This is a genomic window from Niallia sp. HCP3S3_B10 (assembly GCF_052064465.1).
GTDB lineage: Bacteria > Bacillota > Bacilli > Bacillales > Cytobacillaceae > Niallia > Niallia hominis.
Genome location: NZ_JBQHVO010000002.1, coordinates 115,344 through 173,014, shown reverse-complemented (window position 1 = coordinate 173,014; position 57,671 = coordinate 115,344). Strand labels below are relative to the sequence as shown.

Annotated in this window: 52 protein-coding genes, 1 pseudogene and 2 riboswitches (1 of these 55 only partly in view); of the genes and pseudogenes, 18 read left to right on the top strand and 35 right to left on the bottom strand. The window is 33.8% G+C overall.

Annotated features, from left to right (window positions below; genetic code table 11):
* The first annotated feature begins 255 nt into the window (after nucleotides 1-255).
* A complete protein-coding gene (locus ACTNDN_RS02310) occupies nucleotides 256-975 on the top strand; it encodes a C39 family peptidase (RefSeq protein WP_441130695.1) in 720 nt (239 codons plus the stop codon).
* Nucleotides 976-1,295: 320 nt separating this feature from the next.
* Here ACTNDN_RS02310 and ACTNDN_RS02305 read toward each other — a convergent pair whose 3' ends face one another.
* Nucleotides 1,296-3,395 carry a sensor domain-containing protein gene (locus ACTNDN_RS02305; protein ID WP_441130693.1) on the bottom strand — a complete coding sequence of 700 codons (2,100 nt, stop codon included), beginning with the start codon at nucleotides 3,393-3,395 and terminating at the stop codon, nucleotides 1,296-1,298.
* Nucleotides 3,396-3,685: 290 nt separating this feature from the next.
* Here ACTNDN_RS02305 and ACTNDN_RS02300 point away from each other — a divergent pair, with 290 nt between their 5' ends.
* Nucleotides 3,686-4,153 (top strand): YkyB family protein, encoded by a 468-nt coding sequence (locus ACTNDN_RS02300; protein ID WP_031534174.1) that lies wholly within the window; start codon nucleotides 3,686-3,688, stop codon nucleotides 4,151-4,153.
* 154 nt (nucleotides 4,154-4,307) lie between these two features.
* Here ACTNDN_RS02300 and ACTNDN_RS02295 read toward each other — a convergent pair whose 3' ends face one another.
* The 3 genes from ACTNDN_RS02295 to ACTNDN_RS02285 form a co-directional block, all read right to left on the bottom strand.
* Nucleotides 4,308-5,213: a chemotaxis protein gene (locus tag ACTNDN_RS02295; RefSeq protein WP_441130690.1), complete on the bottom strand. Its 906-nt coding sequence runs from the start codon at nucleotides 5,211-5,213 to the stop codon at nucleotides 4,308-4,310.
* Between the two features lie 309 nt (nucleotides 5,214-5,522).
* Nucleotides 5,523-6,827 carry an MFS transporter gene (locus tag ACTNDN_RS02290; protein ID WP_441130689.1) on the bottom strand — a complete coding sequence of 435 codons (1,305 nt, stop codon included), beginning with the start codon at nucleotides 6,825-6,827 and terminating at the stop codon, nucleotides 5,523-5,525.
* Between the two features lie 132 nt (nucleotides 6,828-6,959).
* A complete protein-coding gene (locus tag ACTNDN_RS02285) occupies nucleotides 6,960-7,484 on the bottom strand; it encodes an RDD family protein (RefSeq protein WP_441130687.1) in 525 nt (174 codons plus the stop codon).
* Nucleotides 7,485-7,771: 287 nt separating this feature from the next.
* On the opposite strand from ACTNDN_RS02285, the gene ACTNDN_RS02280 reads away from it, so the two are divergent.
* Both ACTNDN_RS02280 and ACTNDN_RS02275 read left to right on the top strand, forming a co-directional pair.
* Nucleotides 7,772-7,945: a hypothetical protein gene (locus tag ACTNDN_RS02280; RefSeq protein ID WP_155986730.1), complete on the top strand. Its 174-nt coding sequence runs from the start codon at nucleotides 7,772-7,774 to the stop codon at nucleotides 7,943-7,945.
* A gap of 125 nt (nucleotides 7,946-8,070) precedes the next feature.
* The gene (locus ACTNDN_RS02275; RefSeq protein ID WP_031534168.1) at nucleotides 8,071-9,225 is read left to right on the top strand and encodes an aminotransferase A; all 1,155 of its coding nucleotides are present in this window, start codon (nucleotides 8,071-8,073) and stop codon (nucleotides 9,223-9,225) included.
* A 38-nt stretch (nucleotides 9,226-9,263) separates the two neighbouring features.
* On the opposite strand, the gene ACTNDN_RS02270 is transcribed toward ACTNDN_RS02275, so the two are convergent.
* The 4 genes from ACTNDN_RS02270 to ACTNDN_RS02255 all read right to left on the bottom strand — a co-directional run bounded on the left by ACTNDN_RS02270 (nucleotide 9,264) and on the right by ACTNDN_RS02255 (nucleotide 15,641).
* A complete protein-coding gene (locus ACTNDN_RS02270; RefSeq protein WP_441130684.1) occupies nucleotides 9,264-10,139 on the bottom strand; it encodes an NAD(P)-dependent oxidoreductase in 876 nt (291 codons plus the stop codon).
* A 180-nt stretch (nucleotides 10,140-10,319) separates the two neighbouring features.
* Nucleotides 10,320-12,965 carry a cation-translocating P-type ATPase gene (locus tag ACTNDN_RS02265; protein WP_031534165.1) on the bottom strand — a complete coding sequence of 882 codons (2,646 nt, stop codon included), beginning with the start codon at nucleotides 12,963-12,965 and terminating at the stop codon, nucleotides 10,320-10,322.
* A 688-nt stretch (nucleotides 12,966-13,653) separates the two neighbouring features.
* Nucleotides 13,654-15,375 (bottom strand): phosphoenolpyruvate--protein phosphotransferase, encoded by a 1,722-nt coding sequence (gene ptsP, locus ACTNDN_RS02260; protein WP_031534163.1) that lies wholly within the window; start codon nucleotides 15,373-15,375, stop codon nucleotides 13,654-13,656.
* The gene (locus ACTNDN_RS02255) at nucleotides 15,375-15,641 is read right to left on the bottom strand and encodes a phosphocarrier protein HPr (protein WP_031534161.1); all 267 of its coding nucleotides are present in this window, start codon (nucleotides 15,639-15,641) and stop codon (nucleotides 15,375-15,377) included. Before ACTNDN_RS02255 ends, ptsP begins: the two co-directional genes overlap by 1 nt.
* Nucleotides 15,642-16,555: 914 nt before the next feature.
* On the opposite strand from ACTNDN_RS02255, the gene ACTNDN_RS02250 reads away from it, so the two are divergent.
* Nucleotides 16,556-16,924 (top strand): PilZ domain-containing protein, encoded by a 369-nt coding sequence (locus ACTNDN_RS02250; protein WP_441130681.1) that lies wholly within the window; start codon nucleotides 16,556-16,558, stop codon nucleotides 16,922-16,924.
* Nucleotides 16,925-17,235: 311 nt separating this feature from the next.
* Here the strand turns inward: ACTNDN_RS02250 and ACTNDN_RS02245 are convergent, their stop codons facing one another.
* Nucleotides 17,236-17,430, bottom strand: a complete 195-nt coding sequence (locus tag ACTNDN_RS02245) for a hypothetical protein (RefSeq protein ID WP_441130680.1) — start codon at nucleotides 17,428-17,430, stop codon at nucleotides 17,236-17,238.
* A 479-nt stretch (nucleotides 17,431-17,909) separates the two neighbouring features.
* Here ACTNDN_RS02245 and ACTNDN_RS02240 point away from each other — a divergent pair, with 479 nt between their 5' ends.
* Nucleotides 17,910-18,083, top strand: coding sequence for a YkvS family protein (locus ACTNDN_RS02240; protein ID WP_065429081.1), 174 nt, complete (start codon nucleotides 17,910-17,912; stop codon nucleotides 18,081-18,083).
* 91 nt (nucleotides 18,084-18,174) lie between these two features.
* Here the strand turns inward: ACTNDN_RS02240 and ACTNDN_RS02235 are convergent, their stop codons facing one another.
* On the bottom strand, nucleotides 18,175-18,279 hold the full coding sequence (locus tag ACTNDN_RS02235) for a DUF6254 family protein (RefSeq protein ID WP_251627369.1): 105 nt from the start codon (nucleotides 18,277-18,279) through the stop codon (nucleotides 18,175-18,177).
* Between the two features lie 220 nt (nucleotides 18,280-18,499).
* Nucleotides 18,500-18,583, top strand: a riboswitch (glycine riboswitch).
* 136 nt (nucleotides 18,584-18,719) lie between these two features.
* Between ACTNDN_RS02235 and ACTNDN_RS02230 the strand changes: the two genes are divergently transcribed.
* Nucleotides 18,720-18,998: an ACT domain-containing protein gene (locus tag ACTNDN_RS02230; RefSeq protein ID WP_031534154.1), complete on the top strand. Its 279-nt coding sequence runs from the start codon at nucleotides 18,720-18,722 to the stop codon at nucleotides 18,996-18,998.
* 17 nt (nucleotides 18,999-19,015) lie between these two features.
* Entirely contained in the window at nucleotides 19,016-20,377 is a 1,362-nt protein-coding gene (locus ACTNDN_RS02225) for a PFL family protein (protein ID WP_441130678.1), read from the top strand.
* 407 nt (nucleotides 20,378-20,784) lie between these two features.
* Here ACTNDN_RS02225 and ACTNDN_RS02220 read toward each other — a convergent pair whose 3' ends face one another.
* Nucleotides 20,785-21,816 carry a YkvI family membrane protein gene (locus ACTNDN_RS02220; protein ID WP_031534151.1) on the bottom strand — a complete coding sequence of 344 codons (1,032 nt, stop codon included), beginning with the start codon at nucleotides 21,814-21,816 and terminating at the stop codon, nucleotides 20,785-20,787.
* Between the two features lie 315 nt (nucleotides 21,817-22,131).
* Here ACTNDN_RS02220 and ACTNDN_RS02215 point away from each other — a divergent pair, with 315 nt between their 5' ends.
* Complete coding sequence (locus ACTNDN_RS02215; protein ID WP_441130761.1) at nucleotides 22,132-24,291, top strand: AAA family ATPase; 2,160 nt, start codon at nucleotides 22,132-22,134, stop codon at nucleotides 24,289-24,291.
* A gap of 38 nt (nucleotides 24,292-24,329) precedes the next feature.
* On the opposite strand, the gene ACTNDN_RS02210 is transcribed toward ACTNDN_RS02215, so the two are convergent.
* Both ACTNDN_RS02210 and ACTNDN_RS02205 read right to left on the bottom strand, forming a co-directional pair.
* Nucleotides 24,330-26,024 (bottom strand): M3 family oligoendopeptidase, encoded by a 1,695-nt coding sequence (locus tag ACTNDN_RS02210; RefSeq protein ID WP_031534147.1) that lies wholly within the window; start codon nucleotides 26,022-26,024, stop codon nucleotides 24,330-24,332.
* A 164-nt stretch (nucleotides 26,025-26,188) separates the two neighbouring features.
* Nucleotides 26,189-26,626, bottom strand: a complete 438-nt coding sequence (locus ACTNDN_RS02205) for a MarR family winged helix-turn-helix transcriptional regulator (protein ID WP_031534145.1) — start codon at nucleotides 26,624-26,626, stop codon at nucleotides 26,189-26,191.
* Between the two features lie 167 nt (nucleotides 26,627-26,793).
* Here ACTNDN_RS02205 and ACTNDN_RS02200 point away from each other — a divergent pair, with 167 nt between their 5' ends.
* Nucleotides 26,794-28,281, top strand: coding sequence for an ATP-binding protein (locus ACTNDN_RS02200; RefSeq protein WP_031534143.1), 1,488 nt, complete (start codon nucleotides 26,794-26,796; stop codon nucleotides 28,279-28,281).
* A gap of 224 nt (nucleotides 28,282-28,505) precedes the next feature.
* Here ACTNDN_RS02200 and ACTNDN_RS02195 read toward each other — a convergent pair whose 3' ends face one another.
* Together ACTNDN_RS02195 and ACTNDN_RS02190 are read right to left on the bottom strand one after the other, a co-directional pair.
* Nucleotides 28,506-28,775, bottom strand: coding sequence for an aspartyl-phosphate phosphatase Spo0E family protein (locus tag ACTNDN_RS02195; protein WP_051640897.1), 270 nt, complete (start codon nucleotides 28,773-28,775; stop codon nucleotides 28,506-28,508).
* A 353-nt stretch (nucleotides 28,776-29,128) separates the two neighbouring features.
* A complete protein-coding gene (locus tag ACTNDN_RS02190; RefSeq protein ID WP_031534140.1) occupies nucleotides 29,129-30,304 on the bottom strand; it encodes a pyridoxal phosphate-dependent aminotransferase in 1,176 nt (391 codons plus the stop codon).
* A gap of 324 nt (nucleotides 30,305-30,628) precedes the next feature.
* On the opposite strand from ACTNDN_RS02190, the gene ACTNDN_RS02185 reads away from it, so the two are divergent.
* A complete protein-coding gene (locus ACTNDN_RS02185) occupies nucleotides 30,629-31,414 on the top strand; it encodes a carbon-nitrogen family hydrolase (RefSeq protein ID WP_031534138.1) in 786 nt (261 codons plus the stop codon).
* A gap of 503 nt (nucleotides 31,415-31,917) precedes the next feature.
* Here ACTNDN_RS02185 and ACTNDN_RS02180 read toward each other — a convergent pair.
* Together ACTNDN_RS02180 and ACTNDN_RS02175 are read right to left on the bottom strand one after the other, a co-directional pair.
* Nucleotides 31,918-32,490 carry a metalloregulator ArsR/SmtB family transcription factor gene (locus tag ACTNDN_RS02180; RefSeq protein ID WP_031534135.1) on the bottom strand — a complete coding sequence of 191 codons (573 nt, stop codon included), beginning with the start codon at nucleotides 32,488-32,490 and terminating at the stop codon, nucleotides 31,918-31,920.
* Between the two features lie 215 nt (nucleotides 32,491-32,705).
* The gene (locus ACTNDN_RS02175; protein WP_031534133.1) at nucleotides 32,706-34,586 is read right to left on the bottom strand and encodes a PAS domain S-box protein; all 1,881 of its coding nucleotides are present in this window, start codon (nucleotides 34,584-34,586) and stop codon (nucleotides 32,706-32,708) included.
* Nucleotides 34,587-34,993: 407 nt separating this feature from the next.
* Between ACTNDN_RS02175 and ACTNDN_RS02170 the strand changes: the two genes are divergently transcribed.
* Nucleotides 34,994-36,016, top strand: coding sequence for an acyltransferase family protein (locus tag ACTNDN_RS02170; protein WP_441130672.1), 1,023 nt, complete (start codon nucleotides 34,994-34,996; stop codon nucleotides 36,014-36,016).
* 51 nt (nucleotides 36,017-36,067) lie between these two features.
* Here the strand turns inward: ACTNDN_RS02170 and ACTNDN_RS02165 are convergent, their stop codons facing one another.
* From ACTNDN_RS02165 to ACTNDN_RS02155, 3 genes are all read right to left on the bottom strand, one after another.
* Nucleotides 36,068-36,214, bottom strand: a complete 147-nt coding sequence (locus ACTNDN_RS02165) for a hypothetical protein (protein ID WP_192840939.1) — start codon at nucleotides 36,212-36,214, stop codon at nucleotides 36,068-36,070.
* Nucleotides 36,215-36,373, bottom strand: a complete 159-nt coding sequence (locus ACTNDN_RS02160; protein WP_192840940.1) for a hypothetical protein — start codon at nucleotides 36,371-36,373, stop codon at nucleotides 36,215-36,217.
* A 187-nt stretch (nucleotides 36,374-36,560) separates the two neighbouring features.
* Nucleotides 36,561-37,916, bottom strand: a complete 1,356-nt coding sequence (locus tag ACTNDN_RS02155) for a TrkH family potassium uptake protein (protein ID WP_031534131.1) — start codon at nucleotides 37,914-37,916, stop codon at nucleotides 36,561-36,563.
* Between the two features lie 416 nt (nucleotides 37,917-38,332).
* On the opposite strand from ACTNDN_RS02155, the gene ACTNDN_RS02150 reads away from it, so the two are divergent.
* Entirely contained in the window at nucleotides 38,333-38,527 is a 195-nt protein-coding gene (locus tag ACTNDN_RS02150; RefSeq protein ID WP_031534129.1) for an alpha/beta-type small acid-soluble spore protein, read from the top strand.
* A gap of 78 nt (nucleotides 38,528-38,605) precedes the next feature.
* On the opposite strand, the gene ACTNDN_RS02145 is transcribed toward ACTNDN_RS02150, so the two are convergent.
* The 8 genes from ACTNDN_RS02145 to ACTNDN_RS02110 form a co-directional block, all read right to left on the bottom strand.
* Complete coding sequence (locus ACTNDN_RS02145; protein ID WP_031534127.1) at nucleotides 38,606-39,379, bottom strand: TerC family protein; 774 nt, start codon at nucleotides 39,377-39,379, stop codon at nucleotides 38,606-38,608.
* Between the two features lie 122 nt (nucleotides 39,380-39,501).
* Nucleotides 39,502-39,597, bottom strand: a riboswitch (yybP-ykoY riboswitch).
* A gap of 144 nt (nucleotides 39,598-39,741) precedes the next feature.
* Nucleotides 39,742-40,215 (bottom strand): hypothetical protein, encoded by a 474-nt coding sequence (locus ACTNDN_RS02140; protein ID WP_441130669.1) that lies wholly within the window; start codon nucleotides 40,213-40,215, stop codon nucleotides 39,742-39,744.
* Nucleotides 40,216-40,448: 233 nt separating this feature from the next.
* A complete protein-coding gene (locus tag ACTNDN_RS02135; RefSeq protein WP_031534123.1) occupies nucleotides 40,449-41,228 on the bottom strand; it encodes an amino acid ABC transporter ATP-binding protein in 780 nt (259 codons plus the stop codon).
* Nucleotides 41,229-41,246: 18 nt separating this feature from the next.
* Nucleotides 41,247-42,446, bottom strand: a complete 1,200-nt coding sequence (locus ACTNDN_RS02130) for an amino acid ABC transporter permease (RefSeq protein WP_031534120.1) — start codon at nucleotides 42,444-42,446, stop codon at nucleotides 41,247-41,249.
* Nucleotides 42,447-42,455: 9 nt separating this feature from the next.
* Complete coding sequence (locus ACTNDN_RS02125) at nucleotides 42,456-43,628, bottom strand: amino acid ABC transporter permease (RefSeq protein ID WP_235250233.1); 1,173 nt, start codon at nucleotides 43,626-43,628, stop codon at nucleotides 42,456-42,458.
* 92 nt (nucleotides 43,629-43,720) lie between these two features.
* Nucleotides 43,721-44,791: an amino acid ABC transporter substrate-binding protein gene (locus ACTNDN_RS02120; protein ID WP_235250263.1), complete on the bottom strand. Its 1,071-nt coding sequence runs from the start codon at nucleotides 44,789-44,791 to the stop codon at nucleotides 43,721-43,723.
* Between the two features lie 679 nt (nucleotides 44,792-45,470).
* Nucleotides 45,471-47,051, bottom strand: a complete 1,581-nt coding sequence (locus ACTNDN_RS02115; RefSeq protein WP_235250277.1) for a peptide chain release factor 3 — start codon at nucleotides 47,049-47,051, stop codon at nucleotides 45,471-45,473.
* Nucleotides 47,052-47,222: 171 nt separating this feature from the next.
* Nucleotides 47,223-47,936, bottom strand: a complete 714-nt coding sequence (locus ACTNDN_RS02110; RefSeq protein WP_235250287.1) for an NAD-dependent deacylase — start codon at nucleotides 47,934-47,936, stop codon at nucleotides 47,223-47,225.
* A 193-nt stretch (nucleotides 47,937-48,129) separates the two neighbouring features.
* Between ACTNDN_RS02110 and ACTNDN_RS02105 the strand changes: the two genes are divergently transcribed.
* Nucleotides 48,130-48,897: a TatD family hydrolase gene (locus ACTNDN_RS02105; RefSeq protein WP_284561293.1), complete on the top strand. Its 768-nt coding sequence runs from the start codon at nucleotides 48,130-48,132 to the stop codon at nucleotides 48,895-48,897.
* A gap of 67 nt (nucleotides 48,898-48,964) precedes the next feature.
* On the opposite strand, the pseudogene ACTNDN_RS02100 reads toward ACTNDN_RS02105, so the two are convergent.
* The 3 genes and pseudogenes from ACTNDN_RS02100 to ACTNDN_RS02090 form a co-directional block, all read right to left on the bottom strand.
* Nucleotides 48,965-49,048: pseudogene (locus tag ACTNDN_RS02100) on the bottom strand (YjcZ family sporulation protein); the annotation flags it as partial.
* Between the two features lie 87 nt (nucleotides 49,049-49,135).
* Nucleotides 49,136-49,240 carry a YjcZ family sporulation protein gene (locus ACTNDN_RS02095; RefSeq protein ID WP_081836530.1) on the bottom strand — a complete coding sequence of 35 codons (105 nt, stop codon included), beginning with the start codon at nucleotides 49,238-49,240 and terminating at the stop codon, nucleotides 49,136-49,138.
* 262 nt (nucleotides 49,241-49,502) lie between these two features.
* Nucleotides 49,503-50,045: a GbsR/MarR family transcriptional regulator gene (locus tag ACTNDN_RS02090; RefSeq protein ID WP_031534108.1), complete on the bottom strand. Its 543-nt coding sequence runs from the start codon at nucleotides 50,043-50,045 to the stop codon at nucleotides 49,503-49,505.
* 333 nt (nucleotides 50,046-50,378) lie between these two features.
* Here ACTNDN_RS02090 and proV point away from each other — a divergent pair, with 333 nt between their 5' ends.
* From proV to ACTNDN_RS02075, 3 genes are read left to right on the top strand one after another with little or no spacing between them, the layout of a single operon-like run.
* The gene (proV, locus tag ACTNDN_RS02085; protein WP_441130665.1) at nucleotides 50,379-51,623 is read left to right on the top strand and encodes a glycine betaine/L-proline ABC transporter ATP-binding protein ProV; all 1,245 of its coding nucleotides are present in this window, start codon (nucleotides 50,379-50,381) and stop codon (nucleotides 51,621-51,623) included.
* Nucleotides 51,616-52,461, top strand: coding sequence for an ABC transporter permease (locus ACTNDN_RS02080; protein WP_031534103.1), 846 nt, complete (start codon nucleotides 51,616-51,618; stop codon nucleotides 52,459-52,461). The genes proV and ACTNDN_RS02080 overlap by 8 nt, the downstream gene beginning before the upstream one ends.
* Before the next feature lies 1 nt (nucleotide 52,462).
* The gene (locus ACTNDN_RS02075; RefSeq protein WP_284561291.1) at nucleotides 52,463-53,344 is read left to right on the top strand and encodes a glycine betaine ABC transporter substrate-binding protein; all 882 of its coding nucleotides are present in this window, start codon (nucleotides 52,463-52,465) and stop codon (nucleotides 53,342-53,344) included.
* A 48-nt stretch (nucleotides 53,345-53,392) separates the two neighbouring features.
* On the opposite strand, the gene ACTNDN_RS02070 is transcribed toward ACTNDN_RS02075, so the two are convergent.
* Together ACTNDN_RS02070 and ACTNDN_RS02065 are read right to left on the bottom strand one after the other, a co-directional pair.
* The gene (locus tag ACTNDN_RS02070) at nucleotides 53,393-54,907 is read right to left on the bottom strand and encodes a flotillin family protein (RefSeq protein WP_031534099.1); all 1,515 of its coding nucleotides are present in this window, start codon (nucleotides 54,905-54,907) and stop codon (nucleotides 53,393-53,395) included.
* A 27-nt stretch (nucleotides 54,908-54,934) separates the two neighbouring features.
* On the bottom strand, nucleotides 54,935-55,456 hold the full coding sequence (locus tag ACTNDN_RS02065) for a hypothetical protein (protein WP_048717690.1): 522 nt from the start codon (nucleotides 55,454-55,456) through the stop codon (nucleotides 54,935-54,937).
* A gap of 472 nt (nucleotides 55,457-55,928) precedes the next feature.
* On the opposite strand from ACTNDN_RS02065, the gene ACTNDN_RS02060 reads away from it, so the two are divergent.
* On the top strand, nucleotides 55,929-56,243 hold the full coding sequence (locus tag ACTNDN_RS02060; RefSeq protein WP_031534095.1) for a hypothetical protein: 315 nt from the start codon (nucleotides 55,929-55,931) through the stop codon (nucleotides 56,241-56,243).
* Nucleotides 56,244-56,328: 85 nt separating this feature from the next.
* Here ACTNDN_RS02060 and ACTNDN_RS02055 read toward each other — a convergent pair whose 3' ends face one another.
* Both ACTNDN_RS02055 and ACTNDN_RS02050 read right to left on the bottom strand, forming a co-directional pair.
* Nucleotides 56,329-57,102 (bottom strand): Cof-type HAD-IIB family hydrolase, encoded by a 774-nt coding sequence (locus ACTNDN_RS02055; protein ID WP_031534093.1) that lies wholly within the window; start codon nucleotides 57,100-57,102, stop codon nucleotides 56,329-56,331.
* Between the two features lie 17 nt (nucleotides 57,103-57,119).
* Nucleotides 57,120-57,671 carry the 3' portion of an ABC transporter ATP-binding protein gene (locus ACTNDN_RS02050; RefSeq protein ID WP_441130661.1) on the bottom strand. The gene runs 240 nt beyond the window's last position, so only the last 552 of its 792 coding nucleotides appear in the window; the start codon falls outside the window, past its right edge; its stop codon occupies nucleotides 57,120-57,122.

The following is a 57,671-nucleotide window of genomic DNA, read 5'->3' as shown; positions in this document are numbered from 1 at the left end:
AGTAAGTAGGCAAAGGTTCTTCACTTTATTCTAAGAATTAAAATAAACCTTATTATATCATATAAATCCTTAGCTAAAGAAACATTGATAGAAAATTCTTTCAATTTTTAGCTGAAACACAGTTTCATCCGATGATATCATTCCACAGGCAAGCACAATAAAAAAAGGATAAGGTGTTGGTAATAATATGTCCTTATAATTTGTTTGAAATTTCGTATGATAAAAAATAGGAGTTGGCAAGAAAGAGGTAGTAAAATGCAGTTGTGTAAGCTATTACTGTTGCTCACTCCCTTTTTCGGGTCCGAGCAAACTTGGGAATATTTCCATATTGAAGAGAGTAAGCCAAAAGTAGAACAACTACATCAAGAATCTAGCACGAACAAAAGTGCATTGCTTGATGTTCCTTTGATAAAACAAAATCCTGAACTAAAATATGGATGTGAAGTGACCAGTTTAACGATGGTTTTGAATTACGCTGGTGTTAAAGTAAATAAAATGGAGCTTTACAAAAATATTCAGAAGGACATAGACCCATTGATTCGAAAAAATGGGAATATTATCGAATGGGGAGACCCCTCTATTGGATTCGTAGGTGATATGACTGGAAAAAAGCCTGGGTATGCTGTATTTGATAAGCCAATGGAAGATCTAGTTAACAAATACCTCCCAGAAAGAGCCGTTAACTTAACGAAATATTCTTTCCATGATTTAGAGAAACATGTTCAAAATGGTTATCCAATTGTAGTTTGGACAACAGGTGATTATCGTTTACCAGATAGATGGGAATCATGGAAACACAATGGAAAAACAATTAAAACACCATTAGACCTACACGCTGTTGTATTAGTTGGCTTCAGTAAGAATCATGTTTACTTAAATGACCCCTTATCAGGTAAAAAGAATGTTAAAGTCGATAAAAAGACTTTTATTAAATCTTGGCATGCTTTAAAGTCCAGAGCTATTAGTTATCGGTAAAAGTGTATAAAAAGGATAATAAATAGAACGTATTCATAATTTGTTTGCAAAAACATTTAACGATTAGCGTTGATTGCATCCACCTATTGATAATTGTTAAAGTAAAGAAGGGATTCCGAGTGTAAATCCAAATTCCCTTATTCTTTTCCTCCAAAAAGCAATTATCTGTGCGCTGCAATCAACGTGTTTCTTTCAAATAGACTCAACCCTACATTTTTTTAAGTACTAACAAAAAGATATGCGTCCAGCTATCCTTCTAGGGTCTTCCTTTTTATTAACTCGCTTAATATAAGTTTATGTTTCCATCTTTCTATTCATGTTTAAAAATCCTTAAGAAATTGCTCCGCCTCTTCACAAGTCAATGGTCGAGAATAATAAAAGCCTTGTGCTTTTTGACAATTTGCCTCTTTTAAGAAGTCTTCTTGCTCTTTCGTTTCCACACCTTCTGCAATAACTTCTATCCCTAAATTTTGTCCTAAGTGAATAATCGTTGTCGTAATGGCAGCATCCTTTGCATTTGTAACCACATCTTTTACAAAGGATTGATCAATTTTTAATACATCAATCGGAAATTGCTTAATATAGCTTAGAGAAGAATAACCAGTTCCAAAATCATCGACAGAGATAATAACCCCTAAATCCTTTAGTTTTCGCAAAATAGGAATTGCTTCTTTAATATTCTCCATAACCCCTTCTGTAATCTCAATCTCCAGCAAGGACGGTTTAATATTAAATTTTTGAATAGAGTAACGTATCACTTCAACAAAATTGGGTTGTTGAAATTGCTTTGGTGAGATATTAACTGCTATACGCACATCCTTATGGTATAAAGTTTTCCATGTATTTATTTGCTCACATGCCTTTTCGATTACCCAGTTTCCAATAGAAATAATGAGACCTGTGTCTTCAGCAAGTGGGATAAAATCATTGGGTGCAACTAGTCCCAATGAAGGACTCTCCCATCTTAATAATGCTTCAAAACTATTAAATGTATGACTCTTTAAATCAATTTGTGGCTGATAATACAATTTTAGTTCATTTTTTTGGACTGCTTTTCGCAATTTTGTTTCTAATGATACTACATTTGTTAAATTTGAAGTCATATCAGAACGATAGAATTGATAATGTGCCTTACCTCTTTCTTTCACGCGAAAAAGTGCCTCATCCGCGTTCTTAATGATTTTCTCCATGTCATCTCCATCATATGGATACATACTAATTCCGATGCTCGGGCTAATATAGTATTCATGAGAGTTTAAGTAGAAGGAATTTGCAAAACTTGAGATAATACGTTGAACTAAGCTTGCTGTTTCTTGTCTATTTGTATTGGACAGGAGAATATTAAATTCATCTCCTCCCTGTCGATATACATGGCATTTATGATTTTTAAATTCTAATAATCGTTCCGCAACTTTTATGAGAATTTGATCTCCGACAATATGACCAAATGTATCATTGATATATTTAAACCGATCTAAATCAATCGTCATTAAGGCAAACGTAACTTTCTCTGTTTCAGCCTTCTTAATCTCCAGATTTAAATCTTCAACAAGGGCTCTTCTATTATAAAGACCCGTTAGCTGATCATGAAAGGACATATAGCGAATTTTTTCTGCCGTTTCCGCACGTTCAGAAATATCCCTTAAGATAACATAAATACCTCTAATGGTATCATTCACTTTAATGGGAACAAATTTTGTATGAATGGACAGTTTTTTTCCATTTTTGCTTTTTAACTTACAATCTAGCGATTGGGATGTTTCCGTTAATTTGCATTTTCTAAAGCTATCGTAAAATAAGGTATTACCCTCATCTATGAGTTCATACAGTGAAAACAGTGGCAGTTTTACATCACTAAAGTCAATTAACTTTAATCCAGTTGGATTCACTTCTTGAATAACCCCATCTAAGCTAACCGTGAATACGGCATCTAAATTATTTTGAACTAATGAACGATATTTCTGTTCGCTTTCATGCAACAATCGTTTTTCTTTAATGGACTCTGTAATATCTCTTGTGATGGATACAATATACTTTACTTCATTCTGTTCATCTATAATAGGCGTCAAAACAGATTCCGCATAAATGATATCGCCATTATCTGTCAGTATTTGATCTGTATAAATATGATTCTTCTTTGTTTCACATACAATCGTATATTCCTGTTGTAATCTATCAGCTATTTTCTTAGAAGAGACATCTTGAAACCTTTTCCCTATGAAATCAATTGGTAATTGAGAAAATAAAAAGGCAGCCTCATTGACAAAGATATACCGAAAAGTATTGTCTTTTTCTGCTTTCATAATAAATACCATATCTTTTATATACATAAAAATAATTTCAAAAATAATATTTTCTATATTTGATTTAGATTGTGCTATCATTTTCTTACTTGCATTATTCTTGTTAAATTCGTTCATCCATCTCATTCCTAACATGCAGCGATATATTATTTTGTTTCGAATAAGATTAACTCTATTAACAATCGCTATCCAATCTAATTTTCTTTTACTACTTTTATCGGCATATATATGAAAGTTTGTACTTAAATAGATAAAAAATTTAGTTTAGTCGTATAAAAGGGCTAATCCTAGATTATTATTCTAATTTTAAAGAAATAACGGAAAAGATATTCTCTTTTTATTTCCTTTTCTCTCGTAAAAATAGTATAATAACTTGTACAATTTAGTAAGAAAGGAGCATTAACCGATTGAATAAGCAGCAAAAATATCCACCACCAATACAACCTACTGTTGAAAATCTTCTCCAAGCAATTTCTGTTGTAAATCGTCATGCAAAAACTGCTCCAAACCCAAAGTTTTTATATAAATTGAAGCATGACAGTTTACATAAGCTATTAGCAGAAGGCAAAGCAAAAAAAATGGGTCTACACTTCTCAAACAATCCAAAATATAGCCAACAACAATCAGATCTATTAATTGCATGTAAAAACTATACTTTTCATCTACCTCCAACTAAAAAGGATTTTGAGGAATTGCCACATTTAGGATCTCTCAATCAAAGTGTTCGAAATCCCAAATCAACTCTATCCTTAACACAATCAAAAAAGCTTTTATCCGTTTACACTGGTTTAAAAGAAGATTCGCCACCTAATCAAACATTCCGCAAAAAGCAATACCAAAAACCAGTATTTAAAAAGCTCGGTGAAAGCTATTAATTTTTGCTCTTTCTCAAATATTTGCAAAGGGGCTAATCCCTCTAATCAACTTATCTCTTTAACAAAGAAAAGCTGCCAAGCTATTTTGCTCTTAAGGTCAAAATAGCTTGGCAGCTTTCATTAAATCACATACTTTTCTTTTAAAACATAAGTATTATAAAATGATGTCGTCGATAATTTGAATTAATTCGTTAATCTCTGGTTTACTTACTTGGGCATTTGCTCCAACAACCTGCCCCTTATGTCTTAAACCCTCTGTAATTAATGACGAAAATATAACGACAGGTAACTTAGATAAGTTTGTATTATCTTTAACTAGCTTTGTTAGATGATGCCCGTCCATTTGTGGCATTTCAATATCTGTAATCATTAACTGGGCAACCTCGTCTATAGAAGTACCATTCTCCACATTTTTTGTTAAATAAGCTAATGCTTCACGACCATTTTCAAAAAATGTAATGTATTGAAAGCCTGCAGCGCTCAACGTATCTTCCAATAATTTTCTTAGAAGGGCAGAATCTTCCACAACAATTAGTTTCTTATCACTTCTTGCTCTTTCCCCTAATTTTTTCACTTGTTGTACATTAATTCCGGATTCAGGATTAATATCTACGACTATTTTTTCAAAATCCAGCAGTAAAATCATCTCTCCGTTTAATTTAACTACACCAATTATTTGGCTTTCTGATCCATAATAAGTCTCAGATGGTTTCTCAATATTTTCCCATGATATCCGGTGGATTTGTGTAACATTATGAACATGGAAAACAATTTTTGTTTTATTGAATTCAGAAACAATATATTTATCTTTTTCAGGAGTATCAGAAGGAGCATATCCTAATACGTTTGCAAGATTAACTACTGTTAATACTTCTCCTCTTAGTTCCATTATTCCTTCTACATAGGGATGGGCATGTGGTATTGGAGTAATCGGTACTGAATTAATAATTTCCTTCACCTTAATAACATTTATACCAAAATTGTTCTTTCCAACACTAAATTCCACAATTTCAAGCTCATTTGTTCCAGATTCTAAAAGTATTCCTTTGTCGTTTTTCATTTATTTCTGTCCTTTCGTGGTTCTAAAAATTCGTTCATTTATGAAATCCACTTTTCAGTTATTTACCTATTCTTTATATCGGACTATTTATCTATTCTTAAAGTAAGTTTATTCAATTTTCTCCAATTAGAAACTATCTTTGCTCGCTAACAATATCCTCTTTTTTAATCCATCTAGCCAACAATTACTATACCTAATACAGTTATATTAAAAAAGACTGTTCCTAAAGGCAACAATCAAGCAGCTTTTTCCATTGGTTTCACCATTTACGGAATATCTGCTTTCGTTAGCCTTCTTGAACAGCCTAGCCTACCATTCTTCTTTTACGCGTGCATGGATTACTAATCCAATAATAGTTAAAATAATTAACGAGCCTAGCGCCATCCTGCTCGCTATATTTCCTAAATCAGCAAATATGAGTGTAATCGTACCATATACAAATGGACCGATAATGGAAGATACCTTACCAGAAAAGGCAAATAGTCCAAAGAACTGGCCTCTCTTCTCTTCTGGAGTAATATCAACAATATATGTTCTTGTCGTTACCCACATACTCCCTAGAGCAACTCCAAAAAGACTCCCAGCAATCCAAAATGCCCATTGATTCCAAGCAAACGTTGCAATAATCAAAGCGATAACTAATAATATCCCTACATATCGTACAGCTCGATATGCTCCAACTCTTTTTGCAATATATCCAAAGATAAAGGATCCAATGATACTTGCAATAGTTGACACAAGATATAGAATAATGAATTTACCTGAACTTATTTCAATAACTGTATTTGCATAATCTGCCATCATAGCAATTGTAGTTGCTAAGGCATCATTAAGAAAAAAATAGGCAAGCATAAAAGTAAAAATCTTTCGATAATTCCTCATCTGCTTAAAGGTTTCCACTATTTCACCATAGCCTGAGAAAATAGATTGCTTTTGGACATTTTCTTTTGGTTTGTCTTTAATGAAATAAAATAATGGCAAGGATAAGAGCAAAAAGAGAATCCCAGTTGGTATAAATGATTGATTAAAAGCCCCGTCATCTATAAATAAATAAACAGATAATCCAATAAGTGTTCCGATATAACCTACTGCGACACCAAATCCGGAAATTAACGGGATTTGTTCCTTGCTACCTAAATCAGAAATCATTGAATCATAAAATACTAAGCTAGAATGATACGTAAATTTCGATAGTACAAAAAAAAGAACCACGAAACCTAAGGACAATGGTATTCCAAGAATCGTTTGTGAAAACTCAATAGACGAAAAGATTCCCATTGCAATTGTTCCTAGCACTGTTAATAGTGTCAGGATTACAATATATTTCTTCTTTTTTCCTGTTCTGTCCATAATTACTCCAAATAACGGTGTAAAGATAACTAATAAAATGCTTGCAAGGGCATTTGCATACGAAATAAACGTGGATGCTATTTGTTGCTGTACTTCACCTGAACCAATCATTCCCTTTAAATAGAAGGGGAAAAAGACTGTATTAATATTAGACGAAAAAATGGTATTAGCAGCATCATATAATGCCCAAGAAAGAATGGGCAAGGAAAAATACAACGCCCATCCTTTTTTTTCCATTTGAACTTTATTTGTTACTGACTCCATCCATCAAGCTCTCCTCTCCAAAAAGCAAGTATGACATTTTATTTACTGTTCATTATCCCCTATTAGGAACTTTTGACATATCCATAATGCTCTTGCTGCCTATTGTGCCTTATGGATAGGAAATAAAACGCATTATTTTCTCACCACAAGAGAACCAACAATTAAATCATGTAATGCTTGTTTTTTCTCTGTAAAAGCAGCCAAAATAAAACCAATCAAAAGGATTCCCGATAAAAGACTTGATACTACATATCTTCCTAGGCTTCTCCAAAAAGATAATCTATTCCCATTTTTATCTGTTACCTTTAACCCTAAAAGTTTTTTCCCAATTGTCGCTTGCCATTTTGATGAATGAAGTAGCGAATAATAAAAAAGACTAATAAGCAAACATATACCCATTGTTCCAAAAAATGCGGTCATCATCGGTCCTATTATCGATAACATTTCTGCATCAGATAATGTGTCTACACTTGCTGGATCCATTAATAGCTCTTCCGGGATTTCCATTGAATTTACAAAAAAAGCAAAAATGACATTTGAAAGAATTAATAAGGGAATCCCGATAATAATACTATCGATTACCCATGCTCCAAAGCGAATCCAAAATCCTGCATATTCAGGTTGTTCGTTTTTTTCTATATGTATTGTTGTTACCATTTAATTTCCCCCTCCTATTCTTATGATAAATGGAATTTATTATCTAAACAACCTTTTTTATGTAATAGGTGAAAGGTTTACAATTTTTATACAATTAATGAATTCCTTTGTTTCCTTCCTTCTTTAAATATTCATAAAATGTTTATATTTTTTTTACTATTTCGTGAAAAGTATAACAAAGACCTAGACGATTTAGTGCAATTGGAATAATCTAAAAGTGTAAGCAAGTGAAGGAGAGAATGAAAAGATAATTGCTAAAATATATTTAAAGAGAGGACGAGTACACAATGAAGGGTACTGCAATTCTTTTTCATGAAGACTTATCTGTAACTTTTTTAGAAAATATTGACTTAGAAGCATGGAAAAAACACGAAGAAACTGTACAAATAACGGAAAAATTAGAGAATCATGAGCAATTATTCCTAATGGAAGAAGACGTTGATTGGGATTATGGTTACTAATTCACGATAAATAGATAGAGCTGTGATTGATTTTTTTGTCACTGCTCTTTTTTATTTTGTCTATGGTTTTCAATAATCTCCGCTTTTGATATCATAATAGAATACATTATGATGGGAGACTTAATATGGAACATTTAATCAATAAAAAAGTTAAAAATATTGAGATTTCTGGCATTAGGAAGTTCTCTAATATGGTCGCTGGAAAGGAAGGGATGATTTCTTTAACGATTGGTCAGCCAGATTTTCCGACACCTCTTCATATTAAAGAAGCTGCTAAAACGTCTATTGACGAAAATTTCACTTCCTACACACATAATGCTGGGGAGCTAGAATTACGGAAAGCAGCATCACAGTTCGTACATAATAAATATAATCTTTCTTATGATCCTTCTAATGAAGTGCTTGTTACAGTTGGAGCTAGTGAAGCAATAGATGTTACCTTTCGAACCATTCTCGATAAAGGAGTCGAAGTAATACTCCCTGGTCCTGTATATCCTGGATATGAGCCAATTATCCGTTTATGTGATGCTATTCCAGTATATGCAGACATTCGTGATACCTCCTTTCGTTTTACAGCTGACGTAATAAAAAAATACATCACAGAAAAAACTAGATGTATTGTCTTGCCATACCCATCCAATCCTACAGGAGTCAGCTTATCGAAAGAAGAATTAATGGAAATTGCTGCTCTTATTAAGGGTAAAGACATCTTTATTTTAGCAGATGAAATATATAGTGAATTACTCTATGATCAAAAGCATGTATCTATTGCTGAGTTTCTCCGTGAACAAACCATTGTCATTAACGGACTATCTAAATCCCATAGTATGACCGGCTGGAGAATTGGACTATTATTTGCACCAGCATATCTTAGTCAGCAAATTATTAAAGTACATCAATATAATGTAACTTGCGCCTCCTCTGTCTCTCAGAGAGCTGCACTAGAGGCGTTAACAGTTGGTATAAATGATGCCGAGCCAATGAGAGATGACTATCGAATGCGAAGAGAATATGTATATAATCGCTTAACTTCTATCGGATTGGACGTAGTAATGCCAGATGGTGCTTTTTACTTTTTCATAAAAGTACCGACAACAAAGTTGAATTCCTTTGACTTTTGTCTCGATTTAGTTGATAAAGTAAATTTAGCGGTTGTTCCTGGCAGTGCTTTTTCTGCATTAGGAGAAGGATATTTCCGGATTTCATTTGCCTATTCAATGGAAACATTAGAAGAAGCATGTAATCGATTAGAGAAATATATGACAACGTATATGAATTAGAAGCAAAGAGCTTCCACAGATGTGGAAGCTCTTTATTATCAATCCCAATATTTAAATAAAGCTTGTGTGCCGCTTTCTTCTTCTCCTTTAGCAGATAAATGGCTATATAATGTTTCTGCAAGAGATAGACCAGGTGTTTCCATATTCATTTCTTCTGCTTCTTTAAGAGCAATCCGCATGTCTTTAATAAAATGCTTTATATAGAAACCTGGTTCAAAATCGCCTTTTATCATTCTTGGCGCAAGATTACTTAAAGAGAAGCTTCCTGCTGCACCAGTTGATATGCTTTCTAGAACTTTCTCTGGATCTAATCCTGCCTTCTTTGCATAAACAATTGCTTCTGAAACGCCAATCATGGTAGAGGCTATAGCAATTTGATTACACATTTTTGTATGCTGACCAGAGCCTGCAGGTCCTTGATAAACGATATTTGTGCCTAATATCTCAAAGATGGACTGAAGTTCTTTATACACCTCTTCGTCCCCACCAACCATAATAGATAATTTTGCATCTCTTGCTCCTACATCTCCACCGCTAACTGGCGCATCCACAGCATAAATATTTTTCTTTTTTGCTTCTTCATATATTTTCTTCGCAAGGCTAGGAGTAGATGTTGTCATATCGATTAAATAGGTATTTTCACTTGCATTGTTAACTAATCCATTCTCCCCCAAATAGACTTCTTCTACATCTTTTGGATAACCAATAATCGTAATAATTACATTCGCCTTTAAAGCCATCTCGTATGGACTGTCTACCCATTCTGCACCATCTTCTACAAGGTCGCTTGCTTTTTCTTTCGTGCGATTATGTACAATAACAGGATAACCTGCCAGTAATAAATGTCTTGCCATACTTTTCCCCATTACTCCTGTACCGATAAAGCCAATGGTAGTAGTTTCTTTTGCCAACATGCTATTCCTCTCCTTTATACAATGTTCCAATTTTATTTAAACATTGTTTTTCTTTATAGTAACATGAAAACATTTATAAATGTCTAAATTCTCTTCTAAAGTCGTACTCACAATGACTGAAAAACTACCCATTATACAAATCTTTACACCGATTTTATATAAAGGGTAGTTTTTTTCAACTTATTTACGTAATATCCTCACTATAAGGACTTTCATTATTTCCATTGCAATTACAGCAGCGATTGCTAAGCCAGTTGCTATTAACCATTCATTCATGCCAAACGAAGCTGGAATAGCAAAGACTTCTCTAGCGAATGGCAAGATAGTAATCAAATATAACAAGAAGCATATTCCAACAGCACCTAATACATATTTATTGGAAAATAACCCAACACCAAAAATCGTTTGTGTACTAGATCTTGCAGCAAAAGTCTGCAAAGAACGTGAAAGAATTAAGGTGGTGAAAGCCATAGCGACTCCTAATTCATCCGAATGTTGTAATCCAATATAATGGGAGATAATAACTGCTATACCAATTAATACTCCTCTTACAACGACTGCTCGAAGTGTTCCGCCGGCAAAGATTCCCTCATTAACATCCCTTGGTTTGCGCTTCATTACGCCTGGCTCTGATTTTTCCATGCCAAGGGCAATCGCTGGTAAGGAATCATTCACTAAATTAATAAATAACAGCTGTAATGCTGTAAAAGGATTAGCCCAACCTGCTATTACCGCAAATAATATAGCAATAATTGCTCCAAAATTCCCTGCAAATAAATAACCAATTGATTTTTTTATATTATCAAAAACAGTTCTTCCTACACCAACAGCATTAACAATTGATACAAAATTATCATCTGTTAAGATCATATCTGCTGAATCTTTGGCCACATCGGTTCCACTTCCCATTGCAATACCGATATCAGCCTGTTTTAAAGCTGGCGCATCATTGACACCATCTCCTGTCATAGCAACAATTCGATTTTTCTTTTGCCACGCTCGAACAATTCGAATTTTATTCTCAGGAGACACACGAGCATAAACAGATATATCCTCCAATTTATGGTCTAATTCTGCTTCCGATAAAGCATCTAACTCTTGACCAGTTAAGGCAATATCGTTCTCTTCCATTAAACCGATTTTGCGACCAATTGCCTGGGCAGTTGTTTTATGATCCCCAGTAATCATCACAGTACGTATACCTGCATTCTTTGTTTGTTCAATTGATCCATATACTGCCTCTCGGGGAGGATCCATCATGGCACTTAACCCTACTAGGATAATATCTGCTTCCTCTTCTTCCGTAATCGTCATTTTATCTTTCGGCATGATTTTATATCCATATGCTAGTACTCGTAATGCTTGACGGGAGAAATCTTCATTTGCTTCCTGAAATTTGTTTAACCATTCATTTGTAAAAGGTTCTTCTTTTTCATTGACTAGCACTTTCGTAGCCCGACTGAACATTACATCTGGGCCACCCTTTATAAGCATAAGCCGTTGATTATCAATCGTATGGACGGTAGACATTAACTTTCGATCTGAATCAAACGGTAGTTCTGCTTCTCTTGGATATCTTAAACGAATTTCTTCATAGCTTCTTTTTCCATCATTATAGAAATTAATCAAAGCAACTTCCGTTGGATCTCCTACTTCCCTATTTTCTTTATTAATATAAGAATCATTACATAAAACCGCTATATTTAAGAGTAATCTTTCTGATTGATTCCAATGGGCGGGATCTTCTGGGAGATGCTCTCTTTCTCCTTCTGGAATGAAGTAATCTGTTACGGTCATTTTATTTTGTGTCAATGTCCCTGTCTTATCTGTGCAAATCACACTTGTAGAACCCAATGTTTCTACTGCAGGCAATTTACGAATTATAGCACTTTGTTTAGCCATTTTATTTGTTCCAACAGACAGAACAATCGTAACAATGGAGGATAGAGCCTCCGGAATAGCGGCCACCGCCACTGCAACTGCAAATAATAATGCATTCAAAATAGACGTGGTGACATCTACCGTTTCATCTCCCAACCATATTCTTAATGCTTGGATGGCAAAAATAAGAATAGATAAAAGAAGAATTCCTACTCCTAATTTCTTACTAAATTCTGCAAGCTTCTGTTGTAATGGTGTCTGTTTTTCTTCAGCAGTATTTAGCATATCTGCAATTTTACCTATTTCCGTTTTTTCTCCAGTACCTGTTACTACAAAAGTACCTCGTCCATAAACAACCAGCGAACTACTATAGACCATATTAATACGGTCACCAAGCGCAGATTCTTCTAATATAACCTTATCTTGTTTCTCAATCGCTTCTGATTCCCCTGTTAACATCCCCTCATTCACTTTTAAGGAACCACTTTCTACAATTCGTCCATCAGCTGGAACATAGTCACCAGCTTCTAGGAAAACAATATCACCTGGAACTAGCTCACGGGCTGGAATTGTACTATTCGTGTTATCTCGTCTCACCTTAGCCTCTGGTGCACTCATATTTCGCAAGGCATCTAATGAACTTTCTGCTTTTTTTGTTTGAATAACACTAATAACCGAGTTAAGCAATAGTACTAAAAATATGATTAAGGACTCGACAAATTTACCCATTATCAATTGGATAATGATTACTACTAATAACACAATAACCATCGGATCTTTAAACGTTTCTAAAAAGAGCTTCCATGTTGGCACTTTTTCTTTATCTTGGAGCTCATTATATCCTTCTTTTTCCAAAAGTGACTTTACTTTGTCTGATGATAAACCTTGTGCAGATGACTGTAACTCTTTTAATACGACGTCTTTTTCCTTTTGATAAAAATCCATGTGACTTTATTCAACTCCTTATTGTTCTGTCCTGACTTTTTTTGCACTTAACATAAACGAAAAAGCAATTCTTTGTACATATGTATAATAAAAAATCCTTTTTTAAACCACTTCCCATTATTTATTCTCCATAAACCTGTCCAATAATATGGAAAAACTATTTTCGTAAAGTTTGTTATACGATAACAGCTAAAAGTACTTTACATCCTTGCGAGAAAATAGAGCCTACTCGGTATAACTCAGTGGCCACTGAAAAAGTGAATTACCTGGTGAATCGGTAGTTACCAAACCATTCTAACTTAGTGTAGGTTTTTGTTTTCCGAGGCTTATTATTCACTTTCAAATAAATAAAACCTCATTTTATTTGGAAAACTAGACTTTTTCAGTGCCCTGATAACTCATGAGTGAGGGCATTTACCTCAAACCACTCGGACCCTTTAAAAATAGTCGAGTTGATTTCCCACCTATTTTCCTTACTCATTATAGTCATAGAGTTTAAGAATGAATATACGAATATTTTACCTCTATCCTTTGCTTTTCATGTATGAATCTTTATAACCACAAAAAAACTGACTAGAATCATCTAGTCAGTTCAAATAAGGGGAAAATGAGAATAGCGTTAAGCTAACTTGTAAAAGAGCTTATGCTATTTTTATTTATACCCACTATTTTTAAGGATAAACCTATTTTATTCAGAAAGTTTTGCTGCAGCTTTAACTGCTTCCATAACTTCTTCTGTTGTAGACATTTGTAATGCTTTTTCTGCTAATTCTTCCATTTCCTTTTTAGAAAGGTTTAGAATTTGTGATCTTGCTTTTAAGATAGATGTAGCACTCATAGAGAATTCATCTAGGCCTAATCCTAATAATAAAGGAATTGCTGTTTCATCTCCTGCCATCTCTCCACACATACCTGCCCATTTACCTTCTTTATGCGCTGCATCGATAACCATTTTAACAAGACGTAAAATAGAAGGATTGTATGGTTGGTAAAGATAAGAAACACGCTCATTCATACGGTCAGCAGCCATTGTGTATTGGATTAAGTCATTTGTACCAATACTGAAGAAGTCAACTTCTTTAGCAAATTGATCTGCAAGAACTGCAGTAGAAGGAATTTCAACCATGATACCTAATTCAATTTTTTCTGCTACTTGAACGCCTTCACTTGTTAAGTTAGCTTTTTCTTCTTCTAAAAGAGCTTTTGCTTGGCGGAACTCATTTAATGTAGCAATCATTGGGAACATGATCTTTAGATTTCCATATGAGCTTGCACGTAATAATGCTCTTAATTGCGTACGGAAAATATCTTGCTCCTCTAGACATAAACGAATTGCACGGAAACCTAAGAACGGGTTCATTTCTTTTGGTAAATCTAAATATGGAAGCTCTTTATCTCCACCAATATCTAATGTGCGAACTACAACTGGCTTCCCTTTCATTCCTTCAAGGACAGCTTTGTAAGATTCAAACTGTTCATCTTCTGTAGGGAGCTGATCTCTACCCATGTAAAGGAATTCAGTACGGTATAAACCAACTGCTTCCCCACCGTTATTAATAACACCTTCTAAATCATTTGGTGTACCAATATTTGCTGCAAGCTCTACATGAACACCATCAGAGCTAACTGTTTGTTCATTCACAAGTTTTGCCCATTCTGCTTTTTGTTGTTCATATTGTTCTGCAGTCTTTTTATAGCTTTCTACCATTTCAGGTGTTGGATTAATATGGATTTCTCCTTTTAATCCATCAACAATTACTAAATCGCCATTATTAATTTCATCTGTAGCCTTTTTAGTACCGACAACAGCAGGAATTTCTAAAGAGCGAGCCATGATTGCTGAATGAGAAGTTCTACCGCCAATATCAGTTGTGAATCCTTTAACAAATTGACGGTTAAGCTGTGCTGTATCAGATGGTGTTAAATCTTCTGCAACAACAACTACTTCTTCAGAAATCATACTTGGATTTGCCAAATGTACGCCTAAAAGATGAGACATTACACGCTTTGTCACGTCACGAATATCTGCAGCTCTTTCTTGCATATATTCATTATCCATTGATTCAAACATTGTAATAAACATATCTGTTGTTTCTTTTAATGCGTATTCAGCATTCACTAGGTCTGTTTTAATTTTATCTTCAATAGGTGCAATTAATTCTGGATCACTTAATACTAATAAATGCGCTTCAAAAATCGCAGCTTTATCCGCCCCAAGCTCTTTATTAGCTTTTTCACGAATAGCTTCTAATTCTGATTTCGCTTTCGTTAAAGCATCTTGAAAACGAGAAATTTCATTTTCAGCATTTTCTACACTAGTCTTTTCAAATGAAAGATCTGGTTCAACTAAACGATAAGCTTTTGCAATGGCTATTCCACTAGATGCAGCAATTCCTTGTAAAAAACTCATTATTCTGCTAAACCTTCTTTATTTAACGTTTCTTGTAATCCATTAATAGCTTCTTGCTCGTCATTACCTTCTGCGATAATTTTAATTTCAGCACCTTGAGCAATTCCTAATGACATAACACCCATAATCGATTTAAGATTTACTTTTTTCTCTTTGTATTCTAATTGAATATCTGAATCAAATTTGCTAGCTGCTTGTACTAAAAGCGTTGCTGGTCTAGCATGAATTCCTGTATCTGCAATAACTTTAAATTGTTTTTCTACCATAATAAAATCATTCTCCTTTATCGATTAAGTTATAAGATGTAACCATATAGATAAACTTTTCAAACTTAAACAACCTTAATATAAATTAACAATTGTTTATCATTAATAATATATAATTTTTATATTACAATTGTAAACCGAAAGCTATGTATTTTGTCGAAAAATATCGCTGTCTATGCACACAAACTTTCTTCACAACCATTTATAGCATCTTCTAAAAAGATGAGAACATATAATGACCTGTTCAAAATAGGCAGGCAATTTAAGTTTTTGAAAAAGACATCTCAAATGAAAGAATAGCATTTCTTTCTTATCTAGACAATCAAAATTTATTAAACGACAAAAATTTGTTCACTTTATGGCGAAAATTAGCATTTTTTATTTGATAAACCTAGCCTTGGTGTGAAGTTACTTCCTGTTTAGTAAAATCCCCTAATTATCAACTTTTATACAATTAAAAATGGTGACTGTCCACTTAAAAAGATAATTATAATTAAAAGCGGACATATTATGAAAACAGCTTAAAATGGTGACAAAGCTCTGTAACAAATCCTTCAAACATTTGTATAGAAAACATTTATTAGTCGAAAAATATATTGCAATATCTCGTTAAACAAGCTTTAATATTATTGAACTTTCAAGTATGAATAGTTTAACTAATAAAATTAACCGTTTCAGTGGTATGCGTCATTTATCCACTGATTGTTAGTTGGAACGATTCAGCTTTGTACAGACAGTTGATTCCCCTCTATTTCCCTCGAATTCCATAAGCTTACGGTTAAGTCTTATAAAAGTGGGAAAATGAGTAGTTTTTTTCCTTCGAAAATATAAAGCGGGCGCATTCGTCGAGTTCACGCGATTTAACATGATAAATATAATTTTTTATTGGAGAAAAAAATAAAGGGAGGGAGAATATGAGATACAAACGTAATGAAGCTTTTCGTTACCAATTGAATGATTCTCTTGACGCTATATTTACACTAAAGGTTGAGGAAGACACACTTTCTAGTAAAGGGCATGCTCTTATCTATAATATAAGTCCCAATGGATTAAGATTTAGGACAGAATATGACTTACCTGTTGGTGATTCGCGCTTATTATTACAACTTCTTTTCATTTTAAATGAAAACGAAATAAGTATGCCTGGCCATATAACCTGGAAGAAAAAAATCGGGAGTCTATTTGAATATGGTTTTGAAGGAACGGAAGATAATGAAGCAAAACAGAAGATAATCAACGGCTTAAAAGAACTTTCTCGAATGGATAATAAAAATACGCTATAAAAGAGTGCGTATTTATTACACACATCTGAATACATTTCACTCGACCACTGAACTTTTGCAGTGGTCTCCTTTTTTTGTAGGGGTACTTTCCGTCCTTGCTAATCTCCTCAACAAGTTGATCTATATTTTTTACTCCCCAAAGTTAACATTTCACCTGTTTAAAATCTTTTAAATAAACTCATTTTCTATCCTATTTGATTAGAAAGATTTCCATCAGTGGAGTTACCTTAAAACTCCACTGATGGATAATTAGCTAACAATTTTCAGTGTCCGTCGATTAAAGTGGAATCAAAAGCAAGGTGCCCTATTTTTCAACTTCTTGGCTCGTCCATATATTTATATGTAACATCTCCGCCAATTTCTGCAATTCCTTTAAAATGCTTAAAGTCTTCTCTCTTTACCAATTCTGATCGAAAAGTGAGAAATTCCTCTTTTTTAACTCGATAACTTTCTATTTCTTTATTCTTTAACTTCTCTAATATTTCTTCTGCCAATTCCTTATTCATGCCACTCACCAATTACCCTTTCTATCTTTTTTTCAGTCCATATTTTAATTTATTGTAATATTTTAAGCAAAGAATTCTACACTTTTTCCTTTTTTAATATTATTTTTTGATATTATTATGGATATTTTTCTTAATTATGTTATAATATCATCTAATATTAGGATAGTGTAACCATTAGTGATAGTCAAAAAATAGGATAATGAAGTCCAAATTACTTCCTTCACTTTCTTTTATATTAAAAATACATAATTTTTCGATAAACAGCATTTCCCTTTATTTCATCATGCTAGGTAGAACTTACCTTCAAGCAGCAACGAAAAAAGACTATTTCAAAAAAGTAAATGATACACATTTTATTTGCAGTTTCATAGTATATATTTATTAAGATTACTATACTGCTATTTTTTACGAATAAGTTCTAATAGTGCAAACTATAATCAGAATTTATATAAAATTTGGAATGATAAGGAGAGATTTGAGTGAAAAGAGCTGAGGTTGGAAATATAATTGAATTTAGAGGGTTACAAGGAATTGTTGAAAAAGTAAATGAAAATTCAGTTATTGTAGACTTAACTTATATGAATAACTATCGTGATTTAGAATTAGAGCAAAGAACAGTTGTTAACCACAAAAACTATCGTATCATTAAATAATGTTCAAAAAAGAAGTCTATATAGGGATTGCCTCCTTTTATTGACTTCTTTTTTGTATGCGCTTTATTTATTACTTATAATAAGGAAGAAACTATTCTTCCGCCAATTCTTTTTTTGTCTTTACTTTTCCATGTGGCTTTTGTTTCTGCTTACGTACAGTCCATTCTCTTTCTTTTTCTCTATGTGCTTTTGACATCTTCTTCACCTCCATCCTTCGTTATATAATAAACATTATCAACTTTTTTATCCCTATTAATAGTTACAAACTTATCCCATTTTCCAAGTGAATTTCCGCTCCAATATTCCATGCGCTTAAAAGAAATATTTGGTTGACCACATGAAAAAAAACTGTTAACATCACATTATATTTCTTAAATAAATTACATGCTATGAATGTTATGGATCAAACTATAACAGGAGCAGCTTCTGGAGAGACCGTTTGGATTCCCAAACGGCACCGAAGGATTCACAATCTCAGGTAAAAGGACAGAAGAACAACCAATACATATTTATAATCATGTCCTGGTTCTTCTTATCCTTTGAAACAGATTGGTGTATCCAATCTGTTTTTTTCATACATTCATTAAATCGTTTTATTTGAGAAGCAAACAAAATTGCGAGGTATGAGGTGAAATAATGGTTCAACAACGTCGAGCAGTCGTAAGTGTCATTGGAAAAGATCAAATTGGGATTATCAGTAAGGTAACAACAATCCTTTCTAATAATCACATTAATATTCTAGATATCAGTCAAACCATTCTACAAGATTTCTTTACAATGATGATGTTAGTAGATATTACCGATAAAGAGAACTTGGATAACTTAACAAAACAGTTTGATGAATTAAGCGAGCAACTTCATTTAAAAATTAATATCCAATTAGAAGAAATTTTTCAATCCATGCACCGTGTTTAAGAAAAGAGGGTCAGAAAATGAAAATTGCATTGAATGAAATGATGGAAACCATTAATATGGTACAGATGGAAAACCTTGATATTCGTACTGTTACGATGGGAATCAGCCTTTATGATTGTGCTGATTCAGATTTTCAAAAGTTAAATGAGTCTGTCTATAAAAAAATTACAAAGTATGCAAGCAAATTAACGGAAGTAGCAAATGCTGTTGAAAAGGAATATGGAATTCCCATTATTAATAAGCGTATTTCTATCACTCCAATTGCAGAAATTCTAGGAAATAGTACAGTAGAACAAGCAGTAACCCTAGCAAAAACATTAGATAAAGCCGCAAAAGATTTAAATGTAGATTTTATAGGTGGATTTTCTGCCCTTGTACATAAGGGGATTACTAAAGGTGATCAAACATTATTAGCTGCCCTTCCAGAGGCACTTTCTGTGACAGAACGCGTTTGTGCCTCCGTATCTGTTGCTACGACTAGAACCGGTATTAATATGGATGCAGTAAAACAAATGGGTGAAATAATTAAAAAAGCTGCTGAAAATACAAAAGATCAAAATGGTCTAGCATGTGCTAAGCTAGTGGTTTTCTGTAATCCTGTTGAAGATAACCCATTTATGGCTGGAGCCTTCCATGGAGCAGGTGAAGGAGAAGTTGTAATCAATGTTGGTGTTAGTGGACCTGGCGTTGTATTAAGTGCATTGAAGAAATATCCTGAAGCTGATTTAGGAGAAGTCTCAGAAATCATCAAAAAAACAACTTTTAAAATAACTCGAGCTGGGGAATTAATTGGACGAGTAGTTGCGGAACGTTTAGATGTACCATTTGGAATTATGGATTTATCCCTTGCACCGACTAATGCTATTAATGATAGTGTTGCAGAAATATTAGAAGAGATTGGTTTGGAACGTGTCGGAACACATGGGACCATTGCAGCATTAGCTTTAATGAACGACGCAGTTAAAAAAGGTGGAGCAATGGCAAGTAGTTATGTTGGTGGATTAAGTGGCGCCTTCATTCCAGTAAGTGAGGATAATGGAATGATTAAAGGAATTTTAGATGACAGCTTAACCCTTTCTAAACTGGAAGCAATGACTTGTGTATGCTCTGTTGGACTTGATATGATTGCCCTGACTGGAGATGTTACAGCAGCTACGTTATCAGCAATCATTGCCGATGAAGCAGCTATTGGAATGATTAATAAAAAAACAACAGCTGTCCGTGTCATTCCTGTCCCAGGAAAGAAAGAGGGAGAAATCGTAGAATTCGGCGGTCTTTTAGGTCGAGCACCTGTAATGGGAGTTAATCCATTTAGTTCAGCTAAACTCATTGACCGAGGCGGACGTATACCATCTCCCCTACAAGCATTAATTAACTAATAGTATCTTTACATGACAAATACATGAGGCTGGGACATAAGCATTTCATTCAACAATAAACACGAACTATTATGTAATTAATTTGCATGAAAATTCGTGTTTATTGTTTTGAAAAAGGTTTAAAAAACGAAGTGTAATGGAGCGGAGGATGCTCGACTCCTGCGGGAAATAGAGGAAAGGCTGAGACCCCGCAGCGCAGCGAGGAGGCTTAGCTTCCTCCCCGGCGCATCGTGCGTCCGTAGCGCAATGGAACGACTTAGTTTTTACACCTGACTATATTTAAAAACATAGAAAACCATCATGAGAAAGTAGCTTTATTTAAAAGCTACTTTAGAGATTATTCGTCTTTAAAGATTAGTTTTTTAGTTTTGTCCCAGCCTCACCTTCTTGTTAGAAGCGAAAACCAATTATTTAGGCACAGGTTTAATCCATAAGAACAGCAAGAATACTAAGCTTATGTAACCAAATATAGGATATAAAAAGGATAATAATGTGCCATACTGTACGAAACTAATTAAATAGGAAACCAAAATAATTCCACCGATTATTACCATACTTGGTAAAGGAATGAAGCTCCGCAACTGCCTCTCTAACCCATAAATATTCCCGATTACCGAACTGAAAATTTCTCCATATATGACTAAAATATAAACCCATGAAAGCTGTGGAGCTAAATTTTTCATAATAATAGCCATAGGAATAGAATACAGATAAACATCCTTCAGCATAATAAGGGAAAAATGACTGGATATTAGAATCATCATTAGAGCAATTCCACCTAAAATACCTCCCCATTTAACCACTTCTTCATCACCAATTTCAGAGGCTGCAGGTACTAGCACAGCAATTGCTAAAGCCAAATTTAAGGCAGTATACGAAAACGGAGAGCTGATCGTTTTCCAAGTAATGGTCTCCATTTGAAATATCTCTCCCAAAAATCCTGGCAAAGAAATAGAAAGTATAAAGAGAATAAAGCTGAAACTGATCATAATAGGTACAACAAATGTGTTTACGGCAAATAACCCTCTTGTTCCTACCATCATAACCATTAAAGAAAGGACAATTGTAAAAATGACGCCAACCGTTTTATCTAGGCCGAGCTGCTCTTCAAATACAGCACCAGCTCCTGAAAACATCACAGCACAGACTCCTATTAGCATAAGTAATAATAGAATGTTAATCATTGTTCCTATGACATTACCAAATAAGTAAATAGTAAACTCTTGATAGGAAGATGCCTTTATTTTGACCGAAATACGCATTAGTTTCGCCCCAAAATACGCAAAAATAAATCCACTTACAATGATTCCTAACAAGCCGATAAATCCATATTGTGAAAAAAAGACTACTATCTCTCTTCCTGTCGCAAATCCAGCACCGACAACAGTACCTACATACACCGCTGCTAGCTGTATTGCAGCATACCATTTATTTTTCACAGATTTCCCTCCCTACATCAACTATATGTAGAAATGGACAAACAATGACGAGCATTTTCTCTAAATAAAAAATAAATTTTTAAATGAAATAGCTTCCTAATTTTGAACAAGAATATTTACATTTGGATTAGGAAGAACCCAGTCTATCTTCCTCCCATTCTGTATGCAAGTAAAGAGTCTTCAGGAGATTTTTAAACGGAATAAAATTCCATTAATATTTTTTAAGCAAAAAACTTGAAAGTCAAAAAAGGTCAAAGTATAATCATAATTACAAAAGGTCAATATTAGTCAAAATCAAAAGGAGGATATTTAATGATGAAATGTGAAATTTGCCAACAAAACAGTGCCACAATCAGCTTACGATTTGTATTAAACAATATGGAAAGCACAATGAATATTTGTCATGTTTGCTATCAAAAAGAAAAGCAAAAAGTGACAGCACAAAACGGCCCAATGTTTTTCCAACCTTCCCCTTTTGACGAGTTATTTCAATCACTTAACCAATCAAATTCATTAGGGGGAGCTAGTGCTTCAAAGGAAGCTCCTTTTATTAATAACAATAAAAAAGCTGGCATTCTCGATAAACATGGGAAAAACTTAAATCAAATGGCTAATGCTGGTTTGATTGACCCAGTTATCGGAAGAGAAAATGAAATTGAACGTATAATCGAGATTCTAAATCGAAGAAATAAAAATAATCCAGTACTAATCGGGGAACCTGGTGTCGGGAAAACAGCGATAGCAGAAGGATTAGCTTTAAAAATTATGGAAGGCAATGTTCCAAAAAAATTACAAAATAAAGAAATTTACTTATTAGATGTGGCTTCCCTTGTATCAAATACAGGTATTCGCGGTCAATTTGAAGAAAAAATGAAGCAAGTCATTCAAGAAGTACAAGCTAGAAAAAATGTTATTGTCTTTATTGACGAAATCCATCAGTTAGTAGGTGCAGGCTCTGCAGAAGGCTCTATGGATGCTGGGAATATTTTAAAACCAGCATTAGCTCGCGGCGAACTGCATATCATTGGGGCAACAACCTTAAAAGAATATCGTCAAATCGAAAAGGATGCTGCCTTAGAGCGACGATTCCAGCCAGTGCAAGTAAGTGAGCCATCTGTGGAAGCTACATTATCGATTTTAAATGGCATTAAGGATAAATATGAAAAATTCCATGAAGTTTCTTACACGGAAGATGCAATAAAAGCATGTACTGAGCTATCCCATCGTTATATTCAAGACCGCTTCTTACCAGATAAAGCGATTGACTTAATGGATGAGGCTGGTTCTAAAATGAATCTTTCTTCTACTTATCAAAACACGGAAGAAATCGAAAATCGTCTTGCTATGATAGCAAAAGAAAAAGAAAAAGTATTAAAAGAAGAAAATTATGAAAAAGCAGCTCAACTGCGCAAAGAAGAACAACAGCTTGAAAAGGCATTAAATGAACCAAACAATGATGATAAGCCGATTGTGGATGTTGCCCTTATCCAGCAATTAATCGAAAAGAAAACGGGCATTCCAGTAGGAAAATTACAGGAAGATGAACAGCAAAAAATGAAGTTTTTAAGTGATCGATTAGCAGCAAAAGTAATTGGACAGGATGAGGCTGTTCGCAAAGTGGCTAAAGCCATTAAACGTAGTAGAGCAGGACTTAAATCAAAAACGAGACCAATTGGTAGCTTCCTTTTCGTCGGTCCAACTGGTGTGGGGAAAACGGAACTTACCAAAACACTAGCAGAAGAATTATTCGGCAGCAAGGATAGTATGATTCGCCTAGATATGAGTGAATATATGGAGAAACATAGCATTAGTAAAATCATTGGTTCTCCTCCAGGATATGTTGGTCATGAAGAAGCAGGACAATTAACAGAAAAAGTTAGAAGAAATCCATATAGCATTATTCTGCTAGATGAAATCGAAAAAGCACATCCTGATATTCAATCCATCTTCTTGCAAATTCTAGAAGACGGACGCTTAACAGATAGCCAAGGACGCACTGTCAGCTTTAAAGACTCTGTTATTATTATGACAAGTAATGCAAGTGTCGCCCATAAACATAGGGTTGTTGGCTTTGGAAATAATGATGCAATCGAAGAAAGCAATCTTTTACAAACATTAGGAAACTTCTTTAAACCAGAATTCCTTAACCGCTTTGATGCGATTATCGAGTTTAAATCATTGGAAAAAGAACACTTACTACAAATTACAGACTTATTATTAGAGGAACTTTCTCAAAATTTACAAGAACAGCAAATCACTTTACAAGTAACCGAAACGGCCAAAGAGAAAATCGTAGAATTAGGAACACATCCAAGCTTTGGTGCTCGTCCTTTAAGAAGAGTAATTCAAGAGCATTTAGAAGATCAATTAGCAGATGTTATTCTCGATGAGCCAACAGTTAAAGAATTAACTGCAGTTATTGAGGATGACCAAATTAAGGTCAAACCAGTGCAAACACAATCTATTAGTCAGTAAATAAAAAGAAAACCGTGGGGCAATCCCACGGTTTTCTTTTATAGATTTCGGTCATCTACAGAACTTAACCACTCATCAATTACGCCGACAACTGACTCTACACAGCCATTTTCAAATGGAGAGATTAAATTAGCCTCTTTCACTAATTCCGTAAACGGCATGCTTCCCCCTAATTTGCATAGCTTAACATAATCTGCCCAAGCATCTTCTTGATTCTCTCTTGAACGTTTCCAGAATTGGAATGCACAGATTTGCGCCAATGTATAATCAATATAATAAAATGGAGAACTAAAAATATGCCCTTGCTTTTGCCAGAAGCCACCATTCTCTAGAAACTCATTTCCATCATAATCAAGATGTGGACTATATTTTTTTTCGATATTTCTCCAAGCCTGTTTTCTTTCTTTTGGAGTAGCGGTCGGATTTTCATATACCCAATGTTGGAATTCATCCACTGATACTCCATAAGGAAGGAATAAGAGTGCTGAGCTTAAATGAGAAAACTTATATTTCTCTACATCTTCTTTAAAGAATAATTCCATCCATGGCCATGTAAAGAACTCCATACTCATCGAATGAATTTCTGCAGCTTCATATGTCGGCCAATAGTATTCAGGAATATCAAATCCACCACTAGAGTACACTTGGAATGCATGACCTGCTTCATGTGTTAATACATCAATATCTCCTGAAGTTCCATTGAAGTTAGAAAAAATAAATGGCGCTTTATAATTTTCAATAAAGGTACAATATCCTCCCCCTGCTTTTCCTTTTTTAGCAACCAAATCCATTAATTCTGTTTCTCTCAAATAGGAAAAGAAATCACCAGTTTCTTTTGATAGTTCCTTATACATTTTTTGACCATTTTCAACTATCCAGGCTGGATCTCCTTTAGGAGTAGCATTCCCCGTTAAAAATTCGAATGGTTCGTCATAATATTTTAAGGAGTCGACCCCTATTCTTTTTTGCTGTCTTTCTTTTAATTTTGTTGTTAATGGGACGATATGTTCTTTTACTTGATCTCTAAATGCGGCAACCATTTCTGCATTATAATCGGTACGATACATACGATAGTATGCTAGCTCGACAAAGTTTTCATATCCTAGCTTTTTGGCAATTTCTGTACGAACCTTTACCATATCATCATATATTCTATCTAACTGCTCTTCATGCTCACCAAAGAAAGCAAAACGGGCTTCACTAGCAGCCTTTCTAGTATCACGGTCTTTTGATTCCGTAAATGGCTGCAATTGTGCAAGTGTTCTTTCTTCTCCCTCAAACATTATCTTTGCAGAAGCTACAAGCTTTGTGTATTCTGTTGATAGTTTATTTTCTTGTTGCAAAAGCTCTACTACTTCTTCTGAGAACACTTTTAATTGGGCTTCCGCTAATGCAAATAGCTGATGTCCCCATTTTTCTTCCAATTGTTCTTTAAACTTAGATTTTACAAGCGCTTCGTAATATTTAGTAGTAAGCCCCTCCACCTTAGGAGATACTTCATCCATATAATCTTGTTCTTTTTGATAAAATTCATCATTTGTATCAACAGAGTGTCGAATATAGCATAAATTAAACATTGTAGAAACATCATTTCTTAGCTCGTTTATTTTCTCTATCGCAGTAATTTGCTGCTGAACATGTTCTGCATTATTAAAATCTACTAATAGTTCATTCATCTTAACTGCAAACTCTTCAATATTTGGTCTTTTGTATGTAAATTCCGAAAATTTCATTTATATACCCCCTATTTCTTCTATGTATCACTATAATTATACATGAATATTAACAACACAAATACATAAAAGCGAAATTCGTAAGGAAGATTTATTTCAAATAGTTCCTTCGAAATAAACCTTTATCCTATTTATGAATACTCGCTTTTTACATTATACAATGACTATTTTCCAACTGATAAACCAAGGCGTTTAATTAATTCAATTGCCACATCTTTTTCTCCTGGTGATAGTTCAGACATGATTTCATGGATTCTTTGTTCGTGATTTGGAAAAATGCTTTCAATCAACTGTTTGCCATTTTCCGTTATTTGAGCGAATGTGACTCTTCGATCTGTTGGACAGGCAATTCTTCTTAAATACCCTTTTTCTTCCAGTTTATCAACTACATAGGTAATACTTCCACTTGCTAATAAAATCTTACCTCCTATTTGCTGTAACGGTTGATCTCCTTTATGATACAACAATTCGAGAACAGCAAACTCAGTTGGATTCAATCCATTTGCAGTAATTAATTTATTCACATTTTCATTGATTGCTCGAAATGCTCGAGACATAACAATATATAATTTTAATGATTGTTCAATATCTTTTTTTTCCATATAAAACTTCCCTTATTAGAATAATTCATTATCTCGAATTCAGATAAATTATAGTATTCTCCCTTAGATTTGTCAATTTCTGTAGAACTCCGCCTGTCATTGAGCTTTTACCATTTCATGTTATAATGAAGTTTATACATTGGAATTTCGTTATGGAGAATCTATTAATGAAAATAACTACACAAAAAAAAATTTCGTATATTGTAATCGTTGTTATTCCTATTATGATTACTGCAGTTCTTTTTTTTAATTACCAAATAAATAAAGAAGAAGCCAAAAATAAAGCTCATGCAGAATGGGTTGCTTCCATCCACCAAAAGCAATGGGACTCTTATATAAACAAAGTAGTATCCTCTTTAAATATATTAAGTCTATCTATTCAACCAAATATTGATACACCTAATGAGATGGATAGCTTACTTAAAAAAGTATTTACGAATGAGCATATCTATGGGGGTTTATTTTTACTCGACAGTAAAGGGAAAACGATTGCAGGGGTAAATGATACTTATGATTCCATTGATATTTCAGAGGAAGATTATATATTGGAAGTTATAAACTCAAAGGATTTAGTGATTTCTAATCGAGAAGAAGTATTAAGTAACGGACAGAAGGTTATCGGTATTGCAATGCCAATATTAGGTCAACATAATAGACTAGACGCGATTATAACAGCATATCTTCGTGTCGATTACCTTATTAATTTAACGAAGATGTTATCCTCAGAGGAAAATATTGCGATTATGAATGGGCAAAAAGAAACCATTCTCTATATAAATGATGGTGCAACTTTAGGCGAAAATGTCATTAACATGCCGATTGACCGTTTACCTTGGTCAATCATGGTTGAATTAGTAAAACCGAATATTTGGAACATTGTCAAAGCAAATATTTGGATACCTCTGTTCTTCATTCTCATTTTTCACCTTATTTATCTGATTATGATTCTTTACTATCAAAGAAAAGTAAGAAAGGAAGAAACAAAAGAGAATGAAATCCAAAAATTAGAGCTTGTTGGTAATTTAGCTGCTAGTTCAGCTCATGAAATTAGAAACCCTTTAACAGGAATTAAAGGATTGATCCAATTATTAAGTGAAAAACATCAAGATCAAAAGGATCAGCTATACTTTTCCATTATCCAAAAAGAAATTGCTCGAATAAATGAAATTGTAAGTCAATTCCTCATTTTAGGAAAGCCTACAGCACAAAAAAAACATAATATGAATTTAAAAATGATTATAGCAGAACTTAATCCACTTATTATTTCAGAAGCAAATTTATATAATGTAAAGTATATTGAAAAAGTGCCTGATGAAGACATTTATGTACTTGGAATAGCAGATCAAATGAAACAAGTACTGTTGAATTTAACAAAAAATGCACTTGAAGCAATGGAAAATGGTGGTCAATTAGAGCTTACAGTTCGTCCTATTCGTTCAAACGTACTTATTTCAGTAACGGATAATGGTATAGGCATGTCCAGCCGTCAATTAAAGAAAATATTTGAACCATTTAACACTTCGAAGGAATCAGGTACCGGCTTGGGGCTTGTTGTATGTAAAAGAATCATTGAATCATTCGATGGTGAAATACAAATATCTAGTAGAGAAAAGAAAGGAACAAGGGTGAATATTATTTTACCTTTAATAGACTAACAACCTACTTCTTCGCTTCTTGCATGTTCCTTTATATTTCCCTTCTTTCCACAAAGAGGGGAATAACTATTGAACAAAAGATGCTTTTTTCTTTATCCTGATCGTGGACACATGCGGAATAATGGGGTATTAACATCATTTAATTACAGAAGGGCATTGATTTAGATGAGATATTATTAGGTAATTACTGCCATTACCCTTCACCAATATTATTTAATAGTATATTATCTATATACAACCTCAGAATAATTTTTGCGCTTATATTGACTAGCATTAGACCAAAAAATTCGAGTGTTTTTATATTTTCTTTTTATTTGTTTTCTTTTTTCTCGTTCGTAACGAAAAACAAGCTGATATTTATAGATTAATTCATCAAGCTCTTGACTTAACCTAATCGTCTCCGCATCAATAGTACCAAGCTCTTTTGCTGTTTTTATCATTACCTCCCTCTTCTCTTGAATTTCATCTAACAATTCTGTTTTCTTACAATACACCTTTTTCTTCCTCCTAATCAAATTCCAACTTTCAAACAATTCATTATTGTTTACTTGATGAATTATTACAATAAAACAAATAAAAGTAAATAGATTCGCAATATTAGACATTTTTTTAAGAAAAAATAGGTAAAAAGACCTATTTATCTATCTAACCATTACTGTTGTTCGACAAGAAACGTGACGAAAATAGTCGAATGGTATGACTAAAGTAAGCAAACGCTTTCTTTTTGGTTATTTCCGCCCATTATTTCCCCTCATATAAAAAAAGCTAGTACTCTTTATATTAAAAAAGGATTAAATAGATAAAAATCTATTCAATCCTAAATGAAATTTTATAGCTTTATTCCATCTTATTTAAAAATCGGAAGTGTACTTAATCTTTCAATGGCCTCTTGTAATCTATCCACTTCTGTTAATAACCCCACTCGAACATATCCCTCTCCAAATTGACCAAAACCGGATCCTGGAGCCATTGCAATATGTACTGTCTCTAATAAATAATCACTAAATTCTTGTGACGTAAAACCATCTGGTATTTTCAGCCAAGCAAAGAAGGATCCCTCTGGCGCCTTCACTTCCCAACCAATTTCGTTGAGTCCTTTTATTAATATATTTCGTCTCTTTTCATAAAGCTCATTCATCCTTTTTACACTCTCTTGAGATTCTGTTAATGCCGTGTAAGCAGCTTCCTGTATCGCACCAAATAAACTTACATACAGATGGTCTTGGTAAAGATTAATAGCTGAAATAACACTGCTATTTCCAACTGCAAAGGCTACTCTCCAGCCTGCCATATTAAACGTCTTTGACAATGTATATATTTCAACTCCAATATCCTTTGCTCCATCAGCTTGAAGAAAACTAATTGGTTTCTTTCCATCAAAGCCAATCGCACCATATGCAAAATCATGGACAACACAAATGTCATGCTTTTTACTTAGAGAAACTGTCTCATCAAAGAATTCCTTTGTTGCTATCGCTCCTGTCGGATTGTTTGGGTAATTTAAAAACATTAACTTTGCTTTCTCTAAATCCTTTTCTGCTATATCCTTATAATTGGGCAAAAACCCATTTTGTTCTCGCAACGGCATCATAACTGTTTCTGCTTGTGCTAAAGCAATCCCAGATAAATAGTCGGGATAGCCAGGATCTGGAACCATTACTGTTTCTCCTGGATTTAATAGACATAACGGAATTTCAACAAGACCTGCCTTCCCCCCAAATAAAATAGCCACCTCTGTTTCAGGATTTAAATCTACATTATATTCTTGCTTGTAAAATTGAGAAATGGCCGTTTTTAAATGAGGATAGCCTCTAAAAGGTGAATACTTATGGTTTTTCGGTTCTTCTGCTGCAGCTTGCAGGCTCTGGATAATAGTAGAAGGAGTCGGTTGATCTGGATTACCTTGTCCTAAATTAATCACATCATAACCTCTCTCAATATAGCTATTAACTTTTGTAACTAATGAAGCAAAGAATTGTTCTGGCAAATTTTTCAATAACTGAGATTGTTCATATTTCTTCATATAACTCACACCTTCTTTAAACGATAAAGTGAAACTTCCATCAGGGAAATTTTTCTTCTTTTTCCCCGCTGATGTTAATGGAATCATTCAACCTTTACAAACAGTTGATTATCAAATCTCCTACAAAAAGAAATGAGCGTATTCCTGTCCGTTAATAGTGGGATAATCGCTAAAAATATTTCACTTACTTAAATGATGCAATACAAAAATAATCATTTAATAATTCGCTTTTTTATGATATAACCAAATTACCTTAATAATTGGATTTTTTAGTTGATTATCATTATATAGGAAAATAACGAAGATGAATAGAGGTGTTAGCTTTTGAATTTTCGAATTAGTTTGATTCAAATGGATATTGCATTCGGTAAACCAGAAGATAATTTTCAGCAAGCAGAAGAAAAAATTACGGCCGCTTGCAAAGATAACTGCGATATCATTGTATTGCCTGAGCTATGGTCAACGGGCTATGACTTAGCAAGACTTTCATCAATTGCTGATAATCATGCCAAAAGAACTATCTCTTTTTTAAGTGAATTAGCACTTAAACATCAAGTTCACATCATTGGTGGATCTATTGCGAATAAGAAGGAAAATGGCATATTTAATTCCCTTATTGTTATAGATAAATCAGGAAATGTCGCCCACACCTATGACAAGCTCCACCTTTTCCAATTAATGGATGAACATTTATATTTAAAAAGCGGAACATCAAGTGGATTGTTTTCTTTAGAAGAGAGAATGTTTGCTAGTATGATTTGCTATGATATTCGCTTCCCAGAATGGATAAGAGCACATACAACAAAAGGGGCGGAAGCAATCTTTGTTGTTGCTGAATGGCCAAAGCCAAGATTGGCACACTGGAAAAGCCTCCTTATTGCTCGAGCCATTGAAAATCAATGCTTTGTAATTGCTTGTAATCGCGTTGGTGCAGATCCTGATAATGTCTTTGCAGGACATAGTATGATTATTGATCCATGGGGAGAAATCGTAGCAGAAGCCGGTGAAGAAGAAGAAATTCTAACAGCCTCTGTTCATTTAGATAAAGTTACAGAAGTTCGGAAGACTATCCCTATTTTTACCGATCGCAAACCAGAATTTTATAATTGATTTTAGCATTTTTATAAAAATATTCTAAGTAGAAATAATGAGCAGCCTGAATACACATAAACTTAGACTCCTCTTGGATTTGCGGAGGGCACTGAAAAAGAATAGTATCTCCAAATTAAATAAGAATTTATTTATTTGAAAGCGAATATTAAGTTGGTTTGGAGAGGCGTCCGCTCGACCCCTACGGGAGATGCGAGAAAGTCCGAGACCCTGGCTGTGAAGCGGCTCGGCGCTCGCCCCTATGAGTCACGTGGGCACCTCGGAAAACAATTTGCACATCTAAGTTTAAAAGGCAGTTACTATCAATCATCAATAGCTATCACTTTTTCAGTGATCTCGATTTGCGAGAGTGAGATCCTATAGCCGAAACACGGGGATTAAAAGCTTTCCCATTTGAAAGCAAAGTGTATTTAGGCAGCGGATTATAGCAAAAATATTAACAAAAATACCGATCATTCTTTTAAGGACTGTGTTTGACTCTGTTGATCAGTCCTTCCTATTTTTTACTTTGCCCACATTTCCTCTGGATTAAGTTCATATATATTATTTTCTCTATACATAAAATGATTAATGATAAATTCTCTTCTAATAGTGGCATAATCATCAAAGTACTGTTTTATATGTTCATTTATTTCTTTTTCCTCATATTTTCTTCCAAAAACTAATCCTTTTAACATGTATTTGAATACTATTAATTTCTTCTTTCTTTGAGCAGGGATATTCTTAAGTCTCCCCTCTGCAGTAAAGAAGTTTTCGATAATTTTTGATTGTTCCTCATTGTTAACAGTCATTACACTTTCCTCCATTCCTATAGCAAGTTTTTTTAAGGCTTCTGTTTGCTGCAAAATAACAGATTTGTTTAAATAAAAATAAATCGTGTTCTTATCTCTTCTATCATAGACGATATTTATTTCACGCATTTTCTTTAAATGATGTGTAATCGTAGGGGCAGATAAGCCTAGTTTATCTGCTAAAGCTTGCCCATTCCATGGTTTGTTTGCTAATAAAGAAATAATTCTTATTCTCGTTGGGTCTCCCATTGTTTTATAAAAAGCAACCAATTTATCTAATTGCATTCAGCCACCTACTTTCATAACCTTCTAATTAGATACTAATAAAAGTAGTTGGTTGTGTCAAGAAAGAAAATCAGTATTAACTAATTCTTTTTTCCTATTGAAAAAACAACAATCTTTTAGAAAACGGACAAAGTTTACGAGATGCTTTCCCTTTTACCTTACTTCAACAAAAAAAGACCTAGTTTACATTAACGGGGTCTTTTGTAATAATTCCATTAGTCTATTTTGTTTATGTTTATTGGAAGTAGGAGGTGAAAAGTCGTACCAATGCCCAGCTCCGACTCTACTTTCACTTTCCCTTTATGGTCTTCTATTATTTGATAAGATACTAATAAACCTAATCCTGTTCCTTTTTCTTTTGTCGTATAAAAAGGCTCTCCGATTCTAGCTAGCTTTTCTTTACTCATCCCTTTTCCATTATCCTGGATTGATATATGGAAGTAATCTTGTTTTACTTCCATCGAAGCCTCGATTTCTCCGCCATCTTCTAATACCTCTATTGCATTTTTGATAATATTTATAAATACTTTTTTCATTTGATTAGGTTCACAGTAAATCATTGGAATTTCTTCTTCGTATTTTTTTATAAATTGAACATTTTGTAATACTGCTTGAGCATGAAGTAATTCCATCGTTTCATTCATAATCTGCCTTAAATCACTTTTTACATATTTGACTACCTGTGGCTTAGCAAGCAATAAAAATTCATTAATAATGGATTCAATTCTCGTTAGCTCCGATTTTATTACCCCAAAGTACATTTCATTTTCAGGAGAAGCCACATCTGTTTCTAATAGTTGAATAAACCCTTTTAAAGCTGTCATTGGATTACGAATTTCATGTGCTATTCCTGCTGCCAATTCTCCTACAACATTTAATGTAGATGATTTCCTCAGTTGTTCTTCCAAGATGGCATTCTCTGTAATATCACGTAGCGTAGTAATACTTAAGCCAGAATAAACATTAAATTTATTTCTATATTCTAGCTGTGTGTACTCCCATTTATTCTGAAATTTCACTGTATATAGTCCTTGATTTTGTCCTTCTTCCTTCAAATGAATTAATTTAGGCTTGATATCTTCGCCTATCGATTTAGCAGGAGGAAGAGTGGATAATAAATCTAGACCGATTACTTGCTCTTTATTTTTGCACAATAGACGTTCTGCCGCTTTATTCATATCTATTATTGTAAATTTCTGATCCCAAATAATAATACCATCAAAAACTTCTTCAAAAATATTTTCGAACATCGCCTTACTTTCTCTTATTTCCTCTTCCATTTTGTATCGTTCCGTTACATTGCGAAAAATACTCATATTTAAACCTTCCACCGAATGGAGTTTTGTTGTAAATTCCAGTATTTTCTTCTGCCCATTTGGCATCAAAAACATTAATTCATCACGATTTTCCTTTTGATGATATAAATTCATGACTATTTCAGCATATTGCTTATCTTTTTTATAAATATAGTCACTAATCTTCGAAGTCAGCAATTGTTCCTTCGTGCTTTCAAAAATTTTAAGAGCAGAGGCATTAGCTGCAATAATTTGCCCTGTTTCTTTCCATAGCATTATCCCATCTAGTGCTTCTGTAAAAAATTCATTATACAAAATTTGTGTTTCTTCTTTTTCTTTCTCTTTCTCTATTTCTTCTGTAATATTTTCGATGATTGTTACAAACCCCATATCATATGGCAAGCAACTTGTTAAGGTTTCAAAATAATGTAATTTATTATTAATTGTTAACGGTAATATGCTACGTTTTGAATGCAAATCAGATTTGGTTATTAGATTGTTAATATTATTTCTTATCATCGAACGCTCTTCTTGTTGAAGGAAGTGGGTTATATTTCTACCGACAACTTGATCAACTTTTAAGTTAAAGTTATCACAAAGAAATGTATTGATATCGCGAATAACACCATTTTTATCAAATATAATGATTCCTACATTTATTGTTTGGAAAGCAGTTGATCGCCTATCCTGTATATGACTCTTTTCCTCTAGTTTTTTTCTCAGAATTGTATTCTCTTTCTCGACTTCGCTTAGTTTCTTCTGCAATTGGCGATATTCTTCTGAATAGGATATACGATCCATCCTAGTGGTTACCCTCCTTACAAACGTAGTGTTTACATTATTCTACATAATTTCCGAATTTCCTTTACTTCTGGAAAAAATAAGAGAATAAAACTATTTTTATAAATAGGAAAAGGAAGCTCCCTATTTAAAAGAAACAAATGAATTGTCACAATCTATCCAATATATCCCTTTCTCCCCTATTATTTCTTAATAGAGACCCACAAAAAATTAAACAAATTTAAAGTTTTACCTGCTATGATAAATAAGATTTTTTCTCTTTGGGTTGTTCACCAGTTCATTTCATTTTTGTAATAAATAAAAGTTATTTATTTAACAGATTGACTACATGCGATTAAAACAAGGGATTTTGTGTTATATATAGTTAGTGAAATATATGATATTTCCATTCATGAAAGGATGAGTTTATGAAACAACGGGATTACTACTTTGATAATGCAAAATTTATTTTGATTTTTTTCGTTGTCTTCGGTCATTTTATCCAATCATTTATAAATGACAATCAAAATATTTATACGTTATATAAAGTAATTTACACTTTTCATATGCCGGCATTTATATTAATTTCGGGATTTTTTGCTAAGGGGATTGCGGAAAAGGGCTATATAAAAAAATATGCAAAGAAGCTGATTATTCCTTACCTGATCTTTCAATTAGTATACAGCATTTTTTATTATTTTCTTTATGGAAAGTCGACTTTTGCCATTGAACCGTTAACACCACATTGGTCATTATGGTTTTTAATTAGTTTATTTTTTTGGAACATCTTCTTATTAGCTTTTGTGAAATTAAAGCCGATACAAGGGATTATTATATCCCTACTTTTAGGACTTGCAATAGGTATGATTGACTGGACATCAACCTATTTAAGTTTAACAAGAACATTCGTTTTCTTCCCTTTATTCTTAATGGGCTTTTATATGAAGAAGGAACATTTCAATTTAGTTAAAACGAGAAAAGCTAAAATTAGCGCTATTATCATTTTCGCTCTTGTTTTTATCGGTTTTCATTTCTTTCCGTCGATTAATTATCAATGGTTATTTGGTTCTAAATCTTATGAGACATTAGGAGAAGGGTATATTGCAGGAATGGCAATGCGAGTATTTTTCTATATATTAAGCTTTCTAATGATTTTTTGTTTTTTCACATGTGTACCAAAAAGGGAGTATTTTTTTACTAAATTTGGTAAATCAACGTTATATGTATATTTATTACACGGTTTCTTTATTCGTCTTTTTAGACAAAGCGATTTGCCGGATATATTTGTATCTCCGAGATCCTATGTGATGATTGTCGTTGTATCATTCTTAATAACGATGCTGCTTTCAAGCAATATAATCATTTCTTTAACACAGCCGCTGATTGAGTTAAGAAGTTCAAAATTGAAACAACTACTCTTTAAACGGTCGACATATACTTCGAATAGATAGATTTTGAAGAATCTTCCCATCAGTTACGGATTCACTGATGGGAAGATTTCTTTATTTCCTTCTAGCTTTTCCCTTTACTTTATCTTTTGTTAACGCTTCTGTATCAAAGAATTTGCTTGCATTAACATCGCCAAATTCTTGACCAAATTCTACATTTGAGCTCTCTGTTTGTTTACGATTCTTTTGTTTTTTCGACATTTAATTTCCCTCTCTTCCTTGCTTAGAATTTCGATTAGCACCTTTGATTGGGTTCTCGCCTCTGCTAAATTCAGCAGAAAATTCCGTTTCTTGGATGTTTTTCTTCGGAGTTTTACTATATTTTTCTACACTATTAAATTCAGCCTTGCGCTTTGCCATTTTTGTCATCTCTCCTTTCACACTTACATTCTTATTATTCACAAGCAAAAAGAAGATATGCTTCCCTACATTTGTTAAAACGGAATAAGGTACACAAGTATTCTAACTATAAAAAAACCCAAACAAGTACAATTGTTGTTCGGGTTATTAATTAGTTATAATAGGCTGTTTTAGTAAAATTGGTGTTTCACCCAATAATGATTCGTTCTTTTGGATAGTGGAAATTATCTTTTTTCTCTTTTCCACCGATGATATAGATGAAAGAAGTCAATCCAATTCTTCCGATAAACATGAGGAGCATAATTACACATTTTCCAAAGTTAGATAATTCTGGAGTCAAGCCTAAGGAAAGCCCTGTAGTACCGAAAGCAGAACAAACTTCAAAAAGAATTGCAATAAGAGAGGCATTTTCAGATATGGAAAGAGCAATAACAGCGACAATACAAATACCAGTTGCAAATATTGTTACTACTAATGATTTTATTATATCCTCTTCATGTATTTCTCTTTTAAAGATCTTTATATGTCTGTTTCCATTTGCATAATGATAAATAAATAATATGTTTAATGCAAAGGTTGTCGTTCGTATCCCCCCACCGACTGAACTTGGAGAAGCTCCAATAAACATAAGGAAACAAAAAATAAGCAATGTCGTAATAGAAAAAGCATTTAAATCCATTGTTGCTAACCCACCGCTTCGTGTAGACGTAGAATGGAAAAAGGCATTAAAGAATATTTGGTGCCAGTTCATTCCTGCATAATAATTACCCCATTCTAAAAGAATAAACATAATTGTTCCAAATAACAAAAGAAAACCAAACGTCATGGTCGTTAACTTTGTAAATAAAGAAAATTTAAGATTCACATTCCCTTCTTTTGGAAAAAGATAATTCTTTCCTTCAATTAATACTGGAAAACCGATTGCTCCCAATGTAATTAGAATGATATTTACCAACTGTACAAAATAATCATCCTTAAATGGAATAAGAGATTGTCCTGTTAAATCTAAACCTCCGTTTGTTGTAGCACTAACGGACGCAAAAGCTCCATGTAAAAGAGATTCTTTCCAGGTAGGATAATAATTATGGAATTGCAATGTAAGAATAATAGCTCCAACAACTTCAATGATTACAATAATTTTAAAGATTTCTCTAATTAAATTGACTAACCCTGACAGATTAGACTGATTGTGATCAATCATAATTAACTGTCTCTCTCTTAATCCTATCTTCCTCCGAAAAATCATCCAGAAAAATGTTCCTATAGCCATAACGCCAATTCCGCCAAATTGTAAAACAAGCATTAAGATGATAATTCCATATGTACTATATGTCTCTGCGATATTAATTACCGTTAGTCCTGTTACACTTACTGCTGTTACTGCAGTAAAAAGTGTATCCATAAACGATACCGTTACTCCTTCTTTATGTACACCTGGTAAACTCAATAACAGAACAGATATACTAACTGCTAAAATATAATAGCTGGTTATCATTTGCGCAGGAGTTAGGTTTTGAAGGACTAACTTAAACTTCTTGCCCATTAAAAAACAATCCCTTTCTTTCAAAGCTAATTAATTAAAGACCTTTTTTAACAAGATCCTTTATGCATGGATAATAAACAGTATAAGTTATCTATCCCTAGTCGTACAACCTTATATTATAATTGTTTATTTAACTTTTATAGAGGCACTGTAACATTATACGATACGCAAATGTAGTTGGGAAAGATTCATTTTTTTTGAAATTCTTTTCATAAAGCAAATGACAAGAACAAATTTTTCAAAAAATTTATGTTGATTGTAATTTATCCTATTTTCTCCCATATAAACAAACATTACCACTAATGAACTTCAATAAAATCCATATATTATTAATACAGAATCATTTATCATTTCCATATAAATTGCAAATGAATTTGATAAATAATCACTGTACTATTAATAAGGAGGAAAAAAGAATGGCTTCTAGTAATAAATTATTAGTTCCGGGAATTGAACAATATTTAGATAGTGTGAAATATGAAATTGCACAAGAATTTGGAGTGAATTTAGGATCAGATACCATTTCTCGTGCCAACGGCTCTGTCGGCGGAGAAATTACAAAAAGACTTGTTCAACAAGCACAAGCAGAACTATCAGGTAAAACACAGTAATATCGCTAATCTAGCGTAGTTTGTTGAATAAATTATTAGAAAAAGCCATTCCAAATATGGATGGCTTTTTCTAACCTTTTATGCATTGCTTTCCTTTGTTTTAACAGCTTCTTTATTGGAAAAGAAATATCCCCCAATTGCAATTGCTACCAATACAACCCAGAAAATCCCTTTCCATATTTTAGATTCTGGAAAATGTTCATCTAGGAATCCTACTGATGGATGTGCTAAAGTAAATACAGCTAATTTCACACCAACCCAACCAACAATTAAAAATGCTGCTGTTTCAAGAGACGGGCGGGAATGAAGTAACTTGACAAACCAGTTTGCTGCGAAACGCATGATGATTAATCCAATCAAACCACCCATGAACATAACTAAAAATTGTCCGCCATCAATTCCACCAAGCGAAAACCAATTTGTTTTTGGTAAGGTAATTGCAAGCGCAACTGCCGCTAACATAGAATCGATTGCAAAAGCAATATCTGCTAACTCTACTTTTAAAACAGTCATCCAAAAACCAGATTGTTTCTTCGTCTTCTTCTCCTTATCCCCTTCATTCTTCTTCGCATATTTGCCATAAATATTATGCACCGCAATGAAGAGAAGATAAATGGCACCTATCGCTTGAACTTGCCATACGTCTACCAAAAACGAAATCATAAATAATGTAGCAAAACGGAAAACAAACGCACCCAATAGGCCATAAAAAAGCGCCTTTTTTTGTTGCTCAGCAGGTAAATGTTTAACCATAACCGCCATAACTACTGCATTATCTGCTGCCAATAACCCCTCTAATACAACTAGAATTAATAAAACCCAACCATACTCTAATAACATGCTCGCATCCAATAATTTTTCCCCCTTTAGGTATTTATTTGTATACTTCCTATTAGCAGGTTTTGCTACAACTCTCGTTATTATGTACAAAAGTGCGCAAAAAAGACCTTTGCCAAATAGGCAAAGGTCTTGCTAAGCACTAATATGCCAACAAAGCCGATGGCAAATGCCATGAACTGACGACTTTGTTTTAGGTATCAACCTAAAAGCTACTCCCCTTTGAGTAGTATACAAATATTAATATGTATTAATTATATACATAGTTGAGCTATTTTGCCAATAGTTTTTTATATTTTTTTATTTTACTGATAATTTTTTGAATAAACATAATGAATCCTATGCTTCCACCCTATATCTAGGATCTAGCATACGTTTCACAAATGTCTCTTTTTCCTATAATAGATTAAACAATACTTTACTATATGACCGCAAATGATACCAGGTATCAAAAAAACCATCGGTAAAAAAACAGGACCGAACAATACGCCAAATAGCTTCAACTTTGTTGAATAAAAAACGCCCACCGTAACAAAATATGCGCAAAAAACAAATGGCAAAAATGCGTATTCATTGTCTGTATCCATTACTTCTTTATAAGCATCCCACATCGCAAACATATATAAACACGGATAAAACAATATCCATTGAAAGTCTATTACGTTTATCGCTTCTTGGATATTGCCACAAAAACTAAGCATAATTGCCATATTGAAGTTACTTTTCGCATTTATAATAAACTCTAAAATAACAAACAATGTTCCTTTCCAATATTTTTTCAATAACAACTGACTAAAACCTGGAAGTGCAATACTCCACATGATTGCTTCAAGTCTACTTAGGCCCTTCATTGGTATCACCATCTATTTTTCTGTACCTACTTATATAATTATCAAAATAGTGATTTTTTATACAAAATGAATTTCTAAATTTTTACATCATTAAAAAACTTACTATACTGCACCAATATTCTTATTTATCCACCCCTCTCCTCTTGCTTATGAGAATTGCAGAAAGATAGTTGGTGATGAAGTTGCGTTATATTAAAATAGAATAAACAAAAAAAAGGCCAAATGGCCTTTTTTTAAAGTATCTGAGATAAGAAAGCTTTCGTCCGTTCATGCTTAGGATTGTCAAATAATTCTTCTGGTTTACCCATTTCTACAATTTCTCCTTTATCAAAAAGGATAATACGGTCTGCTACTTGTCTTGCGAATCCCATTTCATGTGTTACGACAAGCATAGTCATACCAGATTCTGCCAGAGTTTTCATAACATCTAATACTTCTTTTACCATTTCTGGATCGAGTGCAGATGTAGGTTCATCAAATAGCATTATCTTAGGCTGCATCGCTAATGCTCTTGCAATTGCAACACGCTGCTGTTGCCCACCTGATAATTGTCCAGGGTATTTATTCGCTTGTTCAGGAATACCTACCCTTTCTAGCAAATCCTTTGCAATTTGCTCCGCTTTTGTTTTCTTCCACTTTCTCACCCAGATAGGAGCTAAAGAAATATTTTTCAAAATTGTCATATGTGGAAATAAATTAAAGGATTGAAATACCATTCCCGTTTCTTTACGAATCTCTTCAATATTTTTAACATCATCAGTTAATGCAATATCATCAACAATGATTTCACCTTTTTGAAATTCTTCTAAAGCATTAATCGTACGAATAAAGGTTGATTTGCCTGACCCAGATGGTCCTAAAATAACGATAACCTCTCCTTGCTTAACCGTAAGATCTACATCCTTTAATACATGATGATCTCCATACCATTTATTCAATTTATTTACTTTAATAATATCTTCTCTCTCCGTTAAAGGGGTTGTTAATTTATTTACTCCAAATACACTTTCCATATAATCCGATTCTCCTTTCTATCTCGTTCCAACACCAAGTGATTTTTCGATATGTTTACTTACATGGGACATTAAAAAGCAGAAAATGAAGTATATAAACGCAATGACAATGTATAACTCCATATATTTTCCTAGATATTCAGGGTTGGCAGCGATTTTTTTCCCCATACCAAGGAAATCCGCTAATCCTATCACCGCAACCAATGATGTATCTTTAAAAACAGAAATAAATTGTCCAACCATTGCAGGAATAACGGCTTTTAAGGCTTGTGGCAAAACAACAAAAATCATTACTTTGACATTATTTAACCCAAGTGCCTGTGCTGCTTCGAATTGTCCTCTCGGAATCGATTGTAATCCACCGCGAATATTTTCTGCTAAATATGCGGCACTAAATAGGGTGAATGCAATCATGGCACGAACAACATTGTCTAATTGAATACCTCCAAGAAACATAGGAAGCAATAATTGTGCAATAAATAAAACCATAATGAGAGGCATTCCACGAATTAATTCTATATACAGAATACAGCAATACTTTATTATAGGCAGTTTACTTCGTCTACCTACTGCAAGTAATAAACCTATTGGAAAAGAACAAATAATTGCTACCGACGCAATTACTAAAGTTAATAAGAATCCTCCCCAAACATTTGATTTTACAGGCTCTAATACTCCAAATCCGTTAATGATAGAAAGACAGATTGGAATATATAATATCCATAGTACAAGCATAGGAATTTTTAATTTTGGAACATATTTCCCAACGAAATAAAAAACAACAATCGTAGCAATACATGAAAACAAGTATACTTTGGATTCATTTTCTGTATACGGAAGAATGCCGAATACTAATAATAGAGCACCAAGACTAATTGCTACATGACCGATTATCCCTCTCCAAACTCCCCAAGAAGTACCTAATAACACAGACATAAATAAAAGGGATACCCACAATCTCCAAATTTCTTCTATTGGAAATTGCCCAACAAATAGTAGTCTCAAATTATCAGTGACAACATTCCATTCACTGGCAAATAAAAATTTCCCTATATTTGCAAGTAAATAAATTGTAAACATTAGGGTCACAATCGTTACTATTGCATTTTTCCAGTCTTTAAATAAATTATTTTTAAGCCATAACTGTAGTTTTTTCTGACTATTTAATTTTGTGGTTTCCATAACTGGTTCCGTGTTTTCTAATTGTATATTATCCAATTCGCTTCCCTACCTTTCTACCAGCTGGAATTTTTTGTTGAAAAGATTCATTAACAGGGATGTAGTTAAGCTAAACAGTAAATATACAGAAATTACAATTAATAGTGTCTCTAACGTATGTCCTGTTTGATTAATGATTGTATTTCCGATTCCAACAATATCTTGATATGCTACCGCCATCGCTAAGCTTGAGTTTTTTATTAAATTTAAATACTGGCTTGTCAACGGCGGGATAATTATTCTGATTGCCTGTGGAAAAATAATTAACCGAAGCGCAGTGCGACTTTTAAAGCCAAGTGCTTTTGCAGCTTCTGTCTGTCCTTTTGGAACGCCCATAATTCCAGCACGGACAATTTCTGAAATATAAGTAGATGTATAGATAGTTAGTGCCACGAGCACAGACATAAACCCAATAGATAAAGATGTTCCACCATCAAAAGAATTTCCATTAAAAACTGGAACAGATAGACCAAATGGGCCATTTCCTAAAACAAGAAAAGTAATAATCGCGCCAATTACTATTAATCCGATACTGGAGATTAGTGGATATGTAGATTTACCTGATTCTAATGATACCTTTGTTAATATTCTGAATAAAAATACACTACCTACAATGAGGAGAATGAGTACGATTAACCAAATAAGCGTATTATCTTGTAATGTAAACCATGGGATGGATGCCCCTCTATTAGAAAAATAGAAAGAACCGATAGAGAGTGCTTCTTGTATTTTTGGCATCGGTAAAAATACGGCAAAATTCCATATAAATATTTGTACCAAAAGGGGAGTATTTCTAAAAACCTCTACATATACAGTAGCCACCTTGCTTACTAACCAGTTATCAGATAAACGTGCAACACCCACTATAACTCCGATAATGCTTGCAAATATAATTCCAAAAATAGAAACCTTAAACGTATTTAATAATCCTACCAATAATGCACGTATATATGGATCATCAGGTGTATAGCTAATAATAGATTCTGAAATCGGAAAAGATGCTTTTAAAGTTAAATAATCTAATCCTAATGTCAATCCTATTTGTTCAAGACCAGATATCACATTATTGACCATAAAAATAATCACTGTTCCTACTAAAATGACAAAGAGGATTTGAGCAATAATCGGTATTATTTTTCTATTTCTCCAAAGAGGAGTCGATGTTGTCTTTTTTACTTCCACTCTTTCTCACCTCTCACCTAAAAGAATAGGGGGTACTCAAAAGGGTATGACAATTTGAGAACCCCCCTTATTTTTAAACTTAATAATTCATATTAACGGAACGGAATAGAGTACAATAATCCGCCATCACTATATAATGCATTTTGAGCACGCTCTAATTTGAACACTGTATCTGGACCTAAGTTACGGTCATAAATTTCACCATAGTTACCGACTTGTTTAATTACTTGGTAGGCAAAGTCATTAGATAGTCCTAATTGTTCACCAAGGTTTCCTTCTACTCCTAATAAACGTTGAATTTCTGGATTTTCACTAGTTAAGAAATCATCTACGTTTTGAGACGTAATACCAAATTCTTCTGCTTGAATTGTTGCAAATACAATCCAAGTTACCGCATCTGCCCATTTTTCATCTCCATCTTTAACAGCTGGAGCTAAAGGTTCTTTTGAAAGTGTTTCTTCCAAAATAATATGTGCATCTGGATCTTGTAATGTAGACTGACGAGAAACTAGTCCTGATTTATCTGTTGTCCATGCATCGATTGAGCCTTGCTCATATGCAGCTATTACTGCATCAGCATTATCAAATGTTTGTGCTGTATAGTTAACGCCTGCCGCTTTCATTTGATCCGCTAAGTTTAATTCAGTTGTTGTTCCTGTTTCTACACCAATTGTTTTTCCTTCTAAATCTTGTAACGTTTTGATATTACTATCTTTCGGTACCATAATTCCTTGCCCATCGTAGAAAATTACTGGAGCAAAGCTTAAGCCTACTTCGGCATCACGGTTTGTTGTCCAAGTTGTGTTACGTACTAACACATCAACTTCACCAGACTGAACAGCGGTGAAACGGTCGGTAGCTGATAATGGTCTAAATTCAATTTTCGTTGCATCTCCAAGTACTCCTGCTGCAACTGCTTTTGCAAAATCAACATCAAAACCAGTATTTTCTCCATCTGATCCTATGTATCCAAAGCCAGGAAGTGCATCATTAATACCAGCTTTTAAAGTTCCTCTTTCTTTTATAGTATCAAGTAGACTGCTAGAATTTGATGTTTCTCCACTGCTACCATCCTCGTCAGATCCTGTCTTACTTGAACAGCCGGCTAAAGCAAGTACAAGCACTAGTAAAATGCTAAGAGTAAGCGAAAAACTTTTTTTCATGCAACATATCCCCCTATTATCTATTTTGTTATCATACTACCTGACTTCCATTGAACGAATATTCAATCTTTTTAACTTAATAGAATACTCTTATTGCATCGAAAGATAGTATCATCATTGCTAAATTGCTAACAAGTCAAATATGTTAACATTTGTTTGTTAACTTTTATAACAACTTGTTTTTATTATACCTATTTTTTTTCTAAATACAAATAGTTTTTTGAAAACTTTTAATTTTTATAATTATCGCGTGTTAATTATTTATTTAGACATACAAAAACCTTATATATCAGTAATTCGACTATCGAAAGACTTTTATTCCTACTATGAATACTAATAATTTATTAATTATTTTAATAATTATCAGAAAAAACAAATAGTATTCTTCTAAAATATATTATACCAACATAATAATCTCTCTCCTTTTTCAATAAACACTTGTTTTCTTCATCTATTTTCCTTCCTACATTTGTTCAAAAACCTGACATACTCTTTAGACATATCTCCTCCTTCCTATGATATCTTTTTATTGATTGACCATCCTAATGAATCAATCTAAATAGATTACATAGGGTCCCTTGGAAACAAGAATTATTCCAAATAAAAAAAGACTGTTCCAGCCATGGAACCCCCCTTAAACAAACAGGGGATATCCATTTGAAACAATCTTATTTCTATCTTATTCTTGTTCATCCATCGGATTAAATAATTTCATTTCTGGATTTTTATCTTGGAACCATCTTAAGGCAAATTCATTTTCAAATAAAAATGCTTTTTTGCCGAAACGATCCTCCACCAATAAGCTTCTTCCACTAGAAAGATTTTCATTCACTTCTTCATCTACTAGCCAACGAGCAATTTTAGAGCCAACATGTTCCATAATTACTTCAACATTGTATTCATTTCTCATGCGGTGCTCAAACACTTCAAATTGCAATTGACCTACTGCTCCAAGAAGATAATCTTCCGTTTTAACAGTCTTATACAGCTGAATTGCTCCTTCTTGAACAAGCTGCTGAATCCCTTTATGAAAATGCTTTTGTTTCATTACATTTTTTGCTGTTACCTTTACAAAAAGCTCTGGTGTAAACTGTGGTAATTTTTCATACTGAAAGGATGTTTTACTAACCGTTAACGTATCTCCAATTTGATAAAATCCTGGGTCATATAATCCAATAATATCCCCACTAACCGCTTCATTTACAGTGCTTCTGTCATCTGCCATAAATTGAGTCGATTGAGCTAGCTTCACTTGTTTTCCAGTTCTCGGTAAATTAACAGTCATTCCTCGTTCGAATTTCCCAGAACAAATCCGTAGGAATGCGATACGATCACGGTGAGCTGGATTCATATTCGCTTGAATCTTAAAAATAAACCCTGAAAATTCCTCAGAAAGCGGATCAATCTCGCCAACAGAAGAGTTTCTTGCTTGTGGCGATGGAGCAAATTGCAAGTAGGTTTCTAAAAACGTTTGAACACCAAAGTTGCTTAAGGCACTCCCAAAAAATACTGGCGTTAAATCCCCATTGTTTATTTTCTCCTCAGAGAATTCATTCCCTGCTTCATTTAATAGCATAATCTCTTCTAACGTTTGATCATATAAGGAATCCCGTTTAATTGGATGGTCTCCCTCAATTTCGCCATCTTCATTCAGCGGAATATACTTATCAGTATCTTCTACACGGAACTGTTCAATCCGTTTATAAAAACGATCATATATTCCTAAAAATTCTTTTCCCATTCCAATTGGCCAATTCATTGGATAGGACTCTATTCCCATCACTTCTTCCAATTCTGCAAGTAACTCAAGAGGTGCTTTCCCTTGGCGATCCAATTTATTTATAAAAGTAAAAATAGGAATACCCCTCATTTTACAAACTTTAAATAGCTTTAATGTTTGTTCCTCTATCCCTTTTGCAGAATCAATAATCATGACAGCACTATCAACTGCTGTAAGTGTACGATAAGTGTCCTCACTAAAGTCTTGGTGACCTGGTGTATCCAAAATATTTACGCGTGCATCTTGATAATCAAATTGCATCACACTGGAAGTAACAGAGATTCCTCTTTGCTTTTCTATCTCCATCCAGTCACTTGTTGCATATTTCCCTGTCTTCTTCCCTTTAACAGTTCCAGCATCGCGAATAGCGCCACCGAATAGTAATAATTTTTCCGTTAATGTCGTTTTACCAGCATCCGGATGGGAAATAATCGCAAAGGTGCGACGTGACAGTACATCCTGTTTAAAATTCTTTGACATGTTACTTTCCTCTCTTTTTACGCTTTCAAATTTAGTCCATTCCCTTATATTATCTCGATATATCAAAGTTTGCAATGGGTTTAAATGTATTTAAACTAGTTTTATTTCGACTATTTTCTTCTATATTCTCAAAGAAGCTTTAATTTCTTTTGCTCTCCCCCATACTGTTCATTATAGCTTAGAATTTATTTCCTCTAATACGCTGCCAATTGGTTCATGAATAACGATATCTGCAATCCCATCCATTTCTGTTGGTTCTTTGTTTACTATAATTAACTTAGCTCCCGTTTCACTTGCTAGCAATGGAAATTGATTTGCTGGTGATACTGATAAAGAAGAACCTAATACTAAAAAAACATCTGATTTAATGGCAGCTTCTTCTGCCGTTAAAAAAGGCTGTTCTGGGAGCATTTCACCAAAGAGTATAATGGAGGGTCTCAATACACCACCACAGCCACATGTATAATTATCATGTAGATATTCTTCACTTAGATAGCTTCTTCCACACGTTTCACAATGAACCTTTTTTAGTGTCCCATGTAGTTCAGCGACTTTCTCACTTCCTGCTTCTTGATGAAATCCATCAACATTTTGGGTAATGATTTGTTTTAAATACCCCTTTCTTTCCCATTCAGCCAGAATTTCATGCCCTTTATGTGGCTTGAAGTCATGGATACCTTGTACTCTTTTTCTATAAAAATCGGTGAATTCTTGTAAATGATTATTTAAGGCATTCGTACTGGAAAGATATTGCTTTTGTTCGGTTGTCCATAATCCACGGTTAGCTGACCGAAAATCTGGTAATCCACTTTCTGTTGACATACCTGCACCTGTAAATACAACTAAATGATTTGCAGACTTGATTAATTTTACTAATGAAACCATCTTACACTCCCCCTTACGTACCTCTTATCCCTTCATTTTATCAAATGGATGAAAGTACTCAAAATCAATGTTCTTTCCTATTAATTTCGATTGGTTTCCTACTCTTTCCTTCTGTTATAATGAATGAAAGAAAATATCTATTATTGGAGACTATAAGTCATTTCTCCAATCTAACATTTAAAGGTGATGAAAGATGAAACAGATAATAGATGCACATATTCATTTAGATCAGTACAGCAGAGACGATATACTTCGTTTTGCTATGGAAGAAACAGTGCAATATGCCATCAGTGTTTCAAGTAATTTAGAATCATGTAAAAAAACGAAAAAACTGAGCCAGGAGTTCGCTTTTATTAAAGCCGCATATGGATATCATCCCGAACAATCTATCCCTTCTGACAAATCCTTATCTGCTCTATTTACATGGATGCACGAAAATCAAGAAAGCATGACTGCAATTGGTGAAGTTGGTTTGCCCCATTATATACGGAGAAAATCTCCTTCTTGCATTCCTTTAGAACCTTATATGGAAATTTTGGAGCTATTTATTATATTTGCAAAAAAATTTAAAAAACCCGTTATTCTACATAGTATTTACGAAGAAGCAGATATCGCTATTCATTTACTTGAAAAACACAGCTTCTCAAAGGCACATTTTCACTGGTTTAAGGGAAATCCCAAAACAATAGAACAAATGATATCAAATGGTTATTCTATTTCCATTACTCCTGATTTATTATATAAGGAAAAAACTCGCCAACTTGCAAAACTATACCCAATTGAAAATATAATGGTAGAAACAGATGGCCCTTGGTCACTCGAAGGACCTTATCACCATCAAAAAACTGTTCCAATGATGATTCACGATACCGTTCACTATTTATCGGCAATTAAAAACATTACATTACCAGATATGTACAACCAGCTTTTGAAAAACACGAAAAATTTTTACTCTATTTAATTGATCGCTATAGTAGTAGAGAAAAGGAGACTGATCCCTTCGAATCAGTCTCCACCTTTTCAACATTTTACCATTTGAAACAAGCTGCACCTACAATGATTAAAAGAATGAATAAAACAACGATTAAGGCGAAACCTCCGCCGTAACCTCCACCACCATAGCCATAGCTAGGATATCCACAACCACCATATCCGTACATTCTAGTTCCTCCTTTTACATTCTATTCAGTTACGGATTATTAAAATCCGCCGTAACCCCAAGAAGCACCGATAATCACCAATAAAATAAATAATACTACTAAAAGAGCGAAACCTCCGCCGTAACCTACTCCAACTTCACCCATGAATAAAAACCTCCTTTTTTTGATTCCATATATCCTATTCAGGAATCTAAAATGTGCGATAGACAAATGCACATTTTTTAGGTTTTTTAACCAGTTTTGACTTTGAGCAAATTGTTCTCCCTTAGATTTCCTTTTCTTTTTTACTTTATTTGCGTAAATCCAAAAGTTTTTATTATCGTCAAAAAAACAAAAAAATGTTTTCATATATGGTTTTATATCAAACCGTATATGAAAACACCCTTTTAGTAAAATTTACTTAGATTTATTTTTCGTCTTCTTTTTTTGGTACTAAATGAAATATTTCATGTGATTCCAAACTATCTACAAACCGATCTAGCCAATTATAGTAATTGATTGCATAATTTAATTTTTCTAAGTCATTTTCCGCATCTTTCTTAACATCTTCAGAAATATCGTCTTTATTTATTAAGACTCTTAATTCATTAATGGACTTTTCAATGGCATACACATTTTCCGTAATTGCCAATCTCCATTTGATCGTGAAAAAATCGATAAATGATTGATACCAATCTTCTTCCGCCTTATATAAATCTTTTCGAACACCTTTTCGCCAAACTTTGTCCACCATTTTCAATTCAAGTAAGGTTCGAACCGATGTACTCATACTGGTTTTACTCATCCCCAGCTCTTCTTTCATTTCGTCAAGAGTCATTGGGTCTTGCTGGAACAATAACATCCCATATAATCTACCAATTGATTCTGTTACACCATATAAATCCATATTTTGTGCTACAGAATCAATTACTCTCTCTCGAGCAATATTTAACTGCTCCCTATCCGTCATTTATCATTCACATCCATATTTTATGTTTACTTAATCATTTTAATAATGATTATTTCAATAATCAAGGTGAATCAATAATCAAAAACTTAAAAGTATATTCTGTTTATAGATTAACATGAATGAAAAAAAAGTAAAGTAACATCAACTATAGGAAAAGGAAGCATTTGGGCGCATTATTAAGAATTAAGCACCTACAGTTAGTTCAGTTTTTTCTGTACGTTCAGAATGAATGATTTCAACTGATTATACCGTTTGAAATACTTGCTAATTATCTCCTATAATAAGTGAGGGCTCGATATACAATAGAGCGGTTAGAATTAAAGAGGTGAAAAAATGGAAAGTATGGCAAAATTAAAAATCGAAAATGTAACAAAAATTTTCGGGAAAAATGCAAAAAAGGCCATTCAGCTATTAAATAATGGTGAATCAAAAAAAGATATTCTTAAAAAAACAGGAGCAACAGTCGGGGTAAATAAGGCTAGTTTTGAAGTGAATCCTGGAGAGATATTTGTAATCATGGGACTTTCAGGAAGTGGTAAATCAACATTAGTTCGTATGTTTAACCGTCTGATTGATCCAACCATCGGGAATATTTATATTGATGGGAAAGACATTGTACGTATGTCTAAAGAAGAGTTACGCAATGTTCGTAGAGAAAAAGTAAGCATGGTCTTTCAGAAATTTGCATTACTTCCCCATCGAACAATCTTAGAAAATGCTGAATTTGGTTTAGAAATTCAAGGTGTAGATAAAGCGACTCGCAAAGAACAAGCCTTAGAAGCTCTTAAACTAGTTGGTTTAACAGGTTACGAAAATCAATATCCAGACCAACTAAGTGGCGGGATGCAACAAAGGGTAGGTCTTGCTCGTGCATTGGCAAATGATCCAGATATTCTTTTAATGGATGAAGCATTTAGCGCACTTGATCCTTTAATTCGTAAAGATATGCAGGACGAGTTATTAGACCTGCAATCAAATATGGAAAAAACAATCATATTTATTACACATGATTTAGATGAAGCATTGCGAATTGGTGATCGAATCGCATTAATGAAGGATGGATCTATTGTCCAAGTAGGAACGCCTGAAGAAATTTTAATGAATCCTTCCAATGATTATGTAGAACGATTTGTCGAAGATGTTGATTTATCGAAAGTTTTAACGGCAAATCACATAATGAAACGTGCAGAGGCAGTCAATATAGAAAAAGGTCCTCGTGTTGCATTACAAATGATGAAGAAACTCGGAATCTCAAGTATCTATGTTGTAAATAAACGTAGAGAGCTTCTTGGAGCAATTACTGCCGATGATGCACGTATAGCCAGCGAAAAAAATGAAGGAATCGAAGCAATCTTACAAAAAGATGTTATTACGGTAACAGGTGATACATTATTATCTGACCTATTCGATAAAGTTTCCACTGCAATCATTCCAGTTGCTGTTATAGATGAGCAAAATAGGTTAAAAGGGATATTAGTAAGAGGTGCAGTTATTGGTGCACTTGCTGGTAATAATGAACTTATTAATGCACCTACATCGACAGAAGCCGTACCAGTTGGGGGGGATAATCATGAATAATCTATTTCCTAAACTGCCTGTCGCAGATTGGATCGATTCCTTTGTTGACTGGCTTACAACTACTTTTGAAGTATTATTTGATGGAATTACAGCAGTACTAGAATTTGTAGTTAATATTATAGTTTCTTTCTTTGGATTCATTCCTCCTATTCTATTAATCATTTTATTAGCATTACTGGCTTGGAAATTAGCGAATAAGAAGATTGCACTATTTACGCTTATAGGCTTATTACTTGTTGATAATTTAGGCTACTGGGAACCAATGATTGATACATTAGCCCTTGTTCTTTCAGCTGTATTTATCTCGATTGTTATTGGTATTCCGCTAGGCATTTGGGCTTCTCAAAACAATACAGTCCGCAATATCGTAATCCCGATATTAGACTTTATGCAGACAATGCCAGCTTTTGTATATTTAATACCGGCCATTTTCTTCTTTAGTATCGGGGTAGTGCCAGGAGTAGTTGCTTCTGTAATTTTTGCAATGCCACCTACTATACGCTTAACAATTCTTGGTATCCAACAGGTACCAAGCGATATTACAGAAGCTACCGAAAGTTTTGGTAGTACTACATCTCAAAAATTATTAAAAGTTCAATTACCACTTGCAATGCCAACTATATTAGCTGGTATTAATCAAAGTATCATGCTTGCGCTATCAATGGTAGTAATTGCTGCAATGGTTGGGGCGCCTGGATTAGGTGCAGATGTCTATCGTGCTGTAACTCAGATTCAAATTGGTCGTGGGTTTGAAGCCGGTATTTCTATTGTAGTACTTGCAATCATTTTAGATAGAATTACCCAAAATGTGGGCACAAAAAAAAAGGGGGCAAATTAATATGAAAAAAATGACAAGCTTACTAGGAGCAATCACGCTTACTTTAGGGTTAGCTGCCTGTGGTTCTGACAGTGCAGATAACGAAAATGCTACAATTGGTGAAAAGGTCGATTATGAAATTATTGGGATTGACCCTGGAGCAGGATTAATGAAAGCAACAAATCAAGCAATTAGTGACTATGAATTAAGCGATTGGACTTTAGTAGAAGGATCAAGTGCGGCTATGACTGCAGCGCTAAAAAAAGCATATGATAAAGAAGAACCTATCATTGTAACAGGCTGGACTCCGCACTGGATGTTTACTGCCTATGATTTGAAATACTTAGAAGATCCAAAAGGCTCATATGGTGAAGATGAAAACATTCATTCCATTGTACGTAATGGCTTAAAAGAAGATATGCCTGAAGCATATGCAGTATTAGATAATTTCCATTGGACAACAGAAGATATGGGAGTTGTTATGATGGATATTTATGAAGGAGAGTCACCTGAAAAAGCAGCCGAAAGCTGGGTTAAAGAAAATGCTGATAAAGTTAGTGAATGGACTGACGGTGTAGACAGCGTTGATGGTGACAAAATTAAAATTGGTTACGTTGCATGGGATAGCGAAATTGCAAGTACAAATGTTGTTGGCCAGGTATTAACAGATTTAGGCTATGATGTAACATTAAGTCAAGTAGAAGCAGGTCCTATGTGGACTGGTGTTGCTGACGGCAGCTTAGACGCACATATCGCTGGCTGGTTACCAATTACACATGAAGACTATGCAAGCAAATATGAAGGCCAATTCGAAGATTTAGGCGCTAACCTAGAAGGAACAAAATTAGGACTAGTCGTACCAAGCTATATGGATATTGATTCCATTGAAGATTTGAAAGAATAATAGCATATTGAAAAAGGGTCCGATTATAAATCTGACCCTTTTTCTTCCTTATTCTGATTTATTACTTAAATTATCATTCAATTCATTAATACTTTGACGAATATTCCCTTTACCAGATAAATTCTCCAATAATTCTTTAACATCAATCCCAGCTGAAGCCTTTAAAGATTCTTGCATTGTTGACATGAGGTTTGTCGCATAGCCAGTAACTTTATTTGCTCCACCATTACTACCATCACTTCCTGTATCAACAACTGTTATCTTATCAATATTCGCTAATGGACTAGCCACTTGTTTTGCATATTCAGGTAACATGTCAAGCACCATATCTAAGATTGCCGCTTGGCCGTATTGTGCATATGCTTCTGCAATCTTGCGTTTCGCTTCCGCTTCTGCCAAACCTTTTAAGCGAATGATGTCTGCTTCTGTTTCCCCTTTTGCTTTTTCCGCTTCCGCTTTCGCTAAACCGTCTACACGGACTTTTTCTGCCTCGGCTTTCGCTTGTGACTCAATACGATATTGATTAGCATCTGCTTCTGCAATTTCACGACGTTTATTTGCCTCAGCTGCCTGTTCCATTGCATAGCGATCTGCATCAGCTTTCTTTTTAACCTCTGAATCATATTGCTTTTCTCTTCTTAAAATTTCTTTTTCTTCTAATTCAATTTGTTTCTGTCTTTCAATGATCTTAATTTGCATTTCTTGTTCGGTAACTTCTTGCTTAGAACGAGCACTTTCTAAATCATACGCTTGGTCAGCACGCGCTTTTGCAATATCTTGATCTCTTCTATAATCAGCAATTTTCATTTGATTTTCTTTTTCTGCTTCGGCAATTTCCGTAGCTCTTTCTAATTCAGCCTTTTTAGCATCCTTATCTGCTTCTGCCTTTTTAATTCTTGTTTCTTTATCGGCTTCTGCAGTTGCTATGTCTGCATCTCTTTTTACTTGTGCAATACGCGGTTTACCAAGGGATTCTAAGTATCCATTTTTATCTCTTACATCTTTAATGGTAAAAGAGACAATGACCAGACCCATTTTTGCCAAGTCATGTGAAGCAACTCTTTGCACTTCTTGTGAAAACTTATCTCTATTTTTATAAATTTCCTCTACTGTCATACTACCAAGGATAGAACGCAAATGTCCTTCTAATACTTCTCTTGCTTCGTTTTCACGATCTTGTTTGGTTTTCCCCAAAAACTGTTCAGCTGCTGTTGCAATTTCACCAATAGAACCACCAATTTTAATAATTGCTGTACCATCTGCCATTACTGGAACACCTTGCTCTGTATATACTTCAGGTGTCGAAACATCTAATTTGCTAGATAATAAGCTTAAAGGCTCTGATTGTTGGAAAACAGGGAGAATAAATGCCCCTCCGCCTCTAATGATCTTAATTTTATTTCCAGATTCATCAACATGAACATTTTTTGATCCTAAATAGCTTCCTGTTACAATTAGCGCTTCGTCAGGTCCTGCTGTTTTATACTTTGCCATAAATATACTAATAAGTGCGATTAGTAAAATTGCTACAATTCCTATTACAATCCAAATCTCCATTTGCATCCAGTTTTCCTCCTCTTATTAACTTTCCTAAATTCCGTTATTACGGACTACATAAGCAACATTCTCTTTAATCTCTACTACAACCGTTTCCTCACCAAAGCCAATTTCTTCATTATAAAAGCTTGCTGCGGTCTTTGAAATATTACCGCTTATACTCTCAATTAAAATTTCTCCATATCCATCTTTCGGAATAGCAGTAATCACTCTGCCAATTCTCCCTTTTAATGATTCATCATTGTAAACCAATGACTCCTCTGCATTGGCAAGTGGGATAAATACAAAAAAATGTAAACAGCTAGAAACAATGAGTGCAATAACTGCTGAAATAGATAGAATCATAACACTATTGATATCGGAATACTTTTCCATCAAATAGCCACTTGCTGCTAATATCGTAAAAAAAGCAAGGATTAAAGTGGGATTGAAGACACCAATATCTCCGCCAAATAAATCTGATAATAATAATGTTAAAATGACACATATTCCCGATCCTATTAATACGGTTAAATAAATGGTGGGAAGATCAAAGCCGAATATTTCCATATACATCATTCACTTTCCATTTTTTAAATTTTATTATGTGGTCACCTAATCATTCCTCCTTCATGTTATTTCTTATCAAATATACGATTAGAAATAAAAAAGGTTTCAGGAATATTTATAAAAAACAAATTCACCCTATTCATTTTTCCTTTCCATATCCATTATGCCTCATATGTTGTAAGAATCGATCTTTCTCGCAGTTCCCCTAGAGATGCTACGATTATTCAAGCGGTTCCGTTATTCTCATTAATTGCTTTTCCTATAAAAAGCAACATTCTTTTAGAAAACACCTTTCCTAACAATAAACTACATCAAAAAAGGGAAAACGATATTACATTCAAATTTTCGTCATCTTTATGTTTTTGTTTCATATCATAATTTAGAGGGAATTTCATATATATCAACCTATTATTACATCTGCCATTGATACCGTTTTAGCAATTATTTTTAACGAAAAGGGGATATTGTGGAGGCGCATATGAAAAGTACGGAAAAACACGACGAAAAGAAAAATAGTATTAGCAAAAAAATCATCTATTTTTTAGGTTCCATCTTACTCTTAACTACCCTATTTGGAGGCTATATTTTCTCAGATAAATATTTTGCTAGTGAGCCCAGAACAGGAAAAGAAGAATTCGGAGAAAAAGTAGTTATCACCTTACCAAATGGAAAAAAGGTATTTACCTACGAAAACCTAATCGTGAAAGAAGATGGCAAACTTCTTTATAAAGGGGAACGTAATACCATCGATTTATCAGGTGGAGTTGTAGTGTATGAAGATTGGAAAGACTAGATTATCTTTTTCATCCTAAGCTGTCAAAAGACTAAAAACTAACTTTTGACAGCTTTTCTTCTATGTATATTAAAAATGTCCCGTACTAGATTAAACCAATTTCTTTCAAACCATAAGAGAGACCGCCTTCATTCACATGTTTTGTGACCATTTTCGCAAATGGTATAACTTCTTCATGAGCATTTCCCATCGCTATCCCCATACCTACATACGAGAGCATTTCTTTATCATTTAACCCATCTCCAAATGCCACAGCTTCCTGAGGATCGATATTTAATCTATTTAAAATTTCCACTATTCCTGCTGCCTTTGACCCACCAGTGGGGATAACATCCATTGATAAAGGATGCCAACGTACAAAGTGAATCGTTGAAAAAGTTTCTTCATATAAATTTTCATCTTTTTCTTCACAGAAAAGCAAGCATTGATAAATATCCGCCTCCTTCCAAAAATCTTTTCGATAGGATGGCGCATTTAATTTCAATGACTGAAAGGATTCAATAATATGAGCATGCTCTTGATGATTTGCACAGCATTCCTTACTTCCTTGAAATACTAACGGATGATCATTTTTTAAAGCAATTTGTTCTAATTTCTCTAGCGTCTCTATCGGAATCGGTTTTTTATATACCTCCTCTTTCTCATGAACAACGTACGAGCCGTTAAAAGAGATATATGATGTTAAATTTAATTCAGCTAATATATCTGAAAAGAAATACGGTGCTCTTCCTGTTGCTAAAACGATGGGAATATTGCGTTTCTTTAACTCATTAATTGCTAATTTTGCATCATGAGGTATTTTTTTCTCCTCATTCACTAACGTTCCATCTATATCTATAAATACAATTTTATAAGCCACAATCTATTCTCCCTTTCCTAATTTTCGATCAGTGAGCTCTTTTTTCTAGCCAAAAGCGGCCGTTCGTTATTCCAAATAACTTCAACTGGTAACGAAAAAAAGCTACTCATATTTTTGCTCGTTAATATATCCTTTGTATAGCCAGAGGAAAATTCCTTACCTTCTTTCAAGAGAAAAGAGTGGGAAAAAACCGGCAATATCTCTTCCACATGATGTGTAACATAAATGATGCTTGTGTCCTCGTTTACTATCTTTAAAATGGTGTCCAATAATTGTTCCCTTGCCAAAAAATCCAAGCCAGTTGCTGGTTCATCCAAAATAATAAGCTCCGGATCCAACATTAATGCTCTTCCAATAAGAACCTTTTGTCTCTCTCCTTGCGATAAACTATTATATGATCTGTCAGCATATTCCAAACTACCTAACTGCTTCATAATAGCAATAGCTCGATTTCTGATTTCAGTTGTCGGTGACTCATATAAACCAATAGATGCATAAGCGCCACTTAGCACGATTTCAAATGCACTGTCAGATTCATATAATTTTTGTTGCAGACGATTTGATACCAA

Excerpts from the sequence above, each read along its gene's own strand:
- ACTNDN_RS02155 (WP_031534131.1), bottom strand. The coding sequence starts at position 37,916 with ATGGGCAAGAAGTTTAAGTTAGTCCTTCAAAACCTAACTCCTGCGCAA.
- ACTNDN_RS02070 (WP_031534099.1), bottom strand. The coding sequence starts at position 54,907 with ATGCAAATGGAGATTTGGATTGTAATAGGAATTGTAGCAATTTTACTA.
- ACTNDN_RS02230 (WP_031534154.1), top strand. The coding sequence starts at position 18,720 with ATGGTTCAACAACGTCGAGCAGTCGTAAGTGTCATTGGAAAAGATCAA.
- ACTNDN_RS02310 (WP_441130695.1), top strand. The coding sequence starts at position 256 with ATGCAGTTGTGTAAGCTATTACTGTTGCTCACTCCCTTTTTCGGGTCC.
- ACTNDN_RS02150 (WP_031534129.1), top strand. The coding sequence starts at position 38,333 with ATGGCTTCTAGTAATAAATTATTAGTTCCGGGAATTGAACAATATTTA.
- ACTNDN_RS02225 (WP_441130678.1), top strand. The coding sequence starts at position 19,016 with ATGAAAATTGCATTGAATGAAATGATGGAAACCATTAATATGGTACAG.
- ACTNDN_RS02110 (WP_235250287.1), bottom strand. The coding sequence starts at position 47,936 with ATGGTTTCATTAGTAAAATTAATCAAGTCTGCAAATCATTTAGTTGTA.
- ACTNDN_RS02210 (WP_031534147.1), bottom strand. The coding sequence starts at position 26,024 with ATGAAATTTTCGGAATTTACATACAAAAGACCAAATATTGAAGAGTTT.
- ACTNDN_RS02165 (WP_192840939.1), bottom strand. The coding sequence starts at position 36,214 with ATGTCGAAAAAACAAAAGAATCGTAAACAAACAGAGAGCTCAAATGTA.
- ACTNDN_RS02105 (WP_284561293.1), top strand. The coding sequence starts at position 48,130 with ATGAAACAGATAATAGATGCACATATTCATTTAGATCAGTACAGCAGA.
- ACTNDN_RS02275 (WP_031534168.1), top strand. The coding sequence starts at position 8,071 with ATGGAACATTTAATCAATAAAAAAGTTAAAAATATTGAGATTTCTGGC.
- proV (WP_441130665.1), top strand. The coding sequence starts at position 50,379 with ATGGAAAGTATGGCAAAATTAAAAATCGAAAATGTAACAAAAATTTTC.
- ACTNDN_RS02245 (WP_441130680.1), bottom strand. The coding sequence starts at position 17,430 with ATGAATAAGGAATTGGCAGAAGAAATATTAGAGAAGTTAAAGAATAAA.
- ACTNDN_RS02280 (WP_155986730.1), top strand. The coding sequence starts at position 7,772 with ATGAAGGGTACTGCAATTCTTTTTCATGAAGACTTATCTGTAACTTTT.
- ptsP (WP_031534163.1), bottom strand. The coding sequence starts at position 15,375 with ATGAGTTTTTTACAAGGAATTGCTGCATCTAGTGGAATAGCCATTGCA.
- ACTNDN_RS02140 (WP_441130669.1), bottom strand. The coding sequence starts at position 40,215 with ATGAAGGGCCTAAGTAGACTTGAAGCAATCATGTGGAGTATTGCACTT.
- ACTNDN_RS02075 (WP_284561291.1), top strand. The coding sequence starts at position 52,463 with ATGAAAAAAATGACAAGCTTACTAGGAGCAATCACGCTTACTTTAGGG.
- ACTNDN_RS02095 (WP_081836530.1), bottom strand. The coding sequence starts at position 49,240 with ATGGGTGAAGTTGGAGTAGGTTACGGCGGAGGTTTCGCTCTTTTAGTA.
- ACTNDN_RS02170 (WP_441130672.1), top strand. The coding sequence starts at position 34,994 with ATGAAACAACGGGATTACTACTTTGATAATGCAAAATTTATTTTGATT.
- ACTNDN_RS02135 (WP_031534123.1), bottom strand. The coding sequence starts at position 41,228 with ATGGAAAGTGTATTTGGAGTAAATAAATTAACAACCCCTTTAACGGAG.
- ACTNDN_RS02305 (WP_441130693.1), bottom strand. The coding sequence starts at position 3,395 with ATGAACGAATTTAACAAGAATAATGCAAGTAAGAAAATGATAGCACAA.
- ACTNDN_RS02160 (WP_192840940.1), bottom strand. The coding sequence starts at position 36,373 with ATGGCAAAGCGCAAGGCTGAATTTAATAGTGTAGAAAAATATAGTAAA.
- ACTNDN_RS02270 (WP_441130684.1), bottom strand. The coding sequence starts at position 10,139 with ATGTTGGCAAAAGAAACTACTACCATTGGCTTTATCGGTACAGGAGTA.
- ACTNDN_RS02080 (WP_031534103.1), top strand. The coding sequence starts at position 51,616 with ATGAATAATCTATTTCCTAAACTGCCTGTCGCAGATTGGATCGATTCC.
- ACTNDN_RS02295 (WP_441130690.1), bottom strand. The coding sequence starts at position 5,213 with ATGAAAAACGACAAAGGAATACTTTTAGAATCTGGAACAAATGAGCTT.
- ACTNDN_RS02090 (WP_031534108.1), bottom strand. The coding sequence starts at position 50,045 with ATGACGGATAGGGAGCAGTTAAATATTGCTCGAGAGAGAGTAATTGAT.
- ACTNDN_RS02200 (WP_031534143.1), top strand. The coding sequence starts at position 26,794 with ATGAAAATAACTACACAAAAAAAAATTTCGTATATTGTAATCGTTGTT.
- ACTNDN_RS02065 (WP_048717690.1), bottom strand. The coding sequence starts at position 55,456 with ATGTATATGGAAATATTCGGCTTTGATCTTCCCACCATTTATTTAACC.
- ACTNDN_RS02115 (WP_235250277.1), bottom strand. The coding sequence starts at position 47,051 with ATGTCAAAGAATTTTAAACAGGATGTACTGTCACGTCGCACCTTTGCG.
- ACTNDN_RS02265 (WP_031534165.1), bottom strand. The coding sequence starts at position 12,965 with ATGGATTTTTATCAAAAGGAAAAAGACGTCGTATTAAAAGAGTTACAG.
- ACTNDN_RS02120 (WP_235250263.1), bottom strand. The coding sequence starts at position 44,791 with ATGAAAAAAAGTTTTTCGCTTACTCTTAGCATTTTACTAGTGCTTGTA.
- ACTNDN_RS02250 (WP_441130681.1), top strand. The coding sequence starts at position 16,556 with ATGAGATACAAACGTAATGAAGCTTTTCGTTACCAATTGAATGATTCT.
- ACTNDN_RS02175 (WP_031534133.1), bottom strand. The coding sequence starts at position 34,586 with ATGGATCGTATATCCTATTCAGAAGAATATCGCCAATTGCAGAAGAAA.
- ACTNDN_RS02180 (WP_031534135.1), bottom strand. The coding sequence starts at position 32,490 with ATGCAATTAGATAAATTGGTTGCTTTTTATAAAACAATGGGAGACCCA.
- ACTNDN_RS02235 (WP_251627369.1), bottom strand. The coding sequence starts at position 18,279 with ATGTCAAAAGCACATAGAGAAAAAGAAAGAGAATGGACTGTACGTAAG.
- ACTNDN_RS02190 (WP_031534140.1), bottom strand. The coding sequence starts at position 30,304 with ATGAAGAAATATGAACAATCTCAGTTATTGAAAAATTTGCCAGAACAA.
- ACTNDN_RS02255 (WP_031534161.1), bottom strand. The coding sequence starts at position 15,641 with ATGGTAGAAAAACAATTTAAAGTTATTGCAGATACAGGAATTCATGCT.
- ACTNDN_RS02205 (WP_031534145.1), bottom strand. The coding sequence starts at position 26,626 with ATGGAAAAAAAAGATATTGAACAATCATTAAAATTATATATTGTTATG.
- ACTNDN_RS02060 (WP_031534095.1), top strand. The coding sequence starts at position 55,929 with ATGAAAAGTACGGAAAAACACGACGAAAAGAAAAATAGTATTAGCAAA.
- ACTNDN_RS02215 (WP_441130761.1), top strand. The coding sequence starts at position 22,132 with ATGAAATGTGAAATTTGCCAACAAAACAGTGCCACAATCAGCTTACGA.
- ACTNDN_RS02285 (WP_441130687.1), bottom strand. The coding sequence starts at position 7,484 with ATGGTAACAACAATACATATAGAAAAAAACGAACAACCTGAATATGCA.
- ACTNDN_RS02290 (WP_441130689.1), bottom strand. The coding sequence starts at position 6,827 with ATGGAGTCAGTAACAAATAAAGTTCAAATGGAAAAAAAAGGATGGGCG.